54 protein-coding genes and 1 pseudogene are annotated in these 56,861 nt (G+C 54.9%); 33 read left to right on the top strand and 22 right to left on the bottom strand.

Annotated elements, in window-relative coordinates:
* Window positions 1–63 precede the first annotated feature (63 nt).
* The gene (locus Q371_RS02045) at window positions 64–1,713 is read right to left on the bottom strand and encodes a polysaccharide biosynthesis tyrosine autokinase (protein ID WP_034335858.1); all 1,650 of its coding nucleotides are present in this window, start codon (window positions 1,711–1,713) and stop codon (window positions 64–66) included.
* 594 nt (window positions 1,714–2,307) lie between these two features.
* Here Q371_RS02045 and Q371_RS02040 point away from each other — a divergent pair.
* Window positions 2,308–3,297, top strand: a complete 990-nt coding sequence (locus Q371_RS02040; protein WP_245618192.1) for an arabinan endo-1,5-alpha-L-arabinosidase — start codon at window positions 2,308–2,310, stop codon at window positions 3,295–3,297.
* A 174-nt stretch (window positions 3,298–3,471) separates the two neighbouring features.
* Here Q371_RS02040 and Q371_RS02035 read toward each other — a convergent pair whose 3' ends face one another.
* Both Q371_RS02035 and Q371_RS02030 read right to left on the bottom strand, forming a co-directional pair.
* A complete protein-coding gene (locus tag Q371_RS02035) occupies window positions 3,472–3,987 on the bottom strand; it encodes an SRPBCC family protein (RefSeq protein ID WP_034335466.1) in 516 nt (171 codons plus the stop codon).
* Window positions 3,984–4,352, bottom strand: a complete 369-nt coding sequence (locus tag Q371_RS02030) for an ArsR/SmtB family transcription factor (protein ID WP_034335464.1) — start codon at window positions 4,350–4,352, stop codon at window positions 3,984–3,986. Before Q371_RS02030 ends, Q371_RS02035 begins: the two co-directional genes overlap by 4 nt.
* Before the next feature lie 176 nt (window positions 4,353–4,528).
* Between Q371_RS02030 and Q371_RS02025 the strand changes: the two genes are divergently transcribed.
* The 7 genes from Q371_RS02025 (at window position 4,529) to Q371_RS01995 (ending at window position 13,833) form a co-directional block, all read left to right on the top strand.
* Complete coding sequence (locus tag Q371_RS02025) at window positions 4,529–5,506, top strand: DNA-processing protein DprA (RefSeq protein ID WP_034335461.1); 978 nt, start codon at window positions 4,529–4,531, stop codon at window positions 5,504–5,506.
* Between the two features lie 172 nt (window positions 5,507–5,678).
* Complete coding sequence (locus Q371_RS02020; protein WP_034335459.1) at window positions 5,679–6,260, top strand: FMN-binding negative transcriptional regulator; 582 nt, start codon at window positions 5,679–5,681, stop codon at window positions 6,258–6,260.
* Window positions 6,261–6,749: 489 nt separating this feature from the next.
* The gene (locus Q371_RS02015; protein ID WP_034335458.1) at window positions 6,750–7,721 is read left to right on the top strand and encodes a LacI family DNA-binding transcriptional regulator; all 972 of its coding nucleotides are present in this window, start codon (window positions 6,750–6,752) and stop codon (window positions 7,719–7,721) included.
* 48 nt (window positions 7,722–7,769) lie between these two features.
* A complete protein-coding gene (locus Q371_RS02010) occupies window positions 7,770–8,993 on the top strand; it encodes an extracellular solute-binding protein (protein WP_034335456.1) in 1,224 nt (407 codons plus the stop codon).
* A gap of 162 nt (window positions 8,994–9,155) precedes the next feature.
* Window positions 9,156–10,358: a carbohydrate ABC transporter permease gene (locus tag Q371_RS02005; protein ID WP_245618191.1), complete on the top strand. Its 1,203-nt coding sequence runs from the start codon at window positions 9,156–9,158 to the stop codon at window positions 10,356–10,358.
* Complete coding sequence (locus Q371_RS02000) at window positions 10,355–11,926, top strand: carbohydrate ABC transporter permease (RefSeq protein WP_034335454.1); 1,572 nt, start codon at window positions 10,355–10,357, stop codon at window positions 11,924–11,926. Before Q371_RS02005 ends, Q371_RS02000 begins: the two co-directional genes overlap by 4 nt.
* 32 nt (window positions 11,927–11,958) lie before the next feature.
* A complete protein-coding gene (locus tag Q371_RS01995) occupies window positions 11,959–13,833 on the top strand; it encodes a glycogen debranching N-terminal domain-containing protein (protein WP_034335452.1) in 1,875 nt (624 codons plus the stop codon).
* A 43-nt stretch (window positions 13,834–13,876) separates the two neighbouring features.
* Here the strand turns inward: Q371_RS01995 and Q371_RS25090 are convergent, their stop codons facing one another.
* Entirely contained in the window at window positions 13,877–14,536 is a 660-nt protein-coding gene (locus Q371_RS25090) for a hypothetical protein (protein ID WP_051963079.1), read from the bottom strand.
* Window positions 14,537–14,580: 44 nt separating this feature from the next.
* Between Q371_RS25090 and Q371_RS01985 the strand changes: the two genes are divergently transcribed.
* Together Q371_RS01985 and Q371_RS01980 are read left to right on the top strand one after the other, a co-directional pair.
* Window positions 14,581–14,913, top strand: a complete 333-nt coding sequence (locus Q371_RS01985) for a darcynin family protein (RefSeq protein WP_034335450.1) — start codon at window positions 14,581–14,583, stop codon at window positions 14,911–14,913.
* Complete coding sequence (locus tag Q371_RS01980) at window positions 14,910–15,665, top strand: SDR family oxidoreductase (RefSeq protein ID WP_034335448.1); 756 nt, start codon at window positions 14,910–14,912, stop codon at window positions 15,663–15,665. Before Q371_RS01985 ends, Q371_RS01980 begins: the two co-directional genes overlap by 4 nt.
* A gap of 154 nt (window positions 15,666–15,819) precedes the next feature.
* On the opposite strand, the gene Q371_RS01975 is transcribed toward Q371_RS01980, so the two are convergent.
* Window positions 15,820–16,851 (bottom strand): LacI family DNA-binding transcriptional regulator, encoded by a 1,032-nt coding sequence (locus tag Q371_RS01975; protein ID WP_034335446.1) that lies wholly within the window; start codon window positions 16,849–16,851, stop codon window positions 15,820–15,822.
* 560 nt (window positions 16,852–17,411) lie between these two features.
* Here Q371_RS01975 and Q371_RS01970 point away from each other — a divergent pair.
* The 13 genes from Q371_RS01970 to Q371_RS01910 all read left to right on the top strand — a co-directional run bounded on the left by Q371_RS01970 (window position 17,412) and on the right by Q371_RS01910 (window position 33,386).
* Window positions 17,412–18,719, top strand: a complete 1,308-nt coding sequence (locus Q371_RS01970) for an ABC transporter substrate-binding protein (RefSeq protein ID WP_034335445.1) — start codon at window positions 17,412–17,414, stop codon at window positions 18,717–18,719.
* Between the two features lie 67 nt (window positions 18,720–18,786).
* The gene (locus tag Q371_RS01965; RefSeq protein WP_034335444.1) at window positions 18,787–19,737 is read left to right on the top strand and encodes a carbohydrate ABC transporter permease; all 951 of its coding nucleotides are present in this window, start codon (window positions 18,787–18,789) and stop codon (window positions 19,735–19,737) included.
* A 1-nt stretch (window position 19,738) separates the two neighbouring features.
* Window positions 19,739–20,593 carry a carbohydrate ABC transporter permease gene (locus Q371_RS01960; protein WP_034335442.1) on the top strand — a complete coding sequence of 285 codons (855 nt, stop codon included), beginning with the start codon at window positions 19,739–19,741 and terminating at the stop codon, window positions 20,591–20,593.
* A gap of 27 nt (window positions 20,594–20,620) precedes the next feature.
* Window positions 20,621–22,111, top strand: a complete 1,491-nt coding sequence (arfA, locus tag Q371_RS01955; RefSeq protein ID WP_034335440.1) for an arabinosylfuranosidase ArfA — start codon at window positions 20,621–20,623, stop codon at window positions 22,109–22,111.
* Window positions 22,112–22,121: 10 nt separating this feature from the next.
* A complete protein-coding gene (locus tag Q371_RS01950) occupies window positions 22,122–23,129 on the top strand; it encodes an arabinan endo-1,5-alpha-L-arabinosidase (protein WP_211253788.1) in 1,008 nt (335 codons plus the stop codon).
* Complete coding sequence (locus tag Q371_RS01945; protein WP_034335438.1) at window positions 23,126–24,163, top strand: zinc-dependent alcohol dehydrogenase; 1,038 nt, start codon at window positions 23,126–23,128, stop codon at window positions 24,161–24,163. The genes Q371_RS01950 and Q371_RS01945 overlap by 4 nt, the downstream gene beginning before the upstream one ends.
* Window positions 24,160–25,833, top strand: a complete 1,674-nt coding sequence (gene araB, locus Q371_RS01940; protein WP_034335436.1) for a ribulokinase — start codon at window positions 24,160–24,162, stop codon at window positions 25,831–25,833. The genes Q371_RS01945 and araB overlap by 4 nt, the downstream gene beginning before the upstream one ends.
* The gene (locus Q371_RS01935) at window positions 25,811–26,464 is read left to right on the top strand and encodes an L-ribulose-5-phosphate 4-epimerase (RefSeq protein WP_034335434.1); all 654 of its coding nucleotides are present in this window, start codon (window positions 25,811–25,813) and stop codon (window positions 26,462–26,464) included. The genes araB and Q371_RS01935 overlap by 23 nt, the downstream gene beginning before the upstream one ends.
* A 9-nt stretch (window positions 26,465–26,473) precedes the next feature.
* Entirely contained in the window at window positions 26,474–27,979 is a 1,506-nt protein-coding gene (araA, locus tag Q371_RS01930; RefSeq protein WP_034335432.1) for an L-arabinose isomerase, read from the top strand.
* A 212-nt stretch (window positions 27,980–28,191) separates the two neighbouring features.
* The gene (locus Q371_RS01925) at window positions 28,192–29,688 is read left to right on the top strand and encodes an alpha-N-arabinofuranosidase (protein WP_051963078.1); all 1,497 of its coding nucleotides are present in this window, start codon (window positions 28,192–28,194) and stop codon (window positions 29,686–29,688) included.
* Complete coding sequence (locus tag Q371_RS01920; protein ID WP_034335430.1) at window positions 29,681–30,781, top strand: aldose epimerase family protein; 1,101 nt, start codon at window positions 29,681–29,683, stop codon at window positions 30,779–30,781. Before Q371_RS01925 ends, Q371_RS01920 begins: the two co-directional genes overlap by 8 nt.
* A gap of 23 nt (window positions 30,782–30,804) precedes the next feature.
* Window positions 30,805–32,046 carry a glycoside hydrolase family 27 protein gene (locus tag Q371_RS01915; RefSeq protein WP_245618190.1) on the top strand — a complete coding sequence of 414 codons (1,242 nt, stop codon included), beginning with the start codon at window positions 30,805–30,807 and terminating at the stop codon, window positions 32,044–32,046.
* Between the two features lie 377 nt (window positions 32,047–32,423).
* The gene (locus Q371_RS01910; protein WP_034335426.1) at window positions 32,424–33,386 is read left to right on the top strand and encodes a glycoside hydrolase family 43 protein; all 963 of its coding nucleotides are present in this window, start codon (window positions 32,424–32,426) and stop codon (window positions 33,384–33,386) included.
* Between the two features lie 31 nt (window positions 33,387–33,417).
* Here the strand turns inward: Q371_RS01910 and Q371_RS01905 are convergent, their stop codons facing one another.
* The 4 genes from Q371_RS01905 to Q371_RS01890 form a co-directional block, all read right to left on the bottom strand.
* Window positions 33,418–33,960 (bottom strand): SMI1/KNR4 family protein, encoded by a 543-nt coding sequence (locus Q371_RS01905; RefSeq protein ID WP_034335424.1) that lies wholly within the window; start codon window positions 33,958–33,960, stop codon window positions 33,418–33,420.
* A 105-nt stretch (window positions 33,961–34,065) separates the two neighbouring features.
* Complete coding sequence (locus Q371_RS01900) at window positions 34,066–34,272, bottom strand: hypothetical protein (RefSeq protein ID WP_034335422.1); 207 nt, start codon at window positions 34,270–34,272, stop codon at window positions 34,066–34,068.
* 24 nt (window positions 34,273–34,296) lie between these two features.
* Window positions 34,297–34,665 carry a hypothetical protein gene (locus tag Q371_RS01895; protein ID WP_034335421.1) on the bottom strand — a complete coding sequence of 123 codons (369 nt, stop codon included), beginning with the start codon at window positions 34,663–34,665 and terminating at the stop codon, window positions 34,297–34,299.
* Window positions 34,666–34,747: 82 nt separating this feature from the next.
* Window positions 34,748–34,939, bottom strand: a complete 192-nt coding sequence (locus Q371_RS01890; RefSeq protein ID WP_034335420.1) for a hypothetical protein — start codon at window positions 34,937–34,939, stop codon at window positions 34,748–34,750.
* Window positions 34,940–35,292: 353 nt separating this feature from the next.
* On the opposite strand from Q371_RS01890, the gene Q371_RS26765 reads away from it, so the two are divergent.
* The 5 genes from Q371_RS26765 (at window position 35,293) to Q371_RS01880 (ending at window position 40,427) form a co-directional block, all read left to right on the top strand.
* Window positions 35,293–35,448 (top strand): class III lanthipeptide, encoded by a 156-nt coding sequence (locus Q371_RS26765; RefSeq protein WP_157442457.1) that lies wholly within the window; start codon window positions 35,293–35,295, stop codon window positions 35,446–35,448.
* Between the two features lie 39 nt (window positions 35,449–35,487).
* On the top strand, window positions 35,488–35,643 hold the full coding sequence (locus Q371_RS26760; RefSeq protein ID WP_157442456.1) for a class III lanthipeptide: 156 nt from the start codon (window positions 35,488–35,490) through the stop codon (window positions 35,641–35,643).
* 41 nt (window positions 35,644–35,684) lie between these two features.
* Window positions 35,685–35,840: a class III lanthipeptide gene (locus tag Q371_RS26755; RefSeq protein ID WP_157442455.1), complete on the top strand. Its 156-nt coding sequence runs from the start codon at window positions 35,685–35,687 to the stop codon at window positions 35,838–35,840.
* A gap of 136 nt (window positions 35,841–35,976) precedes the next feature.
* Entirely contained in the window at window positions 35,977–38,688 is a 2,712-nt protein-coding gene (gene lanKC, locus Q371_RS01885; RefSeq protein ID WP_034335418.1) for a class III lanthionine synthetase LanKC, read from the top strand.
* 170 nt (window positions 38,689–38,858) lie between these two features.
* Window positions 38,859–40,427, top strand: coding sequence for an ATP-binding cassette domain-containing protein (locus Q371_RS01880; RefSeq protein ID WP_034335416.1), 1,569 nt, complete (start codon window positions 38,859–38,861; stop codon window positions 40,425–40,427).
* 89 nt (window positions 40,428–40,516) lie between these two features.
* Here Q371_RS01880 and Q371_RS01875 read toward each other — a convergent pair whose 3' ends face one another.
* From Q371_RS01875 to Q371_RS01860, 4 genes are read right to left on the bottom strand one after another with little or no spacing between them, the layout of a single operon-like run.
* Window positions 40,517–40,813 (bottom strand): hypothetical protein, encoded by a 297-nt coding sequence (locus Q371_RS01875; RefSeq protein WP_034335415.1) that lies wholly within the window; start codon window positions 40,811–40,813, stop codon window positions 40,517–40,519.
* 12 nt (window positions 40,814–40,825) lie between these two features.
* Entirely contained in the window at window positions 40,826–41,071 is a 246-nt protein-coding gene (locus tag Q371_RS01870) for a hypothetical protein (RefSeq protein ID WP_157442454.1), read from the bottom strand.
* Between the two features lie 7 nt (window positions 41,072–41,078).
* The gene (locus tag Q371_RS01865) at window positions 41,079–41,297 is read right to left on the bottom strand and encodes a hypothetical protein (RefSeq protein WP_157442453.1); all 219 of its coding nucleotides are present in this window, start codon (window positions 41,295–41,297) and stop codon (window positions 41,079–41,081) included.
* On the bottom strand, window positions 41,281–41,610 hold the full coding sequence (locus tag Q371_RS01860) for a hypothetical protein (RefSeq protein WP_034335410.1): 330 nt from the start codon (window positions 41,608–41,610) through the stop codon (window positions 41,281–41,283). The genes Q371_RS01865 and Q371_RS01860 overlap by 17 nt, the downstream gene beginning before the upstream one ends.
* Window positions 41,611–42,213: 603 nt before the next feature.
* Here Q371_RS01860 and Q371_RS01855 point away from each other — a divergent pair.
* Window positions 42,214–42,927 carry a B3/B4 domain-containing protein gene (locus tag Q371_RS01855; protein WP_034335409.1) on the top strand — a complete coding sequence of 238 codons (714 nt, stop codon included), beginning with the start codon at window positions 42,214–42,216 and terminating at the stop codon, window positions 42,925–42,927.
* Window positions 42,928–42,989: 62 nt separating this feature from the next.
* Here Q371_RS01855 and Q371_RS01850 read toward each other — a convergent pair whose 3' ends face one another.
* Window positions 42,990–44,069: a DUF4419 domain-containing protein gene (locus Q371_RS01850; RefSeq protein WP_051963077.1), complete on the bottom strand. Its 1,080-nt coding sequence runs from the start codon at window positions 44,067–44,069 to the stop codon at window positions 42,990–42,992.
* 102 nt (window positions 44,070–44,171) lie between these two features.
* Entirely contained in the window at window positions 44,172–44,849 is a 678-nt protein-coding gene (locus Q371_RS01845; RefSeq protein ID WP_034335407.1) for a TetR/AcrR family transcriptional regulator C-terminal domain-containing protein, read from the bottom strand.
* 83 nt (window positions 44,850–44,932) lie between these two features.
* On the opposite strand from Q371_RS01845, the gene Q371_RS01840 reads away from it, so the two are divergent.
* Window positions 44,933–45,952, top strand: coding sequence for an NAD(P)-dependent alcohol dehydrogenase (locus tag Q371_RS01840; RefSeq protein ID WP_211253787.1), 1,020 nt, complete (start codon window positions 44,933–44,935; stop codon window positions 45,950–45,952).
* A 217-nt stretch (window positions 45,953–46,169) separates the two neighbouring features.
* On the opposite strand, the gene Q371_RS01835 is transcribed toward Q371_RS01840, so the two are convergent.
* From Q371_RS01835 to Q371_RS01820, 4 genes are all read right to left on the bottom strand, one after another.
* Window positions 46,170–46,781, bottom strand: a complete 612-nt coding sequence (locus tag Q371_RS01835) for a hypothetical protein (protein ID WP_157442452.1) — start codon at window positions 46,779–46,781, stop codon at window positions 46,170–46,172.
* A gap of 322 nt (window positions 46,782–47,103) precedes the next feature.
* Window positions 47,104–47,922, bottom strand: coding sequence for a carbohydrate ABC transporter permease (locus Q371_RS01830; RefSeq protein ID WP_034335404.1), 819 nt, complete (start codon window positions 47,920–47,922; stop codon window positions 47,104–47,106).
* A complete protein-coding gene (locus tag Q371_RS01825; protein ID WP_245618188.1) occupies window positions 47,912–48,874 on the bottom strand; it encodes a carbohydrate ABC transporter permease in 963 nt (320 codons plus the stop codon). The genes Q371_RS01830 and Q371_RS01825 overlap by 11 nt, the downstream gene beginning before the upstream one ends.
* Before the next feature lie 226 nt (window positions 48,875–49,100).
* Window positions 49,101–50,387, bottom strand: coding sequence for an ABC transporter substrate-binding protein (locus Q371_RS01820; RefSeq protein ID WP_034335402.1), 1,287 nt, complete (start codon window positions 50,385–50,387; stop codon window positions 49,101–49,103).
* Between the two features lie 179 nt (window positions 50,388–50,566).
* Between Q371_RS01820 and Q371_RS01815 the strand changes: the two genes are divergently transcribed.
* Together Q371_RS01815 and Q371_RS01810 are read left to right on the top strand one after the other, a co-directional pair.
* Window positions 50,567–52,129, top strand: coding sequence for a choice-of-anchor I family protein (locus Q371_RS01815; protein ID WP_034335400.1), 1,563 nt, complete (start codon window positions 50,567–50,569; stop codon window positions 52,127–52,129).
* A 78-nt stretch (window positions 52,130–52,207) separates the two neighbouring features.
* Entirely contained in the window at window positions 52,208–53,071 is an 864-nt protein-coding gene (locus tag Q371_RS01810) for a polysaccharide deacetylase family protein (RefSeq protein ID WP_051963076.1), read from the top strand.
* A gap of 24 nt (window positions 53,072–53,095) precedes the next feature.
* On the opposite strand, the gene Q371_RS01805 is transcribed toward Q371_RS01810, so the two are convergent.
* The 3 genes from Q371_RS01805 to Q371_RS01795 all read right to left on the bottom strand — a co-directional run bounded on the left by Q371_RS01805 (window position 53,096) and on the right by Q371_RS01795 (window position 55,764).
* Complete coding sequence (locus Q371_RS01805; protein ID WP_034335398.1) at window positions 53,096–53,572, bottom strand: SRPBCC family protein; 477 nt, start codon at window positions 53,570–53,572, stop codon at window positions 53,096–53,098.
* Window positions 53,573–54,000: 428 nt separating this feature from the next.
* Entirely contained in the window at window positions 54,001–54,390 is a 390-nt protein-coding gene (locus Q371_RS01800) for a rhodanese-like domain-containing protein (protein WP_034335397.1), read from the bottom strand.
* 69 nt (window positions 54,391–54,459) lie between these two features.
* The gene (locus Q371_RS01795) at window positions 54,460–55,764 is read right to left on the bottom strand and encodes a sensor domain-containing diguanylate cyclase (protein ID WP_034335395.1); all 1,305 of its coding nucleotides are present in this window, start codon (window positions 55,762–55,764) and stop codon (window positions 54,460–54,462) included.
* Window positions 55,765–56,264: 500 nt separating this feature from the next.
* Between Q371_RS01795 and Q371_RS01790 the strand changes: the two are divergent.
* A pseudogene (locus tag Q371_RS01790) lies at window positions 56,265–56,861 on the top strand (transposase); the annotation flags it as partial.

The raw sequence follows: 56,861 nt of genomic DNA, 5'->3' as shown, positions 1-56,861 counted from the left end.
AATGCAGAAGGGGAGAATGCATCACGGGTTTTTGCGACAGGGGAGGTGAAAGTGTTGTGTGGATCAGGTTTTCTCTGGACGGTAATTGTGGTAGTAATAGTACTGGTCTTCCCGTTCGGTGCCTTTGTTGAGCACAAAGCCCAGCACCCTGCTGTTGGCGGTGCGGGTGCTGCGGATGGCGGTTTCCACGTTGTGAACCATGGTTCCGTGGGCTTCCACCACCATCAGGATGCCTGCAGCATTGCGGGTGAGGGTCAGCGCATCGGAGAGGGCCAGAATGGGTGGGGTGTCGAGGATCACCAGATCGTACTGGCTGCTCCACCTGTCCAGCAGGTCGTGCAGCTTCAGGTGGTTGGTGACGTGGCTGGCCGAGCGTTGTGCCGGGCCAGCGGGCAGCAAATCCACATTTTCACTGACCTGAAAAACAAAAGCGCCCTCTGGATGACGCAGGGCATCCTGAATGTTGGTGCGCTTGTCGTTCAGATCGGTGGATCCGGGGAGGGGGCGTGTGCGTTGCATGCGGGAGGCCCAGAGTTTGTGCTGGGTGGGACGGTGCAGGTCCATGTCAATCAGCAGCACTTTCTGCCCTGCCGTTCCAAAAGCTTCTGCCAGAGAGGCACTGACACTGCTTTTTCCTTCACCGGAACGGGCACTGGACACAATCAGGGTTTTTTCGCGGGAGGTTTCCAGCACCGACATGAGGTTGACCCGCAAAAATCCGCTGGCTTCATAAAGCGCTCCAGAGCGTGTGGCTTCCACCATGCCTTTCTTGAGGTCCTTGCTCATGATTCGGGGCAATTTGCCCACCACAGGCAACCCGAACCCCACCAGATCTTCTTCCGACATCACCCGTCTGCGGAGGGCATCGAGCGTCAACAATGCACCGCCACTCAGCAGCAGCATCAGGGCACCTGTCAGCAGGGCATCCCGAACAGGACGTGGATTGCTGGGCTGGACGGGCACCTCTCCGGGCGACATCAAGGTGAGTGTGCCTGTGGAAGCATTTTCCAGCACAGCCACCTGTGCCAGACTTTGCAACACATTGGCCCTTGCCGTGAAAGCAGTCTGGCGTTCCAGAGAATTTCTGTCTGAACGGGCAAGGGTCAGGTCAAGTGCACTGAGCTGCTTCTCAAGGCTGCCTTTGGATTTCATCAGGCGTTCGGTGGCCCGTTGAACATCCCATTCCAGCAAAGCCTGTACCGCAGCACCAGAAAGGATGGAGGCCGCTTCGGGGGTCTCTGCACTGGCGGTGATCTTGTAAACACCGGTTTGTTGCTGGTCGATTTTGGCTTCCACGGTGATGCGGCGGTAGATATTCTGGCGGAGTTCGTTTTGCAGGTCTGCAATGACCTGCCTTTTGAGGGTGGGGGTCAGGTTGCTGCCTTCCACCCGTCGGATCATGCTGTCCACCACCACCCGGGTGTGCAGGGCTTCATCCACGGCACCAGCAGGCAATGGAGGTGCGGTCACCAGTGTGCTGTTGATGATGTTGTTGCCGGTCTCACCACGCACAGCGATCACACTGCCCACCGATTGATAGGTGGGAGGCAAACTGTTGGAATACAGGTAAACGAGGCTGCTGGAAACCATGACGGACAGTCCAATGATCCACCAACCCCTGAAAAGAACCCGGGTCACCTGTGCCAGGTCAGGCTCATTGTGGGCAACGTTTCTGGATGAGGTGGGTGCAACGGCTTGTGGCGATTGGGACATTCACGCTCCTCATGGGTGACGGACTGTGCCCGGGGCAAAAGGGTCAGGCGGTGCACCACTTCCAAAAGTATAGCTTAAATTTCTTTCCGATTTGTTGTTTTTGATCACTCTGGTCTTTATCTTTGGAAATCAGAGGGAAAAAAGCCCGATCAGACCATCAATTCTTTCTTGAGAAATATGGAAAACCCACAGAGAAAATTTTGGAAAAAGTGAAAATTTTAAGTTTCAATCCTGTTGGAGCATCAAAAGGCTTTCTGTGGCAGGGACTGCAAGGCTGTAGAGGCTCGGGGTTGCCCACTGGAGTGATGCTGATGCCCAAATCAAGAATTGTTATCGCTAACAGCTGAAAGTGCGGTATCCTCAAGAAAAACGCAAAGCAGGTTGTCTTTGAAGAAAAATGAAAATGTTGTTATGGAACAACATTTTTCTTGCTCATGTCATGCTTGACAATCCTGAAAGTCCACCTTAATATGTTATCGTTCACAAAACAAAATCACGCCATGGACCATGAATGGCCACATGTTTCCATGCTTTCCTCTGCACCGGAGTTTGCTCTGGATTGTAGACCACCTGCATTTGCAAAAGGAGACCACCATGAAACCCCAAACCACAACCCTGCTCCTGCTTGGACTTGTGCTTTCTGCCTGCAACTCCCAGTTCGCTCTGCACCAGATGGGCTTTGAACCCCAGACGGCAGTGGGCATGTCTGGAGACCTCGGATTCCACGATCCCGTGCTGATCAAAGCGGGATCCACCTATTGTGGATTTTCCACAGGCATCCTCAGGGACACCACCAACCCCGGAGGGATTCTGGTGCACCGTTCCAGCGGAGGGCCCGGCGGAAGCTGGACCACCCTCGGAGAAATTCCCGTGCCAGCATGGGCCAAAACCTACGGCATCAAACACCTGTGGGCACCCGAGATCGTGTACAACGGTTCGGACAAACGGTATTACCTCTACTACGCAGCCAGCCAGTTCGGAACCAACAACTCTGCCATCGGGGTGACCAGCACCACCAACCCCTGTTCGGTCTCTGGTTGGACCGACCATGGGGCCATCAAAACCTCCAAGGGAACCGATTTCAATGCCATTGACCCGGATGTGGGCTGGGACAGCACCAATGGGTGGTACATGAGCTGGGGATCGTTTTTTTCCGGGATCAAAATCCAGAAAATGAGCAGCATGACCACTTTCACAGGCAGCATCACCACCCTTGCAACCCGTCCGGGTGTGGCCAACAACCCTGTGGAGGCCCCGAGCATCACCAAAAGAGGTGGTTTCTACTACCTGTTCCTGTCGTGGGATGCCTGCTGTCAGGGCACCTCCAGCACCTACAAAACCGTGGTGGGTCGGGCCAACAGCCTGTTCGGACCATACACCGACAAGAACGGCAAGCGTCTGGATCAGGGAGGAGGTACCTTGCTGTTGCAGGGCACCTCTGGCGCATTTGGTCCGGGTGGAGGAGATGCCTATCAGGACGGCACCACCTATTACTTTGCCCACCATTACTACGATTCTGCAGGGGCACCCAAACTTGCGGTCCGTCAACTCGGGTGGGACAGCGCAAACTGGCCTGTGCCTTGATGCTGTAAAGCACCTGGTGTGCTTTGAACAGCCATTTTCTCTTGAAGAGGTTCACCGTCTTCAGTTCACAGCAAATGACACCCTGAGGGCCCTTCAGATCACATTCAAAATCCAATCACCTTGCTGTGCAGCAAAAGGCGGCTCTGGTGGCCGCCTTTTGCATGTTTTGATTTTTTATTTCTGCAATGCAATGAGATGCTCGTCCAGACGGTCCCACGTCTGGGAGATGCCTTGCACCATGCCCATGTCCATGACGGTTTGGAGGGCAGCTTCGGTCTGGTAAGAAGCTCTGGTGGTCACCAGGGTCCCCCCAGTGACCTCTTCAAACTTCAACGTAGAGAGGGTGGAAGGCATGCTTTCGTTGATGTTGCCTTCTGCATCGGAGAAGTAATCGGTGTAAACGAGGCGCTCTGGAGCGATGATTTCCTCGTAGATGGCCAGTCCCCAAGATTCCATCCCGAAAAACTGTCCCTGATCCCTGTCTGCACATTTCATGCAGTAATGCCATTTCCCGCCCGGACGCAGGTCCACAGTGCAGAAGGGGATGTCCCAACCTCTGGGTCCCCACCATTTGCTGAGGTGTTCAGCGGTGGTGAAAGCCTCGAAGACCAGAGCACGGGGGGCTTTGAAAAAGCGTTGCAGGATGAGTTCTTTGCCGTTTTCAATTTGGGGATTCAGGGTTTGGGTCATGGGGTGCCTCCAGAGGGTTTCTCAGGGTCCTGAGAGGGGGTTGAAGTGTCTTTTTCCTTTTGAAGCTCTTGCAAATAGGTGTCCAGACGGTCAAAACGGTCTTCCCAGAGTTGACGGTAGCGTTTCAGCCAGTCGTCCATGTCCTGAAAAGGTTCGGGGCGGAGGCTGCACACCCGGCGGTTGGCGATGGCTTCCACCTCGATGAGGCCTGCATCGCTGAGCACCTTCAGGTGTTTGGAGGCCTGCGGTTGGCGGATCTGCAAACGCTCGGCGATTTCACCCACCGTGAGGGGGTGTTCGGTCAGCAGTTCCACGATGTGCAGGCGGTGGGGTTCGGCCAGAGCGCTGAATGTCGCAGCGTTCATGGGGATCCTCCTTTCTTGCTTGATGATATTATGCCATAAAAAGAATATTCCTGTCAAGGAATATTCTTGAGAGGGAATGTGCGGTTTTCCCCAGCACCATGCTCGGGAATGCTCTGGGTTCTCAATCCTGAAGTTGCTCCTGTTCACGGACCCCTCCGGGCAGGCAAAATGGAAGCATGACCGCCTGGATCTCCGAAGTCACCCTCAAAATCCTCACCTTGCTGTCCCTGCCGGGTGTGGGCTTGCAGACCGTCAAGAAAATCCTGCAATACCCCCACATCCACCAGAGTCAGGACCTCGCAGACCTCGGGTTTCTGGACCTCAGGCTGTACCGGGCCATGCAGGACCCATCCGCCATGAAAACCGCCAATGACAAGGTGCAAGAGATCCAACGTCAGGCCGAAACCCTCAACATGCAGGTGGTCAGCCTTGCAGACCCCCACTACCCCGAGGTCCTCAAAAACACCCCGGATGCTCCACCTGTGCTGTACCTCAAAGGCCACTGGTACGACGACCAGAGCCTGATGACCGTGGTGGGCACCCGCACCCCCTCAAGGCACGGGGAAATCACCACCGAACGCATTGTCCAGCACTTCACAGAAGCTGGTTTTGGGGTGGCCTCGGGTCTTTTTCCGGGGTGCAGTGAGCGTGCAGTGCAAACCGCCCTTCAGCGAGGGGCTTACGTGATCGCAGTCTACAGTGCAGGCTTCGATCAGGACTTCTCTCCTGCTCTGCACAAACTCGGGCAGCAGGTGCTGGAACAGGGGCTCTGGGTCAGTCCGTTTCCACCCGGCACGGTGTTCAAAACCCATCAACTGGTCCAGCAAAACCGCTTGCAGGTGGCCTTCGGAACCGGACTCCTGATGGTCCAGAGCGGCATCCACGGCACCAGTCTGCATTCTGTGCGTGCAGCACTGCGTTATGGTCGTCCTGTGGCAGTGCCAGCCCTGAGCCAGACCGACCAGCAAGAGGGCAGGGAAGAGGCTGTGGGCGTGAACCGCCTGCTCTTTTCACAGCATCCAGAGGCCTCCACTTTGCTGGACATCCCTCCTGAGGACCTCAGCAAAATCATCTTGCTGCACGGCAAGCAGGATTATGCCCATTTCGAGGCCAGCATGCGAGGGAAAAAAGCTGCGTCAGATGCTCTGGTGTGAGTGTCCTGTACAGATTTTCTTGCTGTAAACTGTCCACTGTAAACTGTGAACCCACCTGAACAAGCAACAGAACCCCCACCCTCTGCTGTGACAAACTCCTGTAAAAGTGGTCCCCTTCAAAACCGCCACAATGGTCCTGTCAAGGGCACCACCAGAGGACCATACTGGTTTCATGTACAGGCCCCCTTACTTCAAACAGGACGATCCAGCAGAGCAGTTGCGTTTCATGCAGGCCCACAATTTCGCCACACTGGTCAGCCGTGAACCGTTCATGGCGACCCATCTGCCTGTGCTGGTGGAGGAGGGGAAAATCTCGGGTCATGTGGCCAGAGCGAACCTGCACAGCAAATTGGACGGGCAAGAGGTGATGGTGTTGTTTCAGGGACCCCATGCTTATGTTTCGGCAGGATGGTATGAAAAAACAGGGCAGGTGCCCACCTGGAATTACACTGCTGTGCACGCTTACGGCACGTTTCGAGAGATCACGGATCCTGAAGCCATTTCCCATCACCTCAGGACGCTGGTGCATTTTCACGAGCAGCACCGGAGTCCTGCATGGGACATCGACCTGACCGAAGAGGCTTTGCAGAAAATGGCCCGAGCGGTGGTGGTGTTTGAAATCCCTCTGGAGCGTCTGGAAGGGAAGTACAAGCTCAGTCAGAACCGCACCCTTGAGGAACGCCAGAGGGTGATGGATAGTCTGCAAGAAGAAGGTGGAGCAGATGTTGCTGCCTTGATGAAGTCCCACAGTTGATGAAGATTTCACAGAACAAGCGTTTGTCTCTCTGATAGACATGATTGAGAGGGAAGGATGCATCAGACTGCCATCTCACGGATCAATGCATTCAACCTTCATCCAGAGGAACGTTCAACCCGAGTCAACCTTTTTTCCTCTCTTCCAGAATACGGATTTGATGTTGGTTGGCCCATCACAAGATCCGTTCTGGAAGATATTTTTTCCTGATTCAGGGTTCAGGGTGGGCTCCCGTTGGCTGTTTTCATCAACCCCTGTGGACCAGAGGTGAACCGGATTCACTTTTGTCCCCTTTGCAGTTGTGGGAGGTCAAAACCCCATGGGCGGGCATCAAGAAGGTTTGAAAGATCTTGAAAGAGGTCTTGACCTGTTTTTCAGAAGGTGCTATACCTATGTTGTAACCGGTTACAACGCATGCAACCCATCCTTCGGCAAGGTGGTCTCCCTTTCCCATGTTTTGTAACCGGTAACAAAGGCTAAGGTGGAAGAATGAAAATCACCATTGACGAAATTGCACGGGTTTCCGGTGTCTCCAAAGGCACCGTGAGTCGGGTCATCAACGGCAAAACCACCGTGGCTGCCCACACCCGCGAAAAAGTCCTGGATGTCATGAACCGCCTTGGTTTTGTCCCCGATCCTGCTGCACGGGAATTGTCCATGCGTTCCAAATACACCATTGGCATTTCCATCGGGCAGGGAGACAACCGCATCAGTCCGTACTTCGCCCTGATCTGGCGTGCACTGGCCAGAGAAACCCAGGAGCTCGGGATCCAGTTCATCGAGCTTTCCGACGACCTTTCCAGTTACATTCGCCTGCCCAACGCGGTATTGCTGTTCAGTGCACAACACACCCACAAGCGCCTCGATTTCCTGAAGTCCCAGCAGATTCCAGCGGTGGTGATCGGCCATGAACCCGGTCATGCCTTTGTGGTTCCCGACGACCACACCGGAGGAAAACTCGCGGCAGAACACCTGTTGAAACTCGGGCACCGGCGGTTTGCCTTTCTGGGCACCCACATTCCCAGTCAAGCTGCAGACGACCGTCGCAATGGATTCTGCGAAACCCTGCTCAAAGCTGGACATCCCCTGAGTCCAGAGCTCAATCTGGAAGGCCACTTCAACACGCTCGATGCTTACCGGGCCATCCGCAAAGCCTGGGAGCAAGGACACCGTTTCACCGCACTGTTTGCCGCCAGCGATGAAATGGCCATGGGTGCCATCGGTGCCCTGCAAGACCTCGGGGTGCAGGTTCCAGAGCAGGTGTCGGTGCTGGGATTCGACGGTTTTCCCTTTCCCGGACTGCGCCTGACCACCATTGCACAAGACATTCCGCGCATCGCCCACGAAGCGGTGCAACTGGCCCTCTCGGGCATTGAGGGGGAAGACCCTCAGGGCGTGTACGTCCCGGTGCAACTCCAGATGGGGAGCACCACGGCACCCCCACCAGATTCACCCGTTTGATTGCTCAGCCTGAAAAGGCCTGAACAAGTTGAACAAGGAGGAGAGAACATGAGAAGAAGTCTGCTTTTGGTCACTGCCCTGCTCGCTGGTGCTGCCAGTGCGCAAACTGTCGTGAAGCTCAACGGGTTTGCAGGTGCCGATGTTGCCATCGTCAATGACCTTTTGAACAAAATCGTCAACCCTGCCCTTGCCAAAGACAACATCAAGGCGGTCTTTGAACCCTTTCAGGGAGACTTCAATGCTGCACTGACCAACGCCCTGTCCAGTGGCACCGCTGGAGATTTGATGTACATCGACATCTTCGTGGCCCCCGGATTCATCAAGACCGGGAAACTCTTGCCCCTGAACGGCAAAATCAGCACCAAACCCTTTGTGCCCAGCCTCGTGAAAGCCTTCACCGACTCTGGCAAGGTGTATGCGGTGGCCAAAGACTTCAACTCGCTTGCGATCACCTTCAACAAAGACCTCTTCGATGAGGCCGATGTCGCTTACCCCAATGAAAATGACACCTGGAGCACCTTTGCAGACAAACTGCGCAAAGTCAAAAAAGCCCTCGGGAACGATTATGCTGGCATCTGCTTGCCTGCCGATTTCGCCCGATTTGGGGCATTTGCTTTCGCCACCGGATGGAAAACATTTGATTCCAAAGGGAACAGCAACCTGCTCGATCCCCGATTCAAAGAAGCTTTCAACTTTTACACCGGACTGGTCAAAGACAAGACCGCCATCCTGCCTTCCGACCTCTCGCAGGGCTGGTCTGGAGGTTGCTTCGGAACCGGAAAAGTGGCGGCTGCCATCGAGGGGGCCTGGATCTCGGGCTTCCTGAGGGACAGTGCACCCAACCTGAAATACGGCACAGCACCCATCCCCAAAAACGACAAAACCAAAAAGCGCGGGAACTTCATTTTTACGGTGGGTTGGGCTGTCAACAAAGACTCCAAAAATCAGGCCGCTGCCCTCAAGGTGCTGGATCAACTGACCAGCGAGAAAACCCAGCAGTTCATCCTCACCGAAGGCCTCGCCATCCCGAGCCGCACCAGCCTGCAAGGCAACAGCTACTTCAACAAGACCACCCAAGAAGCCCAGAACGCCAAAGTGGTGTTTCAGGGTGCCAGCGACGGCAACGTTTACGGCTACAACTTCCGCCAGTATGGTGGCGACTGGATGACGCCGGTGAATGCTGCCCTGCAAGCCGTGATGAGTGGCAAATCCAGTGTGGATGAGGCACTTAAGAAAGCCCAGGCCGACCTCAATGCGGTGATGAAGCGCTAAACCCACCGTGCCCCCTGACGCTGCGCGTTGCTCCCCAGATGAAAGGGGAAGAAACCGCAACCTGCTGTGGGACCACTTCCTCTTCCCGAGGTGCCATCTTTTGCACACTGCTCCCCACCTGTGCAGGAGGGGCCCTCGGGAGACGTTTAAGGAAAGACGGTCATGTTGAACACCAGAACCAAAACAAACCACAAGGCTTTGGAAAGAATGCGGACCAGACGCGAAACCATGACAGCTCTGGTGTTTCTGGGACCTTTTTTGCTGACCCTGCTGATTTTCTTCTTTTACGGTTTTGTGCGGGCAGTGTATTTCAGTTTCACCGATTACGACCTGTTCAACCCGCCCAGATTTGTGGGGCTACAGTCCTACATCAACATTTTTCAGGATGACAAATTCAGAATTGCTTTGACCAACACCCTGCTGTTCAGCTTTGTCACCACCACCCTGCAGACTGCAGGTGCCCTGTTGCTTGCAGTGGTCCTCAACCAGCGCATTCGTGGTTTGATGTTCTTCCGCTCTGCCTACTACATGCCTTCCATCACCAGTTCGGTGGTGATCACCTTGGTGTTCTTGTGGCTGTTCCAGAAAAAAGGGATTGCCAATTACCTGACCACCCAAGTGAACCAGTTCCTTCCCCACATCATCGTGTTTCTGGTGGTGACGGTCATTGCCCAGATCATCCAGGTGATTTTCGAGCGGCTGAAGGAATCAAGAAATTACATTCCTGAACACAGAGAGGCCACTTCTTTTGACGCCCTGACTCGAATTCGCAAAGTCACTTACGTGCACTGGTCCGATCCGCTGCTGCTGGCCATCAGTGCCGCCATCGGGGGGGTTGCCGTGCTGGTGGCCAGTTTCATGGGCTGGATTTTCCCCAGAGATGTGGCCACTTTTGATTTTGACTGGGTGTACAACACCGACAAGCTATTCGGGGTGCTACCCATTCCCTTGCTGTTCATCATCCTGATGAACACCTTCACCACCATTCCCACCCTGATGCTGTTCTTTCTGGCTGGACTTCAGGGCATCCCGAGCAGCCTGTATGAAGCCGCTGAACTCGATGGGGCCACCCCAGGCCAGAAATTTTGGTATGTGACCCTTCCACAGTTGCAACCGGTGACTTTTTATGCCGTGACCATCAGTTTGATTGGGACCCTGCAGATGTTCGATCAGGTGAAAGTGATTGGCGACGCGGCTCCCTTGGATTCCATCATCACCCTGTCTTACTACATCTACAATTACGCCTTCCGGGGGGGAAGTTCTCTGGCTGGTATGTCTTCTGCTGCAGCGATGATTCTCGCGGTCCTCACGTTGCTTGTGGTGCTGGTGCAGCGCCAACTCTTCAAAGACGAGGTGAACAAATGAACGCCAGCCACTACCGTTCCCGCGTGATTGCCCGGGCCATCTGGATTTACACCATCCTGATTGCTTTTTCGCTGGTGGTGCTTGGCCCCTTCCTGATGGGCACCCTGACCAGTTTCAAAGACAACCCTCTGGAGTACCCGCCCACCCTGAACCTGCCCAAACTCAGCTCTGGCAACATGGGCGCAGCGTACCGTCTGGGCTTGGCCGGAGGGGGAGGGGGTTTCTTCGGAGAGTTGCATCCCGGTGCCACCGTGCCTTTCGAGGTGAGCATTTTCACCCCCGAGGGCCAGCCGAACACCCCTCCCACTGTGCAGGTCCTCAGGTTGCAACCCGGAGCCGGAATCGGTGCGGTGCGTGACCCGGTGTATGCTGCAGATTTTGCAGAGGTGCAAGGTCTGAAACCCGTCCAGAGTGTGCCTGCCCAGCGTCCAGATCGGGATGGCAAGATGGTTCAGGGCTCCATCACCACCTACACCCTGAATGTGGTGTATCCCAGACTGACCAACGTGCAAGGAGAGAAAATCCGCGCCAAAACCCCACAAACCTTTGACGAGGGCCTGAAAGCCATCGTGGACGGTCAGGTGGTGGATGTGACTCTGGACACCCCCAGAGCACAGGAACAGCGCATCAATGTTCCTGCCGATACGGTGGTCTCGTTGATCCGCAAAGATGGCAAGTTTTACCTTGAAGGTCCCATCGTGCTGGACCGCACCCCCCTGAATGTGGAACTTGAACGGGGCCAGCAACTCACCGATTCCACTTTGCCACCCACCCGTGTGGAGCGATTCGGACGGGCCAATTTCTTCAACAACATCACCCCCGGCATCATGGGGTTCACCTTCAACAATTACCTGAGGGCTTTCAGGGAGTCGGTGGATCTGGAAACTGGAAACAGCATTTTCTTGCGCTGGGTGGGCAACAGTTTTCTGGTGGCCATCGTGAAGGTGTTGACCAGCCTGATTTTTGCCAGCATGGCCGGGTATGCCTTCGCACGGCTTCAGTTCCCCGGCAAAAACCTGCTCTTTGTGCTGGTCCTGTTCACCATGATGGTGCCCATGCAAGTGACTTTCCTCAGCAACTTTCTGCTGCTCAGGGACGGGCTCTGGGGCCTCTCCAAACTGTTTGGGTTGCCCAACTTTTTCAACCCGTGGGGCCTGATTGTCAGTGGACTGGTGGGCAGTGCACAGGTGTTCCTGATGAAACAGTTCTTTGAAAGCCTCCCCAGAGAACTCGATGAAGCCGCAGCCATTGATGGGGCAAGCCCCTTCCAGAGCTTCTGGTTCGTGACCCTGCCCCAGACGTATCCGGCTCTGGCGACGCTGGCCATCACCACCTTTCAGGGGTCATGGAATGACTTTTTCTGGCCTTCGGTGGTGGTGCAAAACCCGGCCAGCAACCTGACCTTGCCGGTGGGGCTGGCGAACTTCCGTCAGGCGTACGCCGGACAGGGCGATTACGGCCTGATTCTGGCCGGTGCCGTCATCAGTGCCATTCCGATCATCCTGCTGTTCCTGTTCTTCCAGCGCTACTTCGTTGAGAACTCTGTGGGCAGCAGCGTCAAAGGTTGACTTCTTCCTGTGCTTCCTGAAAGGGCAAAACCATGAAATACCGTGCAGTCCTCAAAGAAAACGAAATCTACTGGGTCGGAGACGATGAATTTGGCATTTCCTCGGGCGAAAGTGGCCTGTACCGCAGGGACACCCGCTTCCTGAGCCTGTACCGCTGGGAACTGGACCACAAGCCGCTCAACACCCTGATGCAACACCTCGCCTACCCGTTTGAACTGCATCAGGTGTCCAGCAACGACGACCTCGGCTACCTGATGAAACTCGGGGTGGAACGCACCCTCGCCCTGCACCGCCACGGGGCCAGAGACCTCCTGAAAGTGCAGTCCTACCAACCCGAGCCTTACACCATCCGCCTGCTGCTGGACAACGATTTCTCGGACATGTTTCAGGTGCGTGGCTCTGAACCATGGGAGCGCAAAGTGGATGTGCAAGCCATCCCTCAGGGCCTGAGGTTCAGTTATGCAGGGCAGGACGGCATTTCCCGTCACACCGAAATCCACAGTGATCCCCCTGCTGCATGGGACGGCAAGGCTCTGGTCTGGCAGGCGCAGGGCGACACCGAAATCCAGATTGAAATCCATCCCCTGCTGAACAACGAAACCCCTCAGGCTCTGGCGTTTTCCAGCCTTCAGGCCGATTACGACCAGAACTGGCAACCCACCGTCACCCTGCAAAGCGAAAAAGATCAGGAGGTGCTGTTCAGGGGGGTGCAGGATTTGCGTTCCTTGCTGTTTGAAACCCGCTCTGGGGTGATTCCAGCAGCAGGAATTCCGTGGTTTGTGGCCCCTTTCGGACGGGATTCTTTGATCATCGGGCACATGACGGTGCAGGATTACCCCGAGATTGCCAGAGGCATCTTGCAGTACCTTGCAGACCATCAGGGACAGAAAAACGACCCGATCACCTTGGAGCAACCCGGAAAAATCTTGCACGAAGAACGGATTGGAGAGTTCACCAACACCGGACACACCCCACACAGGCCCTATTACGGCACCGTGGATGCCACCCCATTGTTCATCTGGTTGTGCGGGGAGTACCTGAAAGCCACCGGAGACCTTGCGTTTGTGGGTGCCCTCATGCCCCACATCGAAGCTGCCCTGCACTGGATGCTCCACGACGCCGACCCAGATGGGGACGGCTTTCTGGAATACATCCCGGACCCCAACGGAGGCATCAAAAATCAGGTCTGGAAGGACTCTGGCGACAGCGTGTTCTTCGAAAATGGCGAGGAACCCGATCCCACAAAACCCATTGCCATCGTGGAAGTGCAGGGTTACGCCTATGCTGCGTACAACGCGGCTGCTGAGATTTACCAGATGCTGGGTCAACAGGCCCAATCCGAGGTGTACTGCACCCTCGCAAAGGACCTTCAGAACAAATTCCAGCAGCACTTCTACTGGCCCGAGGCCGGGTATTACGCCCACGGTCTGGACGGCAAAAAAAGACAGATGCGGGTGCTGGTCAGCAACGCAGCACACACCCTCTGGACGGGCATCATCCCTGAAACACATGCGCCAGAGGTGGCCCACACGGTGTTCACTTCAGGGCTGTGGAGTGGATGGGGCATCCGCACCCTTGCGGAAGGCAGCGTGCGGTACAACCCGGTTTCTTACCACAACGGCAGTGTGTGGCCCCATGACACCGCTCTGGCTGCACTGGGCATGTGGAAATACGGCCTCAAAGACGAAGCCTACACCCTCACCAGAGCCCTGTTTGATGCTGCGATCCATGCACCAGACCGCAGGCTTTCCGAACTTTTTGCTGGATACCAGAGGCACAACGCTCCCCCTGTGCCTTTCCCTGCTGCATGTCACCCTCAGGGGTGGGATGCGGTGATTCCTCTGGCGCTCAGGCACATCCTGAACAGGGAAGAGGTGCAAGTTTCTCAGAACCCTGTGACCCACTGAAGCTGCTCTTGTGAAACCCCGGGATTCAATTCCGGGGTTTCTCTCACTCCACAGGTGAAAGCCCGAGCCTCAGCAAATGCCGTTTCCCTGTGCCTTTGCGCTCGTAGCGGGCCACCAGTTCGGCCAGTTCTCGTTGCAGAGCTTTCGCGGATTCTGGGTCCAGATCGGTGTAAATGAAGGCGCTCAGGATGGCCGGAGCGTCTTCTTCCAGCAGTTCTGCGGGTTCGGTCATGCCAAAGGCAAAATCGGCCTCCAGCAGACCATCTTGCCTCAAGAAAAACCGCTTACCAAACGTGGAATGCCCCTGAATGTGTCCCCATCTGGACCCGAGTTGCATGGTGCACCTTGCCAGTTCCTGTTCCCGGCTCTGGTAATCCTCCAGCATCCAACCCTCAGGGGTCTCAAAACGGGTGAGGGTGTAAGGCACAAAAAACCCCAATGCCACACTCTGGTAGTGCTTGATGGCCCGGCCTGCTCTGGGGGTTTCCTGCACGACGTTCAACAATCCTGCTTTCAGCAGTTTGCGGACCCTGAGGAGCAGCCAATTCAGGTCCACCCCGAGTTCTTCAGCGACCCCTTTGAGGGTTCTGGACTTGCCCATGAAAGGCCCGAGCACCTGCCGCATCTCGATGCTGGAAAGCAGTTTGGCGGCCTGAGGGCTCTGAACCGTGATCCAGTCGCTGGGTGGCAAAACCTCTGTCATGCCATGTAGCTTACCCTGAAACTGAACAGCAAGGAGGAATTCCCATGTACACCATCCTGTTTCTGTTCACGTTTTCACCCGCATGGCTTGCCCTGTCCAGAGCAGAGCGCCAGAGGATGCAAGAAACCCATGTTCAACCCCTGCTCGATGCCCACCAGACCCGCGTTTCCGCCTCTTTCTGTGATGCAGAAGCCTTCACAGGCAGGTGTTCGGATTTTGTGGTGTTTCAGGCACAAGACCTCAAGGATTTCTATTTTTTCTTTGAGGCCCTCAGGGACACGCCCTTGTTCTCGGTGCCTTTCCTGACCGTCAATGACCTGATTGTGGGGGTCCAGCAAGGCCACCAGCAGTACCAGCAACAACTGGAGGAGGCATGAATTTCCAGAGCCACACCGTTCTGATCACGGGCGGAGCGTCGGGCATTGGACTGTCTCTGGCAGAGGCCTTTTTGCAACACGGAAGCCGCGTGGTGATCTGTGGCCGGGATCCCCAGAAACTGGCCCTTGCCGTGCAGCGTTTTCCAGCACTGCATGCGTTTGAATGTGATGTCTCCTCGGAAACCGCTCTGGTTCGCATGAAAGACAAGTTGCTTGCGCAGGGCATCCGGCCCACCCTCCTGATCAACAATGCAGCCCTGCAAGTGCACACCGATTTCCTGAGAACCCACCCCCCAGAGGGCTTTTTTGCTCTGGAGCAGGAGGTCGCCACCAACTTCACTGGACTGGTCAAACTCACCCACCTGATGCTGCCCATCTTGCAGGAGGCACCAGAGGCAGCCATTGTGAACGTCACCTCGGGTCTGGCTTTTGTGCCCAAGAAAACTGCACCTGTGTACTGTGCCACCAAAGCTGCTGTGCATGCCTTCAGTGTGGCCTTGCGCTACCAGCTTCAGGATGCTGGAAAACGCATCCAGCTTATGGAAGCGGTGCTGCCTCTGGTGGACACCCCGATGACCTCTGGCAGAGGAAATGCCCGCCTGAAGGTTTCTCCAGAGTCGGTGGCAAAGCGCATCATCAAGGGACTGTCCCACAACGAACAGGAGGTCCACGTCGGAGGTGCCCGTTTGCTGCTCCTGCTGCACCGTTTCGTGCCTGCTCTGGCCCAGAAAATCATGCGAAATGGGCTGTGATGTGAAGGGAGTCTACAGTTTAAAGTGGGCGTTTGTGCAGCAAGTCATCCCTTTCACCATGACCCTTTGGAGGTTTGAGGGTCTCCTGTCACCAAAACAAAACGAGAGCAGCACCTCATCTCAGGTGCTGCTTTGACTTGTGGTTTGAAGACCCTCAATCCGAGTGCTGTGCCCCATTCAGAATTTTGACGCTCTGACGCTGCACCAGTTGCGTCTGGATCACGCTCTGGCTGATGTCGGTGTTGGGTTCATGGAGCCTTTCGATCAGGTGGTTGACCCCCCGCTTCCCGAGCAATGAAAAATTCTGCCGGATGGTGGTGAGGGGCGGATCAAAATAGGCAGCTTCCGGGATGTCATCGAAGCCAACCACCGAGATGTCCTCTGGGACCTTCAGGCCTGCATCTTTGAAAGCCCGGATGGCCCCCAGAGCCATCTGGTCGTTGGCGGCGACCAGTGCGGTGAATTTGTCTTTTTGTTTCAGGAGTTTTTGTGCAGCCACAAAGCCCCCTTCTGCGCTCCAGTCGGCTTCAATGACCTGAGAAGGGTCCAGACCGTCTTGCTGCATTTCCTGTTGGAAGCCTTCAAGGCGGCCTCTGGCATCGCTCCAGTGGAGGGGACCGCTCAGGAAGGCCACCTGTTTGTGACCCCGGTCCAGCACATGCCGGGTGATTTTGCGGGCACCTGACACCTGATCGATCATCACGGTGGGCAAATCGATGCCCCAAGGGGCGTCAATCAGCACGTAAGGCACGTTGGGCAGCAGGTCCTTGATGTCCCCGAGTTGCACAATCAAAGGGGTGATCAGGATGATGCCTTCCACCTGCTGGTTCATCAGGTGGTGGATGGCTTCGCTGATCTGGTCGCGGGTCAGTTCGGTGATGCTGGTGATGATCACATGGTAACCGGCGTCTCTGGCTGCAAGTTCAATGCCGTACACCATCTGGGAGGGGCCGTACTGGGTGCCTCCGCAACTGACCACCCCGATGGTGGAGGTTTTGCGGGTGACCAGACTGCGCGCGGTCAGGTTGGGGCGGTAATCCAGTTGCTGAATGGCATCCAGCACTTTTTTGCGGGTGTGTTCGGAAACGCTGGGGTGTTTGTTGAGCACCCTGGAGACGGTCTGGTGAGACACTCCGGCCAGTTTGGCCACGTCGGTGATGACTGCAGGTTTGTGTGGGGTGCTCATGTGTGCTCCTGTGGGCTCGGGTATGTTCACGTAAAGTGAGCGGTAACAACACTTTACAGAAAAAACTTCCTCCGCGTCAAGAACAAAGATGGAACAGGGTGTTTCAATCAAAGGGGTTGTTTGAACAGGCGGGTGCACATCAAGCATCTGAGAGATCATGGAAGTCGATTCAAAAGCAAAAACCTTCTGAAGTGCTGTCCTGGTGTGGAAGGTGATCTTCTGGGGAGAACCATGTGAACCATCACAGCGCTTGCGTGATTTTTTGTCATCCTGCAAGCAGATTTGATTTCCTCATGGTGGTGGTTTTTGACCTAGGCGAAATCTTCATTTTGATTTTTATCATATGGGAAAGACTTTTTTGTTTTGATTGATGTGCGTGCAGAAGCATCCGCCAGACGGTTGACAAGCTTTCCTTTCAGGTGCTAGTCTGTGATCGTTCACAGAGCAAACCACAATCAATGTGATCGCTAACACCAGAGGGCATCCCCATGGCCCCCACATCCTTTCCTTCACAAGGGATGCTTCCGGTGCATGGCTTTCACGCCCCCTGAGGAGAGAGCATGAAAAACCACATCGTCGTTCTGAGCTGCCTGCTGAGTGCCACCGCTTTCGCTGTAGACAACACCTACACGGGTCCCAAAGTGGAGCTCACCTTCATTCACGGTTACACCGCTTCAGATCGCATTGACATGGAAAACCTCGTGAAGAAATTCAACGAGAGTCACCCCAACATCAGCGTGAAAGCCAGTGCTGTTGCGTGGGGCACCACCTACCAGCAAATTGGACCCTTGGTCGCTGCTGGGAAAGCCCCTGACGTGCTGGCCATGACCGAAAACGTCATCAACAACTTCGTGGCCAAAAACGCCGTGGCTGAAATCACCGCAGCAGACCTCAAAAAGCTGGGCATCAAATCCAGCAATTACTACAAAAACCTCTGGGCAGGTGGCACCTACAAAAACAAAGTGTACGGGGTTCCTTTCAGCCAGGTCTCTGTGGTGATGTTCTACAACCAGAACCTCCTCGACAAATACGGCATCAAGAAACTGCCCAAAACCTACAAAGAGTTTCTCGCGGCAGCCCAGAAATGCACCGTGGACCAGAACGGCAAAAAACCCGGAGAGGCAGGATTTGATCAGGCCAAACTGGCCACCTACGGCTGGGGGGTCTCCCACAACGCAGCTGGAGCCCTGTTCACCGCTTATGGTGCTGTGCGCAGCTTCGGTGGCAACACCGTGGACAAAGACTTCAACCCGGACTTCAACAGCCCAGAGGCCGTCAAGGCCATCCAGACCTACGTGGACTTCGTGACCAAACACCAGGTCTCTCCTGCCAAACTCACCGATGACACCGCCGTCAGCGACTTCCGTGGAGGCAAGAGCTGCTTCAACACCAACGGCGCATGGATGTACAACTTCTACAGCGACGCCAAAAACATCAAACTGGGCGTGGCCTTCCCACCCGCTCTGGGCAGCAAACCCTCTGCATGGGGTGCACACACCCACCTGGTGCTGCCCCGCCAGAAAGACAGCTACGATGCCAACAAGCGGGCGGCTGCTCTGGAATTCATCCGTTTCATGACCGACAAAGAGCAGATGCTGGCTTTCACCGAGTCTGGAGCCCTGCCCACCCAGCCTGCTGTGGCCAACGATCCCCGCTATGCCAAAAACCCTTTTGCACCCATCAAAAACAATCTGAAAAACATTTACATCCCTACCGGATGGCCCTGGGTGGATCAGGTGCAAAACGCCATGTTCCTCGCAGTGGAAAACGCCATCCTCGGCAAGAAATCCGTGCAAGATGCCCTCAATGATGGGGTCAAGGAAGCCGAGAAGAACGTGAACGAAGCCCGCCAGAGCCTCGGTCTCTAAAGCACAATCCGGCCCATGGATCCCCGGAGTTCACGCTCTGGGGACCCTTGCCTGAAGGAGGACAGGGATGCTGAAAAGTGCCACCAAACCCCAAGTGAAAGGCAAATCCATTTTTGCCCTCAATGAATCGAACCCTCTGGTTCCCTACCTTTACCTGATTCCCCATGCCATCTTGTTCCTGGTGTTCTTTGTGTACCCGATCGGTTATGGGGTGTGGATCAGTGTGCACCGCTGGGATCCCCTCAACACCATCACCCCATTTGTGGGTCTGGAGTTCTACCTCAATTTGTTCGATCCCAACAAAATTCAGGCGCAATTTTTCTGGAAAAGCGTGGTCAACACCAGCATCTTCGTGGTGCTGAGCGTTCCCGCCCTGATCATCGTGGCCCTGCTGCTGGCTGTGCAACTGCAAAAACCCATTTTGTTCCGCGGGTTTTTCCGCACGGTGTTCTTCGCCCCCGGCATCCTCTCGGTGTCGGTGGTGGCGATCCTCTGGCGCTGGGTGTTTGACAACGGCAACGGTCTGGTCAACGTGATCCGCAGGGATGTGTTCAACCTGCCGATCATCAACTACATGACCGATGAAAACATCATCTGGTTGCCGATTGTGGTTGCAACCGTGTGGTGGACGGTGGGTTTCAACATGAACCTGTACCTCGCGGCCATGAGCGGCATCTCCCAGAGCTACTACGAAGCTGCCGATCTGGATGGGGCCAGCCCTTTCCAGAAGTTCTGGCACATCACCCTGCCCCTGCTGCAACCCACCACCCTGTTCGTGGCCGTGACCACCGTGCTGGCCTCTTTCAACCTGTACGGCCAGAGCCTCCTGATGACCAACGGCGGACCGAGCCGCCTCACCCAGTCGGTGATTCACTACATCACCGAAGAAGGTTTCACCAACAACCAGTTTTCCAGTGCCACCGCAATGTCTTTCGTGTTCGGCATCATCATGCTGGCCTTCACCGCCATCCAGTTCCGCATGATGGCCAAAGACGTGACCCGCAGCAGGGAGAATTGACATGACCATCAACGCAACCCCCTCCAAACGTGGATTCAGAATGCCCAAAGACACGGTTCGTTTCATTCTGCTGTGCATTCAGGCCCTGATTTTTCTGGCCCCCCTGTACTGGATGGTCACCACCGCCTTCAAAACCGACGGGGACGCCATCGCGCAGCCGGTCCAGTGGTTCCCCAAGAACCCCACGCTGGAAAACTTCAATGTCATCCTCAACACCCCCGATGCCAACATCCTGCGCTGGGCCTGGAACAGCCTGTTCACCAGCACCGCATACACCCTCGTGCACCTGTTCATCTGCTGCCTGACCGCTTATCCTTTCGCCCGCATGAAATTCAAAGGCCGCGAACAGTGGTTCTGGTTTCTGCTCTCCAGCATGATGGTGCCCGGCATCGTCACCCTGATTCCGCTCTACATCATGATGATCGACTTCAACTGGCTCGACACCTACCATGTGCTGATCTGGCCGGGTGTGGCCAACGTGTTCGGGGTGTTCATGATGCGCCAGTTCTTCTCTTCGATTCCTGTTGAGCTGGAAGAGGCCGCCCGTCTGGACGGGGCCAACAGTCTGGTGATCTTCTTCAAGATCCTCCTGCCCCTGTCCGTTCCGGCCCTCGTGACCCTCGGGGTGTTCTCCTTCCTCGGGGCATGGAACAACTACCTCTGGCCCCAGTTCATGGTGCACGGCGACATGCTGACCCTTCCAGTGGGCATCGGCAATTTCACCCTCCGGTACGGCATCGAGTACGGCAAACTCATGGCCGGAGCCACCATCACCGCCATTCCGGTCCTGCTGGTTTACGTGTTCGCCCAGAAGTACATCGAGCAGGGCATGACCCTGACAGGGCTGAAAGAGTAAAGGCCCCCACATGGAAAGGTTACCCACATGAAAAACGCCACCCTTTACCTCGACACCCAACGCACCATTTCCGACATCAGTCCTTACATTTTCGGCGGTTTCGCTGAGCACATGGGGCGCTGCATTTATCAGGGCATTTACGACCCCCAGAGCCCCCTTTCCGATGAGAACGGCATCCGACAGGATGTGATGGAGGCCCTGAGAGAACTGAATTTCCGCTCCATCCGCTACCCCGGAGGCAACTTCGTCTCAGGGTACCACTGGGAAGACGGGATCGGCCCGAAAGAACAGCGTCCGGTCAAGCGGGATCTGGCGTGGCGCAGCATCGAAACCAACCAGTTTGGCACCGACGAATTCATGAAGGTCTGCAAGGCATTGAACACCCAGCCGATGATGGCCGTGAACCTCGGGACCGGAAGCATTCAGGATGCCGCCAACATCGTGGAGTACTGCAATCTGGAAGGGGGCACCCTGTACAGCGACCTGCGGGTTTTGAACGGCAGCGAAGCCCCTTATGGGGTGAAATTCTGGTGCCTCGGGAATGAGATGGATGGTCCGTGGCAGGTGGGTCAGCTTTCCGCTGAAGATTACAGCAAGAAAGCCGTGCAGGCCGCCAAAGCCATGAAACTGATTGACCCTTCCATTGAACTGATTGCCTGCGGATCCTCTTCCAGCCACATGAACAGCTATCCCGAGTGGGACCGCATCGTGCTGGAGGAAACCTGGGACCACATCGATTACATCTCGATGCATTATTACGCCAGCAACCGCGACGAGGACACCGCCAGTTATCTGGCCTACACCCACAACTTCGAGCGTCACCTGAACACCATTGCTGCGACCATCCAGTATGTGAAGGCCAAGAAACGCAGCCCCAAAGACGTGTTCATTTCATGGGACGAGTGGAACGTCTGGTACCGCGAAATGAACGGCAACGGCGAATGGCAGCAGGCCCCGCACATTCTGGAGGAGGTTTACAACCTTGAGGATGCTCTGGTGGTCGCCCAGTGGATGAACGTCTTCCTCAGGCGTGCCGATGTGCTGAAAATGGCTTCTCTGGCGCAGGTGGTGAATGTGATTGCCCCGATCATGACCCGAACAGACGGAATGTTCAAACAGACCATTTTCCATCCGTTTGCGGCTTTTTCCAGGCATGTAGCAGGGCAATCTCTGGACCTCAACGTGGTGTCTGACACCCACGACACGGCAAAACACGGCTCCGTTTCCCTGATCGATGCCAGTGCCAGTTTTGACCCGGAGCGCCTTGAAGGCACCTTGTTTCTGGTGAACCGCAGCCAGACCGAAGCCCTTGAGACCGAAGTGGTGTTCCAGAGTCAGGCGGCCAGAGGGGTGAAAGCCGTTTACCAGATGGCAGGAGAAGATCCCAAAGCCCACAACTCCTTCGAGGCCCCTGAAAACGTGACGTTGCAGCAGGTTGAGGCCGGGGAATTCCAGTCAGGCAAACTCGTTCTGAAGCTTCCCCCGCTGTCTTTTACGGCAGTGGTGCTGGACTACTGAGGTGGAGGGCATGAAAACCATCCAAAAACACCTGAAGACACTGGGGGTGCTTTCTGCGCTCCTGCTGGGAGGACATGGACACATGCAGGGACTGACCGGTGACCTCGGGGCGCACGACCCCGGACTGTTCAAAGATGGAGACACCTACTATGTGTTTTCCACTGGAGACGAGTATTACGGCAACGGCAACATCCAGATCCGCGCCTCAAAGGACCTGAAAAACTGGGAAAAGCTGGGCACGGTGCTCCCTGAAAAACCCGACTGGATCATGCCTGAGCTGTTTGTGGTGCCGAACCTCTGGGCTCCAGAGGTGTACTTGAAGGATGGCATGTATTACCTGTACTACGCGGCCAGTCACTTTGGCACCAACGAAAGCGCCATTGGCCTGCTGACCAACACCACGCTGGACCCCAAAAACCCCAATTACAAATGGGAAGACAAAGGGATGGTGCTGCGCAGCAAGGCCGGAATGGACAACTGGAACGCCATTGATCCGGCCCGTCTGGACACCCCCGATGGACGCGCATGGCTGGCGTTCGGTTCTTTCTGGGACGGCATCAAAATGCGAGAACTGGACCCCAAAACAGGTTTGTTGCTGGACAGCAATCCCGAGCTGTACAAGCTGGCTTCTCGGGGTGGAGGGGCCATTGAAGCGCCTGCCCTGATTGAGCGGGATGGATATTACTACCTTTTTGTTTCTTTTGACCGGTGCTGCGCTGGGCTGGACAGCACCTACAAAATGATAGTGGGCCGCTCCAAGTCCATCACCGGGCCCTATCTGGACAAAGCCGGTCGGGACCTCGCGCAGGGCGGAGGTGGCCTGCTGCTGGAAACCACCGGGCGTTTCATCGGCCCGGGTGGCCAGAGTGTCTATCAGGACGGCAACCGTTACCTGCTGGCCCACCACTACTACGATGGCGACCTGATGGGCAGCATCACCCTGCAAGTCACAGCATTGCAGTGGGACACGGAAGGTTGGCCTGCTGTGAACCCCCAAGACTATGGGGTGGCCCCATGAGCCGCGCTGCCTACCTGACCGGACCCGAGCAATTCGAGGTCCAGACCGGTCCTGTTTTAAAGCCCCTCCAGTCGGGTGAAGTGCGGATCCGGGTGCTCAGTGTGGGCGTGTGTGGCAGCGACATCCACATGTTTCAGGATTACCGGATTGGCGACACCCTCATCCAGAATCCCCTGATCCTCGGGCATGAGTTCAGCGGAGAGGTCATCGAGGTCTTTGAAAATGCCAGAGGGGGAGACCACTCCCCCCTGAAGGTCGGAGATCGGGTGGCCGTGGAGCCCCATGTGGCCTGCGGCCACTGTCGGCAGTGCGAGGAAGGGCATCCGAATTTGTGCCCCCACCACACCTTCCTCGGGGTGTATCCCAGCCATGGTGCCCTGCAAGACACCTTAACGGTTCCTGCAAAAAACTGCTTTGTGCTGCCAACAGAGGTCAGCAACGATGCTGGAGCCTTGCTGGAAGCCCTCGGGGTGGCCCTGCATGCGGTGCGTCTCGGGCAGGTGGATGCGGGAGACCGGGTGGCTGTGATCGGGGCTGGACCCATCGGCCTGCTGCTCACCAAACTGCTGTCCCTTTCTGGGGTCACGCAACTGTCGGTGATTGAACCTTTGTCCTGGCGCAGGGATGCTGCCCTGAAATGGGGTGCCACGGATGCCCACAGCGAAAAATCCAGCATGGACACCGATTACGATGTGGTCTTCGAAGCGGCGTGGGCAGGCAGTGCCGTGCAACTCGGGGCAGAACTGAGCCGTCCGGGTGCCCGTCTGGTGCTGGTGGGCATTCCAGGCGATGATGCTTTGGAAGTCCAGCACAGTCTGGTGCGCAGAAAAGGCTTGACTCTGGTGCTGGCCAGACGCATGAAACACACTTACCCTGCCTGCATCCGTCTGGTTCAGAACGGACAGGTGAAGCTTGAAGAAATCGTCAGTCACACGTTCCCTCTGGAGAAGGTGCAGCAGGCTTTTCACATCCATGCCCGTCTGCACCCCGAGGTCCTCAAAGTGGTGGTGCGTGTGCAGGAGGAGCAACCATGAAAGACCTTTACACCATCGGTGTGGATTACGGCACCGAGTCAGGCCGTGCAGTGGTCGTCCGTGTCCGGGATGGGCAGGAAATGGCTTCCGCTGTCACCCCTTATCCTCACGGTGTGATCGATCACCACCTCCCCACTGGAGAAACCCTCCCCCCGGATTGGGCACTCCAGCACCCCGACGACTACCTCGAAGTCCTCCGAAATGCAGTTCCAGAGGCCCTCAAAGTCAGCGGTGTTCAGCCAGAAGATGTGGTCGGCATTGGCATTGATTTCACGGCCTGCACCATGCTCCCCACCCTGCAAGACGGCACCCCCCTTTGCTTCCTCCCAGAGCTCAAGACCGAAAAACACACCTACGTGAAGCTCTGGAAGCACCATGCTGCACAGAAACATGCAGACCGCATCAACGAAACCGCTGCCCGCATGGGAGAAAAGTGGCTTTCCAGATACGGCAACAAAATCAGCAGCGAATGGTTCTTTGCCAAAGCCCTGCAAATTCTTGAGGAAGCCCCGGAGGTTTACGCACAGGCAGACCGTCTGATTGAAGCGGCAGACTGGGTGGTGTGGCAACTCACCGGTCAGGAAACCCGCAACACCTGCACCGCTGGATACAAAGCCATGCATCAGGATGGACACTTCCCTTCCAGAGCATATTTTGCTGCCCTGAATCCTGCCTTTGCGGATGTGGTGCAAGACAAAATGCTCACGGAACTTTCCCCTCTGGGTGGCAAAGCAGGCACCCTCTCAATGAAAGCCGCCCAGTGGACCGGGCTGAAAGAAGGCATTGCGGTTGCCGTTGCCAATGTGGACGCACATGTGGCCGTTCCTGCCGCCACCGTCACCGAGGCCGGGCAGATGGTTGCCATCATGGGCACTTCCACCTGCCACATGTTGCTCGGGGAGAAATTGAAAGAAGTTCCGGGGATGTGCGGTGTGGTGGATGGTGGCATCATTCCGGGCCTGTACGGTTACGAAGCTGGGCAATCCGGCGTGGGTGACATTTTCGGCTGGTTTGTGAAGCACGCGGTTCCAGAGGCCCACCACCAGCAAGCCCGTGCCGAGCATGTGAGCGTTCACCAGATTCTGGAGCGGGAAGCTGCCAAACAAAGACCCGGCGAACACGGCCTGATTGCCCTCGACTGGCTGAACGGCAACCGCAGCAACCTCGTGGATGCAGACCTCTCTGGCTTGATTCTTGGGCTCACCCTGCACACCCGAGCCCCCGACATCTACCGCGCTCTGATCGAAGCCACCGCATTTGGGACAAGAGCGATCATCGACAACTTCCGGGCACACGGGGTTCCGGTCACCGAACTGATCATTGCCGGAGGCCTCAAGAAAAACAAAATGCTGATGCAAATTTACGCCGATGTCACCGAACTGCCCCTCAGCATCGTGACCAGCGAACAGGGACCCGCTCTGGGCAGCGCCATTCACGCAGCAGTTGCAGCAGGGCTCTACGAGGACATCCGCGCAGCAGCAAAAGTCATGGGCAGGCTGGAAAAACACGTTTACAAACCCATCCCAGAGAACGCCCGCATCTACCGTGAAATGTACAAAGAGTACCTGACCCTTCACGATCACTTTGGTCGGGGCCTCAACAACGTGATGAAACGCCTCAAGAAACTCAAAACCGGGGAGGTGCAGGATGCTGCTGCCACACTTGCGTGAAGAACTCTGCCGTCAACACCTCGAACTTCCCCGTCAGGGACTGGTCACCTGGACCAGCGGAAACATTTCGGTCCTTGACGACGAAAGTGGCCTCATGGTCATCAAACCCTCGGGCTTGATGTTTGAGGAACTCACCCCCGAGAGCATGGTGGTTCTGGACCTCGATGGGAAAGTGGTGGAGGGCAAATACAAGCCTTCATCTGACACCGCGACCCACGCGTACATTTACCGGCACATGCCCCACGTGCGCAGTGTGATTCACACGCACAGCCCTTATGCCAGTGCGTGGGCTGCCAACAACCGCGAAATCCCCTGCGTGCTGACCGCCATGGCCGATGAATTCGGTGGGCCCATCCCCTGCGGAGGGTTCGCATTGATCGGTGGAGAAGAAATTGGCCGGGAAGTGGTGAAAACCCTCACCGGGCACCGTTCTCCAGCGGTGATCCTCAAGAACCATGGGGTGTTCACCCTCGGGGAAACCATCAAAAAAGCCCTCAAGGCTGCTGTGATGTGTGAAGACGTGGCCAGAACCGTGCACCTCGCGTACCAACTGGGCACCCCGGACCGCATCGAACAACAGGACATCGACAAACTCTACGACCGTTACACCAACGTCTACGGACAGAAATAAGGAAACACCATGCCAAACACCCTCACCTCTCCTCAACTCTGGTTCGTCACTGGCTCACAACACCTTTATGGCCCTGAAGCCCTCAAGCAGGTGGACCTCAACTCCCGAGAACTGGTTGCTGAACTCGACAACAGCGACAAAATCCAGTTGCCTGTGGTGTTCAAAGGGGTGCTGACCACGCCAGAGGAGATCCGGGCTTTTTGCATCTCTGCCAATTCCTCTCCCGAGTGTGCGGGTGTGGTGCTGTGGATGCACACGTTTTCCCCATCCAAAATGTGGATTGGTGGACTCTCTCAACTGCAAAAACCCTTCTGTCACCTGCACACGCAGTTCAACAGGGACCTGCCGTGGGACACCATTGACATGGATTTCATGAACCTGAATCAGGCTGCGCACGGAGACCGTGAAGCCGGATTCATGCACACCAGAATGCGTCTGGAACGCAAAGTGGTGGTGGGGCATTACAGTGACCCGGAGGTCCAAGAGCGTCTGGGGGTGTGGGCTCGGGCTGCCCATGCGTGGTTTGACCTGCAAGGTGCGAAATTCTGCCGTTTCGGGGACAACATGCGCTTTGTGGCCGTCACCGAAGGGGACAAGGTGGCTGCGGAGATGCGCTTTGGCTTCTCGGTGAACACCTATGGGGTGGGGGATCTGGTGCAGGTGGTGGACGCGGTTTCAGACAGCGACATTGACGCTCTGGTGGCAGAATACGAAACCCTTTATGATGTGGCCCCAGAGCTGCAAAAAGGCGGGGAACGCCATGAATCCCTGCGTTACTCAGCCCGTCTGGAACTCGGGATGGAGAAGTTCCTCAAAGATGGAGGCTTCAAGGGCTTCACGACCACGTTTGAGGACCTGCATGGCCTGAAACAACTCCCTGGCATGGCGGTCCAGAGGTTGATGGCGAAAGGGTACGGCTTTGCAGGTGAGGGAGACTGGAAAACCGCAGTGCTGCTCCGTGCACTCAAAACCATGTCTGGCAATGTGTCCACCAGTTTCATGGAGGATTACACCTACCACCTTGAACCGGGCAAGCATCAGGTGCTGGGTTCCCACATGCTGGAGGTGTGCCCGAGCATCGCTGAAAACAAACCCAAGGTGGAAATTCACCCTCTGGGCATCGGTGGGAAAGAAGACCCGGTGCGTCTGGTGTTCGACTCCCAGAAGGGTGAGGCGATCAACGTGTCTCTGGTGGACCTCGGGAGCCGTTTCCGTCTGATCGTGAACGCGGTGACGGCAGTGGAACACCCCGAGCTTCCGAAGCTTCCGGTGGCCCGGGCGGTGTGGGAATGCAAGCCGGACTTCAAGACCGCCTGTGCTGCTTGGATTTACGCAGGTGGGGCACACCACACGGTCTACAGTTACACCCTGACCGCTGAGCACATTGAAGATTTTGCAGCCATTGCAGGTGTGGAACTGGTGGTCATCGACGAGGACACCCGACTGCGTGACCTGAAACGGGAACTCAAGTTCTCTGACCTGTATTACGCACTCGGGCAGGGCCTCAGGGTCTGATTGCCCAGCTTGGACTGGAGCCCGTCTGAGATTCTTGTTGGGCGCAGCCCGCTGTCTTGTGCAGAACAGTTCACCACATGTTGGTGAACTTGCCCGCTGTCTTGTGCAGAACAGTTCACTACATGTTGGTGAACTTGCCCGCTGCGCCCCTACACTTTTCAACATGCAGTTCAGTTGTTCCCCACCAGAAAGACCAGAAAGATTTTCCAACCATGCCCAACATCACCCACCTGAAAACCACCACCCCCACCGCCCGAATCTCCCCGAGGTTTTACGGTCACTTCGCTGAGCACCTTGCAAGGTGTTGTTACGATGGCCTCTGGGTGGGTCCAGCGTCTTCCATCCCCAACACCAGAGGCTGGAGAAACGACCTCATTCATGCTTTGCAGCAGATGCCCGTTCCGATGGTCCGCTGGCCCGGAGGATGTTATGCCGACCATTACCACTGGAGGGACGGCATCGGTCAGCGCACCCCACGCCTCGGAATTTCTTGCGGAACCCGTGTCACGGACACCAACGAACTGGGCACCCATGAATTCATGGACCTTTGCGAACTGCTTCAAGCCGAGCCGTACCTGGCGGGAAACATGGCCACCGGATCTGTGCAGGAGATGTGTGACTGGCTGGAATACACCTCTGGCACCGCAGACACCTCGGTCACCCGGGAACGCAAACGCAATGGACGAGCAAACCCGTGGGACGTGAAGCTCTGGGGGGTCGGGAACGAAAGCTGGGACTGCGGAGGCCGTTACGACGCCAGAACCTACGCTGCCGAATTCAAGCGCTACGCCGTGATGATGAAGCATGTGGATCCTTCTGTTGAACTGGTTGCTGTGGGCAACGATGAGGTGGCTGCTTCCAGAGCCGACCACATGCAAAACGACTGGAACGACCTTTTCATGGACCATGTGCAGGACCATCTGGACCTTGTGGACCAGTTGTCGGTGCACACCTACTGGATCGATGGGGGTTCCGAAACGGGCTTTTCCGAGGAGCATTACTACACCCTGCTCGCCGAGGCCGACACCACCGAAGAGGCGATTGTGCGGGCCAAGACCACCATCGACAAGTATGCCAGAGGGCGCAAAGACATCAAAGTGGCCCTCGATGAATATGGGGTGTGGCATCCTGAAACGCGCCCGTGGGGTCCGGGACCCCATGTGGAGGACCGCCCTTTCAATTTTGAGCAGGCCAACACCATCCGGGATGCCCTGTCGGTGGGGATTGCTCTGGAGGGCTTTCACCGTCAGGCCCGCATTCTGGGCCTCGCCAACCTTGCCCAGATCGTGAATGTCTTGCAGAGCGTTGCCATGACAGACGGTGAAAAGATGTTCCTCACCCCCACTTACCATGCCCTGAAATTGCACGAGCACCACATCTCTGGAATGGGGTTTGGCGTAGAGGTGCAAACCGAAAGGCTGTTCGGGCAGCAAAGGGTTTCGGCCACCGCAAGCCAGAAAGCCGGTGTCACCACCCTCACGGTCATCAACCGCCACATTTCGGAATCCAGCACCGTGCATCTGCATGACCTGCCAGAGGTGTTGTTGGAGGCCCGGATGCTGTCTGCTTCCAGCCCAGATGCGGTGAACAGCCACAGTGACCCTGAGCGCATCCAGTTGCAGCCTCTGGACGCCCACCGCAAAGGGAACGTGTGGGTGGTGGATTTGCCTGCACACAGCATGGCCACCCTGAGGTTCCGCCATGCCTGACGAAACAACCGTGTTTCAGGCCCCTTCGGTGCACCGTGAAATCTGGGGCCACACTCCAGAGGGGCAAGAGGTGGCCCTCTACACCCTTCGCAACGCCAGAGGGCTCAGTGTGCAGGTTTCGGCATTTGGAGCAGTGCTGGTGTCGATTCGCACCCCGGACCGTCAGGGCAAACTGGAAGACATCGTGCTGGGGCACCATCACCTGAAGCCCTATCTGGACCGTTCCACAGCACAGTTTTTCGGGGCCACCATCGGTCGGTATGGAAACCGCATTGCCAGGGGCACCTTCACACTGGAAGGCCAGACCCACCACCTGACCTGCAACAATGGCGAAAACGCCCTGCATGGTGGCCCCAGAGGGTTCGATCAGGTGCTCTGGGAAGGGGCGGGTTTTGTCTCCGAACAGGGGGTGGGCGTGAAACTCTCTCACCTGAGCAAGGACGGAGAGGAAGGCTACCCCGGCAACCTGCAGGTGCACCTGACCTGCACCCTCACCGATCTGGATGAACTGCACATCGAATACCACGCCCGCACCGACCGGACCACCGTGCTGAACCTGACCAACCACAGTTTCTTCAACCTCTCAGGGAATGCCAGAGCCGACATTCTGTCCCATGAACTGACCGTCTACGCCGACCGCTACACCCCCACAGACGCCGGACTGATTCCTACAGGTGAACTGTGTGAAGTGGTTGGCACCCCTTTTGATTTCCGTTCTCCGAGAGCCATTGGGGAGCGCATCGATCAGGACCATCCAGATTTGCTGATCGCTGGAGGATACGACCACAATTTCGTGCTGCGCGGCTCTGGCCTCCGTCATGCCGCCACCCTGTTTGATCCTTTCTCTGGACGGGTGCTGGAAACCTTCACCACCGAGCCCGGACTTCAGGTGTACTCGGGGAATTTTCTGGACGGTTCAGTCACTGGCAAAAATGGCCGCAGGTACGAAAAGCATCTGGCGGTGTGTCTGGAGACCCAGCATTTTCCAGACAGCCCAAATCAACCCCATTTTCCTTCCACACGCCTACAACCCCATGAAACGTACCACTCCAAGACCATTTATGCATTCAAACAGAGGCCCCTGAATTTATGAAGTCTGTTGCGCAAACTCCACCCATGGGCTGGAACAGTTGGGACTGCTACGGCGCATCCGTCACTGAAGCGGAGGTGCGGGGAAACGCTGAATACATGGCCGAGCACCTGTTGGCCTCTGGCTGGGAATACGTCGTTGTGGACATCCAGTGGTACGAGCCTGGTGCGTTCTCCTCTCAGTACCGGCCTTTTGTGCCTCTGGAAATGGACGACCATTCCCGCCTGATGCCTGCCCCCAACCGCTTCCCGAGCGCTCAGGGAGGACAGGGTTTCAAACCTCTGGCCGATTTTGTGCACGGTCTGGGTCTGAAATTTGGCATCCACATCATGCGGGGAATTCCCCGACAAGCGGTCCATCAGAACACAGCGATTCTGGGGACCACACAACGGGCCAGAGACATCGCCCATCCCCAGTCCATTTGCCCATGGAACACCGACATGTACGGGGTGGACCCGGCCAAAGAGGGAGCGCAGGAATACTACCAATCCCTGTTTGACCTTTATGCAAGCTGGGGTGTGGATTTTGTGAAGGTGGATGACATCGCGGCCTCCCGTTTGTATGGCTACCACAAAGGGGAAGTGGAACTCATCCAACACGCCCTGAAGCAGTGTGGCCGTGAGATGGTGCTCAGCCTGTCGCCGGGTCCTGCGGATGTGCAGCAGGCCGAACACCTCAAAACCCATGCCAACATGTGGCGCATGACCGACGACCTGTGGGACCTCTGGGAGCACATCGAGGTGATGTTTGAACGGTGTCATGTGTGGACCTCGCACCGTGCTGCGGGCCACTGGCCGGACGCAGACATGCTGCCCCTCGGGCACATTGGCATCCGTTCGGTGGATGGGGGAGGATGTCGCCTGACCCATGAAGAACAGCGCACCCTGATGACCCTCTGGTGCATTGCCAGAAGCCCTTTGATGTTCGGAGGGGAACTGCGTGATCTGGACCCGTGGACCCAGAGCCTCATCACCAACCCTGAAGTGCTGGAAATGCACCGAACCTCTGAGGGCAACCGCCAACTGTTCCGCAAAGACCATCAGGTGGTCTGGACCGCCCGAGGCCCGCGAAACCAGCTTTACCTTGCCCTGTTCAACCTTGCGGAGGCTTCAGGGCAGATCTGTGTGAACCTTGCAGATCTGGGGGTGGCTTCAGGAACCCCGTTTTTGGACCTCTGGACTGCCGAAACTGCAAATGCCCATTCAGATCTTGCTGTGCGGGTGCCTCCCCATGGTGCCAAACTGTACCGCTTTGCAGTCCAGCTTTGAGGCGCAGCAGGGTCAGCGCAAAGTCTGACTTTTGGCATGTCACTTGAAAAAGCGTTCAGCGATCAGCCCTCAGCTTTCAGCAAAAAGCTCACCAAAAGGCTTTTGCAAACAGCAAAACAAAAAGCCACAAACGGAAAGCCACTCAGACTTTCCGTTCAAAAGGCAGCCAGAAAACTGTCCTTCTTGCTGACTGCTGATGGCTCTTGGTGTTGGCATTGCCTGACAGTGACTTTGCACTTACCCTGTGAGGCGCAGCCAGAGGCTTGACCTGGTCACGCTGGCCTTGCTAGAATGTGAGCGTTCACATAAAGCCATCAACCCTTTTCACCTTTCCCTTCCACTGCACCTTTGCAGTGAGCGATCACAAAAGGACCCCCATGACCCACACTTTCCCGAATCCTCTGGTGGAACAACGCGCCGACCCCTGGGTGTACCTGCACTCCGATGGCTACCATTACTTCACCGGATCGGTCCCCGAGTACGACCGCATCGAACTGCGCCGTGCCAAACGTCTTGAAGACCTCCAGAAAGCCGAAACCGTCACCGTCTGGTACAAATACGAAACCGGACCCATGAGCGCCAACATCTGGGCTCCAGAGATCCACTTCATTGACGGCAAGTGGTACATTTACTTCGCAGCAGCACGCACCACCGAAACCCGAGACGGCCTCTTTGACCACCGGATCTTCGTGCTGGAAAACCCCTCTGCCAATCCCCTTGAGGGCGAGTGGACCGAAAAAGGGCAACTCAAAACCCGCTGGGAAAGCTTCGCTCTGGACGCCACCACTTTTGAACACCAGGGCAAGCGGTATCTGGTCTGGGCACAAAAAGACCCTGAGATTGCTGGAAACTCCAACCTCTACATCAGTGAAATGGAAAACCCCTGGACCCTGACTGGAGAACAGGTCATGCTCACCACCCCCGAGTTTCCGTGGGAAGTGATTGGCTTCAAAGTCAACGAAGGTGCAGCCGTCCTGAAACGCAACGGACGCATTTTCATCACCTTCTCGGGCAGTGCCACCGACCACCATTACTGCATGGGCCTGATCCATGCCTCTGAAAACGCCAACCTGCTGGACCCTGCCTCATGGACCAAACTCCCTGAGCCTGTCTTCCAGACCTGCGAAGAAAACAGCCAGTTCGGACCCGGCCACAACAGTTTCACCACCCTGCCAGACGGACAGGACGTGCTGGTTTACCACGCCCGCAGTTACAAGGACATCGTTGGAGATCCCCTCTACGATCCCAACCGTCACGCCAGAGCCAAAGTCTTCGGCTGGGATGAACAGGGCTTGCCTGTGTTTGGGGTGCCGGAAAAAGACACCATCCCCTCGGGGTGATAAGCAGATCCACAAAGAAGGCCTCAATCATTCAGTTGGAGCCTTCTTGCCACGGCAAGGAAGCGCCTTCAAAAGTCAACAGATCAGGATCCCACTCGCGTACAGTGTTCTCATCGAAAGGCCAAGGAAAGTGACGGTTTACCTCTTTGCGAACCAGCAGTTCTACAAAAACCTCAAAACAGGATGCCACCAGAAAGTCAGGAACGTCCATGCCTTTTTCATGATCCATAAAACCAATGGGGAACCCTTGGCCATATTCTTGCTGTGTACAGATCACATAAAAATTTCCAAAACCATCTCCACACACTGGAATGTATTTTTTCGATTTCCAGTTGGGAAAACGATGCCAGAGCTGTTGAAAATCAAGTAGAGCATTGGAGGTTAAACCTAAAAGATACTGTTCTCCAAGGAAAGCCCCATTGACTTCTTGTAACCATTCTATCCAGCTTGCAGGAAAAGAAATGTTTGTTTCAAAAGCCAATTGTTTGATCTGTTGAAGGGATACCCCAGAATGGGTGAACTGAGCATGTTTGAGGATCTGGAAGTATGGACTCAAGTGATCATAACGTCTCACCAGACCAGACTACACAATCCTGAGGAGAACTGTTTGATTGGTTGGGATCTCAGTATGTTCATCTCTGCCAGAGGCATCAATTGTCATGATGGCAACGGATGTGATTTACAGTTCCAAAGCCTGCTTTGACCATCGGTCCAGCAATGTTGCTGAATCGTACTCCAGAGAAAACATCACCTCCACCCAGTCTTTGAGGGTGTCCATAGAAGTGTATTTTCCTGTGGGGTTCCCCATGGCAGCGAACGATTCACGGAGGGTTTGCATGGTTCTGGACACATCTCGGGTTTCACAGGGCTTGCCATTCTGGAACACCCATTCCTGAACCTGCTCAAATTTCTAAGGTCGCTGAAAACCGCTGTTGACCCGCAATTCTGGAATGAAGCCCTGACACAACAAAAGCCCTCCGCTGTACGCCAGAGGTTGCTGCAAATGAGGAAAAACGAATGCTCCCTCTGGACCTGTGGCCTGTGCTGCATGCCCAAGGAATGTTTGAAAAGGGTCCATCAGGTCTGCCTGAAGTGAATCCAGCATCAATTGGCCGTCTTGAACAACAAATTCGGCTGTGTATCCTCGAACGCAAGCAGATGAATTGTACGTTTGCACCTCATCCAGCCATGCTGTAGGCAGCAGGGGCGGATGTTCAACCCCTTGCAAAAACCAGGTTTGTCCTTCAAACACAACCAAATCAGGAATCTGCACGGTCACAACAAAATTTTACCCTGACCCATCCCAGAGCATGCAAAAACGGCAGGTTGCCCTGCCGATCTTTGTGTTCCCCATTTGTTCCTTATTTCTGTTCCGCACTGCCCGAGGCGTAGCAGCAATCGTGATCCGGGGGCCAGTGGGGAGGCCAGGGCTTCAGTTCGTCCAGAGATTCGGTGCTTTTGGTCTGGGGAAGGGAAGCCGCCTGACTCTGGGATGCGCCCAGAGCACACAGGGAGATCGACAGCAGTTTGACCATCAAAATCAGCTTTTTCATGGGTGTTCCTCCGTGCATGCAGTGTGACAGAGGGGGTGGGAATCCGGTGGGAATCCAGCAGGGAAGGCTCTGGATTCCCTGCCAAAATCACGGCTTGACCCGTTTTGATGGACATGGACATCCATTGGGCTTTTGCAACTGATTTGCCGTGTCGCACGGAATTTTATGCCAAGAAGTTTGACGAACTGGGAGCCGAAAGCCCAACCCCTTAACCTGCAAAGCGGGTGTTTCCCTGCCTGTTTCCCTTGGGAACGTGGAGGGGTTCTCTGCGGTTTCCCAGAGGAGCGAGTACAACTGTCTCATCACCAACGGAAACAACCCGAAGGAAACGAAAACGGAAGGAGGTGGATGAAATGAAAAACATCCTGAACCTGCAAAGCATGAAGTCCGACAACAGCACCGAGGCCATGGCATGGAGCACCGCTTCTGAAGGCTGCAACACCATCGGCACCGATGAGTGGAGCACCTGGTCCGAAGGTTGCACCAAGACCATCACCAAACAACGTTGAATTCTTGCCCCTTCACCCATTCATTCAAAGGAGAAAACCATGAAAAACATCCTGAACCTGCAAAGCATGAAAGCCGACAACAGCACTGAAGCCATGGCATGGAGCACCGCCTCCGAGGGCTGCAACACCATCGGCACCGACGAGTGGAGCACCTGGTCTGAAGGCTGCACCAAAACCATCACCAAACAACGCTGAATTCTTGCCCCTTCACCCATTCATTCAAAGGAGAAAAAACCATGAAAAACATCCTGAACCTGCAAAGCATGAAAGCCGACAACAGCACCGAAGCCATGGCTTGGAGCACCGCCTCCGAGGGCTGCAACACCGTGGGCACCGACGAGTGGAGCACCTGGTCTGAGGGCTGCACCCGCACCATCAAGAAACTGAACTGAGAAATGTCCGTTGTTCCCACCGTCCAACCTGCATGGGGGATTCCCCATGCAGGAAGGTTTTTCAAGATGTGAACTCCTGCACAAGCGCTCACGTCACCCGAATGGTCGGGTGAACGACCAGAAGGGAAGATGCCACATGTCCGAGAAAGCCAACGCATCCACACTGCAAGAAGACCGTTTCAGAAAAGTGATCAGCAAACTGCACGTCTCCAGCGAGTTCTACGAGCCTCTGGAGCGCTACCAGCCCAGAGAGCACTTCTACAACCGGGCCAGAGGCATCCTCCCCCGGTCCTGGCGGCTCATGCAGGAGGCTTTCTGGACCCACGCGCTACCTCTGGATTCCAGTGCTCCGGTGCAGGGCTGGAAAATCCACATTTCCGCAACACCCAAAAATGCAGAGAAAATTTTGACCCTGGCTGTTCCTGTGCTGGTGAAGCACCAGACGGCTTTCAAGTTTGCCAGCGATTACTTCATTTTGTCCCTGCTCAACTCCAAATCCTGCTCCAGAGGGTCCTCGGGCAAGTTCATGACCGTGTATCCCCGCAACGAGGAGCAGTTCAAAATCCTGCTTTCTGACCTCGATGGGGTCTTGAAGGGGCAGGAGGGACCCTACATCCTGTCCGACAAGCGCTACAAGGACAACAAGGTGCTGTACTACCGCTACGGTGGCATCCGTTCCATCAAGCGCTTCGATGCCTCTGGCGACCCCACCCCCATGCTCTTGGCCCCCAACTTTGAGGAGGTCCCGGACCAGCGCAGCCCCCAATTTGTGCTGCCTGCATGGGTGCAAGACCCTTTCCCTTCAGAAGAGGAGGAAGCCTCTGGAGGTCTGAACGGCGGGCGTTACGTGGTCAATGGCGTGATGGGCCACTCCAACACCGGAGGGGTGTACAGTGCCCTCGACCAGCACACCGGAAAACAGGTGGTGATCAAGGAGGCCAGACCCCACACCAACATGAACCTGTCTGGAAACGACGCCATCGACCAGCTCAGAAAAGAGCACCGTTTGCTGCAAGCCCTCTCGGGCAGTGGCATCTCACCAGAGGCCATCGATTACTTTACCGAGTGGGAGCATGAATTTCTGGTGCAGGAGCGCATCGAGGGCAGCTCTCTGAGGGGTTATGCTGCCCAGAAAAGCAAGATCATCCGCACCCACATCACCTTGCCCGAGGTGCAGGACTGGTTCAAAAGCCTGCGGGTGCTGTCCAGAAACATCGTGGAGGTGATTCACCAGTTGCACGAACGTCAGGTGGTGTTCGGGGATTTGTCGCCCAACAACATCATGTTGATTTCTGCGGACACCTTGCAGGTGAAACTGATTGACTTTGAAGGGGCCTGCGAAGTGGGCATCGATGAGCCCGTGAACCTCTACACCCCCGGTTTTGCCAGCCAGGACCGCAAAGGCCGCGAAGGCATCGACTTTGCCGATGACCATTTTGCTCTGGGTTCCACCTTGCTTTCCCTGATGATGCCCCTGACGGTGGTGACAGGCATCAAGCCTGACGCCATCCGGGTGTTCACACGTGAAGTGCAGCAGGATTTCGGCATTCCCGAGGCCTTTGTGAACATCATCCTCAGCCTGACCGGGCAAAGTGAGACGGTTTATTCCCTCCCAGAGATCATCGAAATGCTCTCCGATGAATCCATGCAAATCGGGGAAATGAACATCCTGCACAACGCAGACCTGATCTCCGATGAGGCTCTGGAAGAGCACATGCAGCGCATCCTGACCTACACCGAAAGTGTGGCGGATTTTGGTCGCAAAGACCGTCTGTTCCCCGGTGGGCCACACCTCAACAACCCCCTCAGTGTGGACCACGGTGCCCTCGGGATCGCATACGCCCTGCACACCCTCAAAGGGGAAGTGCCCGAGCAGGTGATGCAGTGGATTCTGCGGCAGGACATCCACGCTGGTTACGTGCCCGGACTGTACGGAGGGCTCTCTGGCATGGCCTGGACGCTGGCAGAACTCGGGTATGTGCAGCAAGGCAAGAAAGTCCTGAAGCATGCTGAACTGCACCCCCTGCTGTACAAGAGCATGGATTTGCAAAACGGGGCTGCCGGATACGGCCTGACCTGCCTGTACTTCTGGCAGAAAACCGGAGAAGACCTGTACCTGCAAGAAGCCCGCATCGTTGCAGAAGTTCTGGCAGAAACCGCCATTGAGTCCGACAAAGGACTGGCATGGGGCAGCAAGGGATACCACCACATCGGCTATGCCCACGGATCTTCAGGAATCGCCCTGTTCCTGCTCTACCTCTACAGTGCCACCGGAGACCAGAGCCATCTGGAGATGGGCAAAAAAGCCCTCGACTTTGACCTGAACCACGCCAGAGACACCGAAGAAGGCACCCTCGGGTTTCCCGACAACACCCAGAACCTCAACACCCTGTTTCCTTACCTGATGCACGGAAGCGCAGGGGTGGGCACGGTCCTGCTGCGCTACCACCACCTGACCGGAGATGCACGCTACCTGGACCTGATTGGCAAAATCAAAGGGGCCGTGGCCCACAAGTACGCCCTCTTCCCGAGCCTCTTTGCGGGCCTGACCGGACTGGGAAATTACCTGCTGGACTGCCACCAGTTCCTGCAAGACGACAGTTACCTGCCTCTGGCACACCGAGCAGCCAGCGGAATGCTGCTCTTCGGCATCAAGAAAGAGGAGGGGTTGGCGTTCCCCGGCGATTACCTGCACCGCATCTCGACGGATTACGCCACCGGATCGGCAGGCATGGCCCTTTTCCTGCACCGCCTGAAAAACCACACTGGAAACTTCAATTTCCTGCTCGATGAACTCCTGTTCAGCAGTCACCACCTGCACACCCCTCCTGTGGGGGCAACCTTCTGACCAGAGGGAGGGGAAACCCTCCCTTTTTGCTTTCAAAACAAGCGCACAGCGGTCAGCCATCAGCCGTCAGCAAAAAACACTTTTGAGCTTTGGCTTCTGATCAAGAAAAAAGCCGATCTGGATGACTTTCCCGTTCTGAACACCGACAAGCGAACCCAAAGGAGACCAACATGAAAAAAACCTTTCTTTACCTGATCGGCAGGCACCAGAGGGCCTTTCTGATCGCACTGCTGTGGGGGGTGGGTTATGCGCTGGTGATGACCCTGATCAACCCTCTGGCCATCAAATTGCTGTTCGATGAAGCCGTCATCAAGAAGAACTTCGAGGTGTTCGTGTGGGTGGCGGTGGGCAGTCTGGTGCTGTTCACGGGCCTCCGGTACATCGATTACGCGTACCGCCTGTACAAGCAAAGGCTCTCCAACCGCATGCTGCTGGACCTCGCCCTGAAGGTGACCCGCCTGTATTTCCGGGTGCCTTACCAGAGGATTCAGGAAAAAGGGGAAGGTTACTTTGTTTCCCGCACCTACGACGAAGTGCAATCCAGCGTGCAGCCCTCGCTGGATACGGTGCTCGGGTTGTTCCGGTCCTCGGCCACTTTGATTGGGGGGATGGTCACCATCATGCTGATTTCTTGGAAATTGACCCTGATCATGCTGGCGATCACCCCCTTCATGCTGCTGATGTCCCGCAGGTACGCGGGAAAAATCCACCAGAACACCCGAGCAGAGCAGGAAAAATCTGCTGACCTGCGCGAAGTGAACACCAGTTTGCTGCAAGCCTACAAAACCGTGCGGATGTTCCGACTGGCCCCTCTGGCCCTCGGGCAGTACCAGAGCCGCTTTGACCAGTACCTGCGGGCCAATTACACCCGCATTCAGAACATGAGCCTGTACAGCACCCTCAGCGGACTGTTCCTCAGCATCATGGAAATGCTGGTGATTCTGGCTGGAGGGTACAGCATCATGACCAGCAGCCTGACGTTTGGCGGATTGATGGCTTTCATGAACGCCTACTGGCTTGCCGTGAACGCCCTGCAATCCCTGATCGACTCCATTCCGCGCATCTCGATCATTCAGGCCACCGTGGAACGCCTGCAAGAATTCGAGCAGCAAGCCGAACCCGAGACCGCCCCTTCCTCTGGTGTGCAGGACATCGACCTGAACGGGGTGCAGTTTGCATATGGTCAGCAGGTGGTCCTGCGGGATGTGAACCTCCACATTCCGCCCGGTCAGCGCATCCTGATTGAAGGCCCCAACGGAGCAGGGAAAAGCACACTGGCCCACCTGCTCTCAGGGTTGCTGAAACCTCTGGTGGGCACCATCAGCCTTCCCGACGAAATCAGCGCACTGGTCGAGCCTGTCCATTTCCCAACCCTGACCCTGCGTGAACTGTTCAGTGTTTACCCCGAGCACCTGACCGCCCCCCTGATCGAAAAGCTGGGACTGAACCCTCTGCTGGAACAAACCTACACCGAACTCTCTCTGGGCCAGAAGAAAAAAGTGAATGTGCTGATGTGCGTCCTCAAAGAAGCCGACTGCTACATTCTGGACGAACCTCTGGCCAACGTGGACCAGCAAACCCAACCCGAGCTTCTGGAAGCCATTCTGGAATACACCTCGGGCAAAACCTTGCTGGTGATTTTGCACGGTGCTGGCCCCCTGAGGTCCCACTTTGACGCCATCATGCAGGTGCAAGGCCGGGTGACCCTGAGCCCTGCCAGTCCCCCTGTGGCACTGTGAGAAGCCGTCAGCGATCAGCAAAAAGCAGGTTGTCCCATGACTTGAGGTCCTGAATTTCAGGATCTCAAGCTTTCTGCCTTCTGCCTCTTTCACGAATTCTGCAACCACGGATAAAGCTCATCCACACTTTTGCGGTGCAATTTCGCCAGACCCGAGCGGATTTTCTTCATCTCCATGTGGCACACGCCACCGAGTTGCTGAACCATCCAGTCCTCGTAATGGCTGAGCAGGGGGAGGTGGAGGGTGCACAGGTGCACACGCACCATGTCGGGTGAATCTCCGAGTTTTTCGGCCTGCTCTCTGGGCAGGGGATCGATGTTCAGGCGGTAGCCGTTCAGCAGGGTTTCCAGATGCAAAACCCGTTCAGGTTTCGGTTTAAAAGCCACGTTGTCCTCCTTTCAGGCACTTGATTGCATGGGTTCCAGGGTCAACCGGACCACAAACAGGTCTTCGGCCAGACGTGCAGCTTCGAGGTCGGTGAAATCGGCATGGCTGATCCAGTGGGGTTGGTTGTCCATGAAAATGGGCTCAAGAATGTCATGGGCATCCATCAGCATGTTCAGAACCTGCAAAGAGCAGATCACCTGATGCACGTTGTTCTCCTGTCGGACCATCACATTCAGGGACGTGCCAAACACTTTCATGGTCACCTCAACTCTCTTCGGAGGGCATGACAGGCTGAGGCACCCTCGGATCGTGGTCAAAGACCATCAACTCTCCGTGGAACAAAGCCCACACCCCGTTTCGCACGGGCTGCAAGCTGGACTCGGGGATTTTCCAGCCGTGGGCCTGGCTGTAGAACCGCAAGGCATCTCCAGCGGTGGCTGCTTGCACCACGCTCAGCAAACCTGCATCACGAATGAAATACACCCTCATCCAGTGGTCCTTTCCAGAGCAGAGGGGCAGGCAGCAGATGCTCACGCAGTTGCCAGACAGAAAAACCTTTTTCAAGCAGCAGGTTTCCCTGTTCCAGCAGGGCTTGCGGTTCAGGGTCGGTGGCTTCAGGGTGCAAGTTGCACCATTCCTGCAAGGAAAGCACCGGAATGGTTTCCTCTTGCTGGTGGGCAATCAACCAGAGTTCTTCCCGGGGCTCGGGGTCTTTGCGGGTCATGGTTTGCCATTCAAGCACCTGCTGGGACAGGTTTGAAGGGACATCTGGTGGAAAGAAGGATTCTGTGGGCATCAAAACTCCTGTCAGATGAACTCTGGATTTGCATGTGCTTGGAGGGTCATCCAGAGGCCCATATTGGGCAAAAAACACCAAATCACATCGTTGAAGTACACCTCATCATAAAAATGCAACATGACAAATGAATGATAAAAAACTGAAACAAAATCCATCAGAATCAGAATGAGAGGATCGTGCCAGAAATCGCAACTTCAGGATGAATTTGAGGTATCATACAAGATCTTAAAATGCCAACAAAGAAAAATATTTTCTGGGTCTTTTCCATGGTGATCTTGTAACCTTAAATCAAACTGTTGATTTTCTGAAGGGGATCTGAAAATCTATTTGAAAGGATGTGCTTCAGTGGAAACATGATGCACATTCAATTGAATGCTCAGGAAGGCTGGAAACCGATGCTGATGGAGTCCAGAGGATCAATTCCTGATCAAAATGGTGAAGAAAGTTCCAAGGGTCTGATCTGGATGGGAATGCAAGACCTCTTGAGCCTCAAAAATTCACGTTGAAGCAAACTTGCATGCTGCAATCGTCCACTGGTCCCCTGCTTTTCCTCACAGGTGGACCTGTTGAGGCCTGCTGGCAATTTGTATCATTCCAGACATGCAAAACCTCCCTTTTTCCATTCAAGTCAGCCCAGAGGTAACAGCCAGATACCCGACCTACAGGGCTCTGGTTCTGGTGGCGAAACACCTGCAAAACAGCCCAAGCACCCCTTTCACAGACCAACTTCTGGCAGAGGTGGAGGCAGACATTCGGCAGCGTTTTGACCTTGCTGCCTTCAAAGCACATCCACACATGCAAGCATGGCGCGAAGCCTACCGCTTGTTTGGCGTGAAGCCCCAGAAGCTCCAGAATTCTGCCGAGGCCCTGATCACCCGCGTCCTCAAAGGCCAGAACCTGCCCCGCATCAACCTCCTGGTGGACCTGTACAACGCCATCAGTGTGCGCCATGTTCTCCCCTCTGGAGGCGAAGACCTCTCACAGGTGGAGGGAGAGGTGTGTTTGAAGTTCGCCTCTGGGACAGAGCCTTTTGACACCGTCAAAGACGGTCAGCACATCATCGAGTATCCCCAGCAAGGGGAAGTGGTCTGGATTGATGCCAGAGGGGTCACCTGTCGGGCTTGGAACTGGAGGCAGGGCACCCGCACCCGTCTGACCGAGCAGGCCACTTCTGCATACTTCCTGCTGGATCATTTGCTGCCAGAGGGACCTCTGGAACTCCAGAAAGCAGGTGCAGAACTGATTGAACTGCTCCAGAAGGTTTGCCCTGAAGTCCAGATCTCAAAGCAATGGCTCGGGGTTGAAAGCCTGTAAGTGTCCTGTAAAAGCTTGTGGTGACCACTTGTCATAAAGGAGCCATGATTTGTTCAAAAGCTTCAAAGTTTGACCACAGGTGGAGAGAAAACGCCCCAACCCACCATGGGTTCAAGGGTGTGGTCTTCCGCCGATTGCTGCACGCCAAGACATCCACCCAGCAGATACAGTTCTTGGGATTGTTCAGCTTGAACCAGTTGAAAAGGGACTCTGGAAAGCCCATCTGGGACACTTCCGGGATTCAATGTGGAAGCAGATTTGAAGCCATTGAACGGCTTATCCAAACAAGGGTTTCTCTGGGCTTCGGATCCGCTGGTGATGGTGTTCTCAAGGTATGGAAACAAGCATTTCAGCCATCCTGTGATCTTTTGTGTCCCATATGACTCCACAGGCAAGTAAAGGTCTTGCCAGAACTCCAGAGGTGGTCGTCCAGCAGCGGTTTCCACGAGCGCATTGCAAATGGGCAGCAGGTGGTCTGTCCACCATTCAAGATCATAGAAAGCCAACTGTTCCACCCTGTTTTTGATGTCTTTCCAGTCCTTCAAGGTGCCTTCAAGGGTCACTTGCGGGATACCACACACCCACATCAGTTCATATTCAAAGTATTCCTTCAATCCGGCCATCATCACAATCTGACTGGCGGTCTGGGTGATGGGGGTGCTGGTGGAAAAGTCACAGCGAAAAAGGGCAGAAGTGTCTTGTCCCACGTGTGTGGTGATTTGTTCACACCAGGTTTCCACCACCTGCTCCCAATCCTTGCGGGAAGCCAGACCGGAAGTGTAGACAGTGAGCTTTTCGCGGCCATGGTGGGACACAAAAAAGTCCCTGAGCGTCTCAGTGTGGGTTTGGATGTGCAAAGCAAAACCCTGACTGAGGGTCAACCAGAAGACATCTGGAGTGATTTTCAGGGGGAAGTGGTTGCTGTACGCTGCGTGCACAGCCCGGATCAGAGGGTGGTGCAATCCTGCCTGAATCACGCGGGTGCTGGATGCATGGCTGCATTCAAGGAGTGAGGTTTTCAGGTGATCTTGAAGTTGTTTCTCCAGAGACCATGAGGGCAACAGGTGCTTTTTTCTCTGGACCTGAACCACTTGAAAGCATATGGACCGGTCTGTTTTGTTCAAAATTTTGGCATGCGTCATGTGTATGTGCCCTTTCATTCCAGAGGGTGTGCAATGTTCAGCCTGCAATGTCGTTGGCCTGTGTGAAGCCACACCAGAGGAAAAATTCCAGTTGATGTTCGATCAATACACGTCTTTCATCTTTTCAATTCCATCCAGCACAATTTCCAGCCCGATGTCAAACTCTCTGGCATAGTTGTATCCGGGCTGCATGACATGCTCGGTGGCCAGTTCGGTCAGGTATGGGAATTCCCCTTTGAACACCTCAAACATGATGCTGTCGGCAGCGGGTCCGGCGTCTTCAAAAGTGCTGAACGGCAACTGGATTTCCTGCAGGATGAACCCAAAAATGAAACTGTCCAGAAAAGCATAGGCGTGGGCGGTTGCCGGAATCGAAAATCCGCTGGTCCGGAAGCATTCAATCACCTTGTTGTGGTGGTGCAGGGTGATGGGTCCGGGTGAGGTGCGGGACTCCATCAAACCGACAGCCCAAGGGTGTTTTTTGAGGGCCTGTCTTGCAGAGATGGCTCTGGTTCGGATGCGGTCTTTCCAGAGGCCTTCGGTGGGCATCTCAATTTCAATGAACACCAGATCGATCATTCCGTCCATCAGCCGTTCTTTGTTGGCGAAGTGGTGGTACAGGGACATGGCTTCCACACCCAGATCCTGTGCCAGTTTGCGCATGGTCAGGGCTTGGATGCCTTCTTGATCGGCGATGGTCAGGGCGTGTTGCAGGACCTTTTCGCGGTCCAGCTTGTTGCGCGGTTTTTTTTCAGATGGAGGGGGAGTGTTTTTGGGCATGTCAGAGGTTCTCTTGACAATCTTACAACGTAAGGCTACTCTGAATCTATAACCTTACGCCGTAAGGTAAACAGGAGACCCCCATGACCACCCAATCCAACCCCCAGACCCAAACCAGAGCCACCACCATGCAAGCCATGGTTCGCACTGAATACGGACCCCCAGAGGTGATGCACCTCGCCACCATGCCCAAACCCACCCCCAGAGACCATGAGGTGCTGATCCGGGTTCATGCCACCACCGTCACCTCTGGGGACTGCCGGATGCGCAGCCTGAATGTGCCCAGAGGCTTTGGACCGATCATCCGATTGGTGATGGGCATCAACAAACCCCGAATGACCGTGCTGGGAACCGAATTTGCCGGGGTCATCGAAGAGGTGGGCAAAGACGTCACGGGTTTCAAAGTGGGAGACCGGGTGTTTGGCATGGCAGGCATGAAAATGGGTGCCCACGCCGAATACCTGTGCATTTCAGAAAAAGGCACCATGGCCCTCACTCCGGCCAACCTGAGCCATCAGCAAGCCGCCTCTCTGCCTTTCGGAGGCACCACCATGCTGGATTTCTACCGCAGGGGTGGCCTGAAAGCCGGAAACTGTGTGCTGGTCAATGGAGCATCAGGGGCGGTGGGGGTTGCTGCCATTCAAATTGCACGCCATCTGGGTGCAGAAGTGACCGCGGTGTGCAGTGCCAGAAACGCCGAACTGGTGCGCTCTCTGGGGGCAAGCAAAGTCATCGACTACACCAGAGAAGACTTCGCCACAGGCACCGAAACCTACGACATCATCGTGGATGCGGTGGGCAACGCCCCATTTGAACGCAGCCAGAAAGTGCTGCGCTCTGGAGGTCGCCTCTTGCTGGTGCTGGCGACCTTGCCTCAAATGCTGGCCTCTCTGGGACAAAGCCTGTCTGGCAAAAAAGTGGTGGCAGGCCCCATCACCGAAAAAGCAGAGGACATCCAGTTGCTGGCCAGATGGGCCCAGGAAGGACACCTGAAACCCGTCGTGGACCGCGAGTACACCTTCACCCAGATGCCCGAAGCCCACCGCTACGTGGACACCGGACGCAAGCGTGGCAGTGTGGTGGTCACGGTTCAAGCTCCCTGAGTTCACCAAAGTGCCCATCGTGTTGGCCGTCCTTTATAAAGATCCACAACCAGAGTAAGAAACTTCCAGCTTTTACAAAGAAATCGTCACTGGGAAAGTTTATTTCAATTGTTCATTTATGATGATTCATGCCAGTCGAATTCTCGGCCAATGAACACCTTCATAAATATTTTGCCCACCATAAATAGTGTGTTCTGTGATATATTAGATAATCTCACTATGTATTTATGATCATATTAAATTCATTTCTAAGTTGAGGATTATTTTTATACCAAGGATGAGCTATAATGAATTCTATACATTTATTAAAATCTGCGCCACCTATCAATTTTTGAATCAGAAGCATTCGATGGTATTTTTTGTGAACGATGTAGTGGAAATTTCTTCCCACTAAAACTTCGTCGCTTAGGATCTCTGCAGCCATCTCAAGAATTTTGCATTGCTCTAAAAAAGAAAAAACGCTTTCCATGCGCTTTTTGAAGTCCATAAAGGCCAATTGTAAGGAATTGTCATCGTGGACTTTGTAATGGTCATTTTCTAGGCCAAAATATGTTAAATTCATTCCCATGGTATATGATGGGTTACTCATTTCTGACTCGCTGAAAATTTCTCTGAAAGCTGTTTCGACAATATCAATTCTTACTGATATGTGGAAGCGCACTTTATAATGATGGGGCATGTAATTTGTGTAAGTATATCCTATCTCTGCAAACCCATAAGGCATAGATATTCGGTAGTTGTCGTATTTTTTGGTTTTCTTAAAGCCAAGCGGTTGGAGTATTTCTTTAAGAAATATATTGACTTTTCTGTTTAATTCTACTGTTTTCATCATTGCCTTCTTTTTCCGAAAACCAAGTTATGTTGTGTTTTCCAGTATAGCATGTCAATTTGAAGTTTTTCATTTTATGTACTCACAACGGAGGACCGAAAATTTATGCCCTTTATGTGAGCGGTGCTGGAAGTTTAACCCTGTCTTACGCTTTTTTCGTGTGCATCGAACTGGTCTGCATGGGCTTGATTTTGAGGTGCATGGGGCGCAGGAAAGCTGCTCTGGAATGAAGAGCCCTGTATCCATCGGGGCTCTTCATCCCATCCACCAGCATCCTGCCAGAGGTTGGCTGCCAACTTTGAACTGAAAACTGAAAACTTCTTTACTTCTCCTGCCCCAGAGCAAACCCCCGGCTGAACTGCTCTTGCAGCAAGGTGAACACCACCAGAGGGGGCAAAATGCTGATGACGGCCCCGGCCATCACGGCCCCCCAGTCGGTGGCTCCGCCCACATCGATCAGTTTCTTCAGTCCGACCTGCACCACCTGTTTGTCTTCGCTCTGCATGACCACCAGAGGCCACAGGTACTGGTCCCACACGTAAACGAACTGGATCACTGCCAGTGCCCCGATGGTGTTCCAGCTCATCGGAATCAGGATGTGCCACAGGAAACGCAACGGACCGCACCCGTCCAGACGGGCAGCTTCGGCAAGGCTGTGGGGGATGTTCATGAAGTGTTGCCTGAACAGGAAAACCCCAGTGGCAGAAGCCAGAAACGGCACAATGATGGCTGCGTAGGTGTTGCTCCATCCGAAGTCGGTGATCAGGTTGAACAGGGACACGATCAGCAACTCGGTGGGCAGCATCAGGGTGAACAAGACCAGAGCAAACACCATGTTTTTCAGGGGAAACCGGAAATACACGAAGGCCAGAGCGGCCAGAAGGGAAAGCAGGGTTTTTCCGAGGGTGACGGCCACCGTCACCACAAAGGAATTCAGCATGTACTGCCCGAGCCTCGCGGTGTTCCATGCGGTCTGGATGTTTTCCAGCAAGGCGCTTCCCAGATGCATCTGTGCCGAAATCACCTGACTGCTGTCCTGTGTGGCTTTGACCAGAGCGAAAATGAGGGGGAATCCCACCAGCACCACAGCGATGCACAGCAAGAGGTGGGTGAGGGGGTCTTTCCAGTTCTTACGCACCATGGTGCACCTGCTTTCCTCCTGTGCGAAATTGCAGCAAGGTGATGCCTGCCACCAGAATCAGCATCAGAACCGCTTGCGCAGCAGCAAACCCGGTTTTGGCATTGGCGAAACCATCCAGATAAAGTTGGTAAATCAGAAAACTGGTGATCCCGGTCTGTCCATACACTGGCCCTCCTTTGGTCAGGATGTCCACCAGTCCGAAACTGTCAAACAGGGCCTGCACGATGTTGGTGAACACCAGAAAAAACGTCATCGGGCTCAGCATTGGAATCAGGATGAACCGGATGCGCTGCCAGCTTCCAGCCCCATCAATCTGGGCAGCTTCCAGCGTGTCTTTCGGCACGTTTTGCAGGGCGGCCAGATAAAACACCACGTTGTATCCGAGGCTCTTCCAGACGGCAGCCCCACACACCAGAAAAAACGCCAGAAAAGGCGAATCCAGCCAGCGGGGTTTCAGGTCAAAGAAACGCTCCAGGAGGGCGTTCACCAGACCGATCTCTGGATTGAACAGAAAGAGCCACAGGGTTCCAGCAATGGCAGGGGAGAGGGCATAAGGGTAAATCAGGAGCAACCTGTAGATCTTCGCTCCACGCACTGGACGGTTGGCCAGCAAAGCCAGTCCAAATGCCAGAGTGATCCCACAGGTCACGGTGATCCCCATGAAAATCAGGGTTTGCAGGATGCTCTGGTGGTACACCGGACTGGACAGCAACTCTGCAAAATTCTCCAGCCCCACAAAACGCTCGGTGCCCAGAAAAACACTGCTCTGGTACAGGCTCAGGCGTAAGGTCTCGATGGCTGGGAAGTACAGAAACACCCCGAGCACCACCAGAGACGGCAGCAAGAACAGCCAGGGCAAGAAAGGGCTTTTGAAGGTGCCCTGCTCTGGGCTGTCAGAGGGTTGTTTTTTCTTGTTTGAGAACGGCAATTCAGGTTTGCGGGTGGTGTTCAAGGGATTCTCCAGCCAAATTCCTCCCCTTGTGGGGGAGGAAAAGGGGTGATGTTGAGGGGTGGGTGCTCTGAGGGAGTTTACAGCAGGAGGAGAAAGAACACTCGGTCTTGGCTTTCTGCCCTTTCCAGAGTTCCCTCCAATAGGCTGCTGGTGCAGTTTCACAAATGAAGTTGCTCGACCTGGACTGTCCTGTGCGAGGATTCTCGCTGTGAACTTACACCAGAACTCACTGGAAGTTCTTGTTGTAGTCCCCAATGGCTTTGTCGGCACGGTTCTTGGCGTCTTGCAGGGTGGCGTCCACCGGTTGCCCTGAGAGCACTTTCTGGATGCTTTCCTCAATGATCTTGCGCACTTCGATGAAGCTGCCCATCAAGGCTCCGCCGGTGGCCACGCTGGGTTCGGTTTTCAGAAGCTGGTTGAAGGCCACGGTTTGCACAGGGGCTTTGGAGAACCAGCCTTCTTTTTTCAGCAGGTCCACGCTGCTGTTGCGCACAGGGTAGTAACCGGTCAGTTTGTGCCATGCTGCCATGTTTTTGGGGTTGGTCAGGTACAGGGCGAAGTCCAGAGCAGCCTCGGACTGCTTGTCGGTGATGTTTTTGGCCACCCACAAGGAAGCCCCACCAATCACCACACCGTTGCGTTTGCTGCCGTCTGCGATGGGCAGCACGCCCACGCCCATCTTGAATCCAGCTTTTTTGGCTGCATCCCCGATGTTGCCGATGTCGGCGGTGGAGGTGATGTGGAAGACCACTTTCTCTCCGGTGAAGATGGCGTCGCTGCCGTCCCAGTCTTCCAGTTTGCCGCTGGAGGTGTAGTACCCTTTGTCGCTGAGGGTTTTGATCCAGTTGAAGATTTTCTTGGCAGCAGGGCTGGTCAGGTTGGATTCGGTGGCTCTGGCTTTGCGTCCGTTGTCGTTGTTGACCAGAGCGGCCCCTTGCTGGGCCATCCACTGCTCCACAAACCACGAGTGGATGTTGAAGCCGATGCATTTCACGTCGCTGGCTTGCTGTTTGATTTTTTCACAGGCTTTCAGCACAGCGCTGTAGGTGGTGGGTGGACGGCTGGCGTCCAGACCGTATTTTTCCATCAGGTCTTTGTTGAAGTACAGCACGGGAGAGGAGGAGTTGAAAGGCAGGCTGTTCACTTTGCCACCAATGGTGTAGTAATTCAGCACAGGTTTGATGTAATCGGAGAAATCCACCTTGCCGATGCCACCCACAGGCTGGAAGATGCCGCTGTCCCAGGCGAGTTGGCTGCCCACTTCCACCACCTGCACCAGAGCGGGGGATTTGCCCTGACGGGAAGCCAGAATGGCGGCTTGCAGGGTGTCGTTGTAGTTGCCTTTGTAGGTGGCGACCACTTTCACGTCTTTGCGGGTTTTGTTGAATTCCTCAACGCGTTCTTGAATGAACCCGGAGCGTTTGGCATCCCCGAAGGTGTACCAGAAGTCCACGGTGGTCTGGGCTTGTGCAGCCCCCAGCATCAGTGCAGCAAGCAGGGTGATTCGTTTCATGGTGCAATTCCTCCCCGGAGGACGTGAACCTTAGACCCGGTTCAGCCCTCCAATGCTTTTCATTACTAAAGGCTGGATGTCACCGCAAATTCAGTGTTTGATCAAGCAACGGTCATCTGACAGAAGCATGGCAAAACCGCCACGTTGGGCTGACAATCGGGTGTTCAAATCACCCTTGTATGAAACGCATTGTGCTTTTTTCTGTGGCCCTGTCCCTGTTCGCCTGCCAGCAAGCCCCTCTGCCCATCATCGAAACACAAACCGTCACCACCGCGGGTTTTGGTGCTTTCAACAGCAAAAAAGACACCTTGATCCAGTCGGGTGTGCGGATTTTCGGTAAGGGAGCCCCCAGCGTGGCACAGGACCTTGAGCCCGAGTACATTGCGGTTTCAGCAGACTCCAAGACGGCGTGGGTGACCCTCCAAGAGAACAATGCTCTGGCCATCATTGACATTCCCTCTGGCCGTGTTCAGAAGATTGTGCCTCTGGGTTTCAAGGACCACAGTCTGGCGGGCAACGGCATGGATGTGAACGACACCGACAAAACCATCCAGATCGCCCCTGTGAAAGTCAAAGGCATGTACCAACCAGACAGCATCGCCCGGTTTCAGGTCAACAACGAAACCTTTCTGGTGACCGCCAACGAAGGGGACGCCCGAGAGTGGGGTGACTTCAAAGAAGAAACCAGTGTGTCCAAAATGGTTCTGGATTCAGCGGTGTTCACCCCGGAGCAGACCCTCGCACTTGCCCGTTTGAACGTCACTTCCACTCTGGGTCACCAGGATGGCAAATACCGTGAACTGTACAGTTTTGGTGCCCGCAGCATCAGCATCTGGAACAGCAAAGGGGAGCTGGTCAGCGATTCCAGAGACCTGATCGAACAAACTGTGGCCGCCAAAGAGCCTCTGGGCTTCAATGCCAACCACACCAGCAACACCATCGACAACCGCAGCGACAACAAAGGCCCCGAGCCAGAAGGGATCACGGTGGCGACCCTTGGGGCAAAAACCTACGCTTTTGTGGGGCTGGAACGCCAGAGCGCCATCATGGTCTTTGATGTGTCGGACCCCAAAAACCCGGTGGTCACCGATTACATCAGCAACCGTGACTTTACCGAAGACCTTAAAGCTTTCAAAGGCAAGAGTGACCTCGGGCCTGAGGGGCTTTTGTTCATTCCAGCCACAGACAGTCCGAACGGTGAAAACCTGCTGGTGGTCACCAACGAAGTGAGTGGCAGCACCACCCTGTACACTGTTTCAACTGCTGGAAAACTGTCCCTGCTCGGGCGTCACCTGTTCACCGAGAACGGTTTGCCTGTGCTGGACAAAGGGGCCGCAGAAATCAGCGCTTACGATAAGGATAGCAAGCAACTTTATGTGGTGAACGGTTACAGCAAAAGCATCGATGTGCTGGACCTCAAAGACCCTGCCAAGCCCATGTTCGTGAAGCAACTCAAGTTCGAAAATGCTGGAGAAGCGGCCAACAGCGTCGCTGTCTCAGGTGGGATTGTGGCGGTGGCGGTTCAGGCTGCTGTCAAAACCGATGCAGGCAAAGTGGTGTTTTTCGATGCACAGGGAAACCAGAAGGCTCAGGTGCCTGTAGGAAGCCTGCCTGACATGCTGACTTTCACACCAGACGGCAAATATGTGCTGGTGGCCAACGAAGCGGAACCCTCCGACGACTACACCATCGATCCAGAGGGCAGCATCAGCATCATCAATGTGTCTCGCGCTCTGAAGTGAAGCTCAGGTTTTTGTCAAAGGAACCGAACAACTGTAACAACGGATGCAATTCTGAACAAAGACGGGTATAACGGTGTTGTGTCTTTTTCTGCGTTGTCTGCCTTGATCAAATCCAAGCTGTTCAAATCCACAATCAAATCCATTTTGGGGGTGTTCGTTCTGGCTCTGGTGCTGGGATGGAGCACCCCTCTGGTGTATTCCAAACCTGTGGCCAAACCGGTGTTGCCTGAAGTGAAAATCATTCCCGAGGTGTTGCCCCCTCTGGTGGAATCCCAAACTGGGCAAGTCATCCCTGCTGAATACCTTGGTCGAAGTGTGTATTTTGTGCGCCCCAGAGCCAAATGGATGGCGCTTACATTTGATGACGGTCCTTGGGGAAAAACCACCCTTGAAGTGCTGGACATCCTGAGGAAGCATCAGGTCAAAGCCACTTTTTTTGTGATCGGCAAGCACATCGAGATGTATCCGAAGGTGCTTCAACAGATTCACAAAGAAGGCCATGTGATTGGCAACCACACCTACAGCCACCGTTACCGCAAAATGCCAGCCAAAGTGGCCCAGAAAGAGATCGATCTGGTTGAAAATCAACTGCAAAAACTCATCGGACAGGGGTCACAGCTGTTCAGGCCACCCGGAGGGCGCATGGAAAACGGTCTGGTGCGTCAGGCCATCAAACGCAACGACAGTGTGGTGCTCTGGTCGGTGACCACGCCCGATTACCTGCAGAAAGACCGGAATCAGGTGATCCATGACATTCAGGCCGGATTCAAACCCGGAGCGATCATCTTGCTGCACGATGGGGGAGGGGACCGCTCTGGAACGGTTGCGGCACTTCCCACCCTGATTGAAGCAGCCCACAAACAGGGCTACCGCTTCGTGACGGTGCCAGAGTTGTTTCAGCAAATGTCACAAGAAGAGGCTGCCCTTTCAGACAGCCAGTGACAAACAGTTTTTTCAGGGTGCTTTTCAGAGTGCGGTTTTGGGGTTTCCTCGTCCTGCAGTGTCCTGAAACGGGGAGGTTGCTCCTTCGAGCATCTGAACCATTTTCTGCAGTTGATCGGTGGCCTGCTGGACCAGCATGTCTTTCTGACCCCTCAGCAGCAGCATGGAGAAAGGACTGGCGGTCAGGGTCACTTCCTGCTCAAAAGTCACAGCACCACCATCGGTGCTCTTGATGTCCCAGGCAATGCGCTGTTCACTGTTGTGCTGATAAGGCATCAGGATCACGATGCTTTCCAGCATTTGCAGTTTGATCACGGTGAATTTTCTCTGGGTGCCGTCTTTGAAGGTCAGCATGCCAGAGTTGCCTTGTCTGAAAGGGGTGTTCATTTCAACAGACTGCAGACGGGTGTCCCAGCTTGGCCAGTGTTTGACGTTGGTCCACAATTGCCAGAGGGCGGCTGCGGTGGTTTCGGCCTGTACAGTGTGGGTGCAAAGGTGCATGCGGTCTCCTCGGGTGTTCAGGTGCTCAGGGGATAAGGGTTTTCACTTAGTTTATATGCTGATTGTATGCAGTGGTGTCTTTCTGATTTATCACAAATGCCATGTGTTGCGCAGAATGACTTATTTGGGCGAATTTCATACAAAAAATGAAAAATGCTATATTTGTTCTGATGGCAAACATAGTAAATTGCTGAATCATTACAGTTTTTCGTATCAAATCTTTTCTGATTAGTAAACTTTGATGCATTCAAAGAGACAGACCACTGAAAGGCAAGGGTTGTTGTTCAGAAATACAGGTGGAAAGGTTCCAAGCCTGGCTTTTCCACCTGTGGAAAGGTGTCAGAGATCTGTGAATTGATGATTGGAAACCCTGAAATCAATCATGAAAGTTTCAGACCGCTGTGAAACCCTCAGATGTTTTGACCCTTTCACCGTCGCACAATTTGAAAACCGGCTGCTTGCCATGCTTGCATTCCACCTTCAACGTTGTACACATTCTGGAAGCCCTCTTGGACCAGCAGTTCACTGGCCTGACGGCTGCGGTTTCCACTCCGGCACACCACATAAATGTCACCCTCATGGGGCAATTCATGCAAGCGGTTGGAAAGCTCGTTCAGGGGCAGCAAAATGGACCCTTTCACGTGACCTTCGTTGTATTCTTCGGGGGTTCGCACATCCAGAATGAAGCTGCCCTGCTGGTGTGCTTTTTGCAAATCCTGCACGGACACATTTTGCACCGTGGCCGTTCCAGCACTGCAAGCCACCAAGAACAAGGGCAAACCTGCCACCAACCCTCTGGAAAAAGAAATGTTCAGCATGGCTCAAAGATACCCCAAGGGGATATCAAAAACCATGTCGAACGTCCCTGTTGGACACCAGAGCACCCATCACCCCATCCGGTAATTGTTTTTGCCGGACTGCTTCACTTCATACATCAGTTTGTCTGCTCTGGACAGCAGTGAATCTGAAGTGTCCCGCTCTCTGGGCAGGGTGATCCCCAGAGAAATGCCGAAATCCATGCTCTGGCCTTCAAACACAAAGGGCTCGTGGATGGTGTGCAAGATGCGTTCTGCAATGGCCTGCAAGGTGGCCTCAGAGACATCCCCCCTGAGGATCAAGGTGAATTCATCTCCGGCCAGACGGAACACCCGATCAGACGCACGCACTGCACCTTTCAAGCGCTGGGCCACTTCCTGCAAAAGGGCGTCTCCTGCGTGGTGACCATACAGGTCATTGATTTGCTTGAAACCATCCAGGTCCAGAAACGCCACCGCCATGTCTTTTTGCTGCAACACCCCTTCCAGCATGCCGTAAAAAGCATTGCGGTTGGACAGTCCAGTCAGGCTGTCCTTGAAAGCCATGTCCTGCAAAGACAACTGGTGGTGGATGTGGTCGCTGACATCCTCGAAGACCAGCAAACGGTTGTCCTGCCCCGGAATGTTCACTTCTGTCACCGTGAACCAGCCTTCACCAGAGGCTCTGGCATACACCGGCTCTGTTTCTGAGACGCGAGGATCGGGTTGAAGCGCTTGCAGGTCAAAAGGTCGGTCCACTTGAAGGTCCATGCCGGAAATGTCTTTTGCTGCAGGATTCAGCCCGAGGACCTTTTGTTTTTTGGAGAGCAACAGAAAACCGCTGGGGGAGGCCTGCATCAGGGTTTGCAGTTGCTGCATCACCGAACTGTATTCCCGCCTCAAAAGCCGTTGGTCGAGTTCACTCATCACCCGTCTGGCGGCCCGTTGCAGGTGCTCCCGATCACGTTCCGTGAAAGACCTTGGCAGGAAATCCATGCAGCACACTGTTCCAATCCGGTAACCGTCCGGAGTGACCAGTGGGACACCCGCATATGCCCGCACATGGGGTTCTCCAGTCACCAGAGGGTTGTTTTGGAAGCGTTCATCAAGGCGCATGTCCGGCACAATCAACGCGTCATCCGAAAGGATGGTGTAGGAGCAGAACACCACATCTCTGGGGCCTTCATCAGGAGAAGAGGGTCCAGTGGCTTGAACGCAGGCCTTGAACCACACCCGGTTTCGGTCCACAAAGTTGATGAGGGCCATCGGGACCTGCAAGGTGAAGCGCAGATCGTCCGCAATTTCATTGAAAGCCAACTCATCCGGGGTGTCCAGAATGCGGTAGGTGTACAGTTTTTCCAATCTGCGTTCTTCAATCAGGTTTTGCGACTCGGGCATGGAGATCTCCAGGAAGCCCACAACATTACTGGTGTCCAGTGCATGCTGCAAGCCTAGCGTTTGAACCACAGGATACCTGAAATGACAGGGTTGCTTTGTAGCCTGACCAGAAACATTTCAATAAACGTTTCAATAAAAAATTCACAAATTAAGTAAAGCATATTTTATTCACAATTCTTGCTTTCCAGCTTTACACCTGCTGCAAAGTGCATTGCAGCAGGTGTAAAGTGAGTCACATCTGGAGGTCCCATGGAAAAACACATGCTGGGTCAAGGTCTGGAAGTTTCTGCCATCGGTTATGGATGCATGTGTCAGTTTTAATTTTATAGTTTCATTTTTAAGTTAATTGTTTGCTGTTTTAATGATATTATTAGTTTTTTAACCCTACAAAAGGTTCTACCCCTAGAGCGTACCAAGATGTGATTTGAATCATGGAAGGTGAATTCTGTTGTCAGCCAAGCGTGCTGGACAGCAGAAAGTTGTGCCCTCATCATACAAGAATGAAAGCCCGTACTGGCTACCCCACCGATATCGACGATGAGACCTACCAGTTTATGCTCCCTTACTTGCTCCTCACCAAAGAGGATGCAGCACAAAGAAAATACCCCATCCGAGATGTCCTCAATGCCCTGTTCTGGATGGTCAGAAGTGGGGCACCCTGTCTTGGTCAGAACGGCACCCAGAATGGGGCCTGACCGCTGGGAATACCTCCCCAACGACTTCCCCCCAGCAGAGATCGTGCGCCAACAAGCCCAGAGATGGTTTGATCACCACTGCTTTGAAGACATGGTGCACGACCTCAGGATCGTGACCCGAGTGCAGCAGAAGAAAAATGCGCAACCCACTGCAGTGATCATCGATTCAAGAACCTTACAAAGCACCCCCGAAAGTGGATCTCGGGCAGGCTATGACGGAGCCAAGAAAAAGAAAGGCACCAAGATTCACTTGGTGGTCGATACTCTGGGAGATCTCCTGACGGTTCTGGCGACCCCAGCGAACGAACAGGACCGTGCTCAAGTGGGCCAGTTGTGCAAAGAGGTTCAACACCTGACCGGAGTGAATGTGGAAGTGGCGTTTGTGGATCAAGGGTACAGCGG

This window comes from Deinococcus misasensis DSM 22328, from assembly GCF_000745915.1.
Classification (GTDB): domain Bacteria; phylum Deinococcota; class Deinococci; order Deinococcales; family Deinococcaceae; genus Deinococcus_C; species Deinococcus_C misasensis.
This window is presented reverse-complemented; position numbering and strand designations above follow the sequence as displayed.

What these genes read in the sequence shown, in the direction of transcription:
- Q371_RS02045 (WP_034335858.1), bottom strand. Translation starts at nt 1,713, where the DNA reads ATGTCCCAATCGCCACAAGCCGTTGCACCCACCTCATCCAGAAACGTT.
- Q371_RS02040 (WP_245618192.1), top strand. Translation starts at nt 2,308, where the DNA reads ATGAAACCCCAAACCACAACCCTGCTCCTGCTTGGACTTGTGCTTTCT.
- Q371_RS02035 (WP_034335466.1), bottom strand. Translation starts at nt 3,987, where the DNA reads ATGACCCAAACCCTGAATCCCCAAATTGAAAACGGCAAAGAACTCATC.
- Q371_RS02030 (WP_034335464.1), bottom strand. Translation starts at nt 4,352, where the DNA reads ATGAACGCTGCGACATTCAGCGCTCTGGCCGAACCCCACCGCCTGCAC.
- Q371_RS02025 (WP_034335461.1), top strand. Translation starts at nt 4,529, where the DNA reads ATGACCGCCTGGATCTCCGAAGTCACCCTCAAAATCCTCACCTTGCTG.
- Q371_RS02020 (WP_034335459.1), top strand. Translation starts at nt 5,679, where the DNA reads ATGTACAGGCCCCCTTACTTCAAACAGGACGATCCAGCAGAGCAGTTG.
- Q371_RS02015 (WP_034335458.1), top strand. Translation starts at nt 6,750, where the DNA reads ATGAAAATCACCATTGACGAAATTGCACGGGTTTCCGGTGTCTCCAAA.
- Q371_RS02010 (WP_034335456.1), top strand. Translation starts at nt 7,770, where the DNA reads ATGAGAAGAAGTCTGCTTTTGGTCACTGCCCTGCTCGCTGGTGCTGCC.
- Q371_RS02005 (WP_245618191.1), top strand. Translation starts at nt 9,156, where the DNA reads ATGTTGAACACCAGAACCAAAACAAACCACAAGGCTTTGGAAAGAATG.
- Q371_RS02000 (WP_034335454.1), top strand. Translation starts at nt 10,355, where the DNA reads ATGAACGCCAGCCACTACCGTTCCCGCGTGATTGCCCGGGCCATCTGG.
- Q371_RS01995 (WP_034335452.1), top strand. Translation starts at nt 11,959, where the DNA reads ATGAAATACCGTGCAGTCCTCAAAGAAAACGAAATCTACTGGGTCGGA.
- Q371_RS25090 (WP_051963079.1), bottom strand. Translation starts at nt 14,536, where the DNA reads ATGACAGAGGTTTTGCCACCCAGCGACTGGATCACGGTTCAGAGCCCT.
- Q371_RS01985 (WP_034335450.1), top strand. Translation starts at nt 14,581, where the DNA reads ATGTACACCATCCTGTTTCTGTTCACGTTTTCACCCGCATGGCTTGCC.
- Q371_RS01980 (WP_034335448.1), top strand. Translation starts at nt 14,910, where the DNA reads ATGAATTTCCAGAGCCACACCGTTCTGATCACGGGCGGAGCGTCGGGC.
- Q371_RS01975 (WP_034335446.1), bottom strand. Translation starts at nt 16,851, where the DNA reads ATGAGCACCCCACACAAACCTGCAGTCATCACCGACGTGGCCAAACTG.
- Q371_RS01970 (WP_034335445.1), top strand. Translation starts at nt 17,412, where the DNA reads ATGAAAAACCACATCGTCGTTCTGAGCTGCCTGCTGAGTGCCACCGCT.
- Q371_RS01965 (WP_034335444.1), top strand. Translation starts at nt 18,787, where the DNA reads ATGCTGAAAAGTGCCACCAAACCCCAAGTGAAAGGCAAATCCATTTTT.
- Q371_RS01960 (WP_034335442.1), top strand. Translation starts at nt 19,739, where the DNA reads ATGACCATCAACGCAACCCCCTCCAAACGTGGATTCAGAATGCCCAAA.
- arfA (WP_034335440.1), top strand. Translation starts at nt 20,621, where the DNA reads ATGAAAAACGCCACCCTTTACCTCGACACCCAACGCACCATTTCCGAC.
- Q371_RS01950 (WP_211253788.1), top strand. Translation starts at nt 22,122, where the DNA reads ATGAAAACCATCCAAAAACACCTGAAGACACTGGGGGTGCTTTCTGCG.
- Q371_RS01945 (WP_034335438.1), top strand. Translation starts at nt 23,126, where the DNA reads ATGAGCCGCGCTGCCTACCTGACCGGACCCGAGCAATTCGAGGTCCAG.
- araB (WP_034335436.1), top strand. Translation starts at nt 24,160, where the DNA reads ATGAAAGACCTTTACACCATCGGTGTGGATTACGGCACCGAGTCAGGC.
- Q371_RS01935 (WP_034335434.1), top strand. Translation starts at nt 25,811, where the DNA reads ATGCTGCTGCCACACTTGCGTGAAGAACTCTGCCGTCAACACCTCGAA.
- araA (WP_034335432.1), top strand. Translation starts at nt 26,474, where the DNA reads ATGCCAAACACCCTCACCTCTCCTCAACTCTGGTTCGTCACTGGCTCA.
- Q371_RS01925 (WP_051963078.1), top strand. Translation starts at nt 28,192, where the DNA reads ATGCCCAACATCACCCACCTGAAAACCACCACCCCCACCGCCCGAATC.
- Q371_RS01920 (WP_034335430.1), top strand. Translation starts at nt 29,681, where the DNA reads ATGCCTGACGAAACAACCGTGTTTCAGGCCCCTTCGGTGCACCGTGAA.
- Q371_RS01915 (WP_245618190.1), top strand. Translation starts at nt 30,805, where the DNA reads ATGGGCTGGAACAGTTGGGACTGCTACGGCGCATCCGTCACTGAAGCG.
- Q371_RS01910 (WP_034335426.1), top strand. Translation starts at nt 32,424, where the DNA reads ATGACCCACACTTTCCCGAATCCTCTGGTGGAACAACGCGCCGACCCC.
- Q371_RS01890 (WP_034335420.1), bottom strand. Translation starts at nt 34,939, where the DNA reads ATGAAAAAGCTGATTTTGATGGTCAAACTGCTGTCGATCTCCCTGTGT.
- Q371_RS26765 (WP_157442457.1), top strand. Translation starts at nt 35,293, where the DNA reads ATGAAAAACATCCTGAACCTGCAAAGCATGAAGTCCGACAACAGCACC.
- Q371_RS26760 (WP_157442456.1), top strand. Translation starts at nt 35,488, where the DNA reads ATGAAAAACATCCTGAACCTGCAAAGCATGAAAGCCGACAACAGCACT.
- Q371_RS26755 (WP_157442455.1), top strand. Translation starts at nt 35,685, where the DNA reads ATGAAAAACATCCTGAACCTGCAAAGCATGAAAGCCGACAACAGCACC.
- lanKC (WP_034335418.1), top strand. Translation starts at nt 35,977, where the DNA reads ATGTCCGAGAAAGCCAACGCATCCACACTGCAAGAAGACCGTTTCAGA.
- Q371_RS01880 (WP_034335416.1), top strand. Translation starts at nt 38,859, where the DNA reads ATGAAAAAAACCTTTCTTTACCTGATCGGCAGGCACCAGAGGGCCTTT.
- Q371_RS01870 (WP_157442454.1), bottom strand. Translation starts at nt 41,071, where the DNA reads ATGAAAGTGTTTGGCACGTCCCTGAATGTGATGGTCCGACAGGAGAAC.
- Q371_RS01860 (WP_034335410.1), bottom strand. Translation starts at nt 41,610, where the DNA reads ATGCCCACAGAATCCTTCTTTCCACCAGATGTCCCTTCAAACCTGTCC.
- Q371_RS01855 (WP_034335409.1), top strand. Translation starts at nt 42,214, where the DNA reads ATGCAAAACCTCCCTTTTTCCATTCAAGTCAGCCCAGAGGTAACAGCC.
- Q371_RS01850 (WP_051963077.1), bottom strand. Translation starts at nt 44,069, where the DNA reads ATGACGCATGCCAAAATTTTGAACAAAACAGACCGGTCCATATGCTTT.
- Q371_RS01845 (WP_034335407.1), bottom strand. Translation starts at nt 44,849, where the DNA reads ATGCCCAAAAACACTCCCCCTCCATCTGAAAAAAAACCGCGCAACAAG.
- Q371_RS01840 (WP_211253787.1), top strand. Translation starts at nt 44,933, where the DNA reads ATGACCACCCAATCCAACCCCCAGACCCAAACCAGAGCCACCACCATG.
- Q371_RS01835 (WP_157442452.1), bottom strand. Translation starts at nt 46,781, where the DNA reads ATGAAAACAGTAGAATTAAACAGAAAAGTCAATATATTTCTTAAAGAA.
- Q371_RS01830 (WP_034335404.1), bottom strand. Translation starts at nt 47,922, where the DNA reads ATGGTGCGTAAGAACTGGAAAGACCCCCTCACCCACCTCTTGCTGTGC.
- Q371_RS01820 (WP_034335402.1), bottom strand. Translation starts at nt 50,387, where the DNA reads ATGAAACGAATCACCCTGCTTGCTGCACTGATGCTGGGGGCTGCACAA.
- Q371_RS01815 (WP_034335400.1), top strand. Translation starts at nt 50,567, where the DNA reads ATGAAACGCATTGTGCTTTTTTCTGTGGCCCTGTCCCTGTTCGCCTGC.
- Q371_RS01805 (WP_034335398.1), bottom strand. Translation starts at nt 53,572, where the DNA reads ATGCACCTTTGCACCCACACTGTACAGGCCGAAACCACCGCAGCCGCC.
- Q371_RS01800 (WP_034335397.1), bottom strand. Translation starts at nt 54,390, where the DNA reads ATGCTGAACATTTCTTTTTCCAGAGGGTTGGTGGCAGGTTTGCCCTTG.
- Q371_RS01795 (WP_034335395.1), bottom strand. Translation starts at nt 55,764, where the DNA reads ATGCCCGAGTCGCAAAACCTGATTGAAGAACGCAGATTGGAAAAACTG.